This window comes from Vibrio sp. OPT41 (genome assembly GCF_015163595.1).
Lineage (GTDB): Bacteria > Pseudomonadota > Gammaproteobacteria > Enterobacterales > Vibrionaceae > Vibrio > Vibrio alginolyticus.
This window is the reverse complement of the sequence record NZ_JADDYH010000036.1, coordinates 240,145-297,815: the sequence shown is the minus strand read 5'-3', so window position 1 is coordinate 297,815 and position 57,671 is coordinate 240,145. Positions and strand designations below refer to the sequence as shown.

The 57,671-nt window shown below is 43.5% G+C and carries 46 protein-coding genes (1 of these 46 running past the window's edge); 26 read left to right on the top strand and 20 right to left on the bottom strand.

The annotated features are described in order from the left end of the window. Window positions 1–70: the start of a pyruvate dehydrogenase (acetyl-transferring) E1 component subunit alpha gene (gene pdhA / locus IQP38_RS15635; RefSeq protein WP_025998586.1), read on the bottom strand. 1,025 nt of this gene lie to the left of the window's left edge; the window shows 70 of its 1,095 coding nt (coding positions 1–70); it begins with the start codon at window positions 68–70; the stop codon falls past the left edge of the window. Between the two features lie 65 nt (window positions 71–135). On the opposite strand from pdhA, the gene IQP38_RS15630 reads away from it, so the two are divergent. From IQP38_RS15630 to IQP38_RS15620, 3 genes are all read left to right on the top strand, one after another. Next, window positions 136–330, top strand: a complete 195-nt coding sequence (locus tag IQP38_RS15630; protein WP_127891143.1) for a hypothetical protein — start codon at window positions 136–138, stop codon at window positions 328–330. A gap of 396 nt (window positions 331–726) precedes the next feature. Beyond that, window positions 727–1,047 (top strand): DOPA 4,5-dioxygenase family protein, encoded by a 321-nt coding sequence (locus IQP38_RS15625; RefSeq protein ID WP_005375836.1) that lies wholly within the window; start codon window positions 727–729, stop codon window positions 1,045–1,047. A 326-nt stretch (window positions 1,048–1,373) separates the two neighbouring features. Beyond that, window positions 1,374–2,000, top strand: a complete 627-nt coding sequence (locus tag IQP38_RS15620) for a hypothetical protein (RefSeq protein WP_154203902.1) — start codon at window positions 1,374–1,376, stop codon at window positions 1,998–2,000. A gap of 350 nt (window positions 2,001–2,350) precedes the next feature. Here IQP38_RS15620 and IQP38_RS15615 read toward each other — a convergent pair whose 3' ends face one another. From IQP38_RS15615 to IQP38_RS15600, 4 genes are all read right to left on the bottom strand, one after another. After that, a complete protein-coding gene (locus IQP38_RS15615; RefSeq protein ID WP_031781211.1) occupies window positions 2,351–4,132 on the bottom strand; it encodes a sodium:solute symporter family transporter in 1,782 nt (593 codons plus the stop codon). Window positions 4,133–4,818: 686 nt separating this feature from the next. Continuing rightward, window positions 4,819–5,535: a 3'-5' exonuclease gene (locus IQP38_RS15610; protein WP_005388533.1), complete on the bottom strand. Its 717-nt coding sequence runs from the start codon at window positions 5,533–5,535 to the stop codon at window positions 4,819–4,821. Then, entirely contained in the window at window positions 5,535–7,397 is a 1,863-nt protein-coding gene (locus tag IQP38_RS15605) for a putative nucleotidyltransferase substrate binding domain-containing protein (RefSeq protein ID WP_017634232.1), read from the bottom strand. Before IQP38_RS15605 ends, IQP38_RS15610 begins: the two co-directional genes overlap by 1 nt. A 142-nt stretch (window positions 7,398–7,539) precedes the next feature. Beyond that, on the bottom strand, window positions 7,540–8,259 hold the full coding sequence (locus IQP38_RS15600) for a FadR/GntR family transcriptional regulator (RefSeq protein ID WP_005388529.1): 720 nt from the start codon (window positions 8,257–8,259) through the stop codon (window positions 7,540–7,542). Between the two features lie 560 nt (window positions 8,260–8,819). Between IQP38_RS15600 and IQP38_RS15595 the strand changes: the two genes are divergently transcribed. The 3 genes from IQP38_RS15595 (at window position 8,820) to IQP38_RS15585 (ending at window position 12,256) form a co-directional block, all read left to right on the top strand. Then, window positions 8,820–9,536 (top strand): FadR/GntR family transcriptional regulator, encoded by a 717-nt coding sequence (locus IQP38_RS15595; RefSeq protein WP_017634231.1) that lies wholly within the window; start codon window positions 8,820–8,822, stop codon window positions 9,534–9,536. A 189-nt stretch (window positions 9,537–9,725) separates the two neighbouring features. Continuing rightward, complete coding sequence (locus tag IQP38_RS15590) at window positions 9,726–11,015, top strand: MATE family efflux transporter (RefSeq protein WP_025998585.1); 1,290 nt, start codon at window positions 9,726–9,728, stop codon at window positions 11,013–11,015. Between the two features lie 197 nt (window positions 11,016–11,212). Next, window positions 11,213–12,256 carry a polysaccharide lyase family 7 protein gene (locus IQP38_RS15585; protein ID WP_017821219.1) on the top strand — a complete coding sequence of 348 codons (1,044 nt, stop codon included), beginning with the start codon at window positions 11,213–11,215 and terminating at the stop codon, window positions 12,254–12,256. A gap of 228 nt (window positions 12,257–12,484) precedes the next feature. Here the strand turns inward: IQP38_RS15585 and IQP38_RS15580 are convergent, their stop codons facing one another. Continuing rightward, on the bottom strand, window positions 12,485–14,230 hold the full coding sequence (locus tag IQP38_RS15580) for a hypothetical protein (protein ID WP_017821220.1): 1,746 nt from the start codon (window positions 14,228–14,230) through the stop codon (window positions 12,485–12,487). A 569-nt stretch (window positions 14,231–14,799) separates the two neighbouring features. Here IQP38_RS15580 and IQP38_RS15575 point away from each other — a divergent pair. Together IQP38_RS15575 and IQP38_RS15570 are read left to right on the top strand one after the other, a co-directional pair. Next, window positions 14,800–15,573: an oligogalacturonate-specific porin KdgM family protein gene (locus IQP38_RS15575; RefSeq protein ID WP_053307760.1), complete on the top strand. Its 774-nt coding sequence runs from the start codon at window positions 14,800–14,802 to the stop codon at window positions 15,571–15,573. Window positions 15,574–15,649: 76 nt separating this feature from the next. After that, window positions 15,650–17,215, top strand: coding sequence for a polysaccharide lyase family 7 protein (locus IQP38_RS15570; protein ID WP_017821221.1), 1,566 nt, complete (start codon window positions 15,650–15,652; stop codon window positions 17,213–17,215). Window positions 17,216–17,685: 470 nt separating this feature from the next. Here the strand turns inward: IQP38_RS15570 and IQP38_RS15565 are convergent, their stop codons facing one another. From IQP38_RS15565 to IQP38_RS15555, 3 genes are all read right to left on the bottom strand, one after another. Continuing rightward, window positions 17,686–19,437 (bottom strand): polysaccharide lyase family 7 protein, encoded by a 1,752-nt coding sequence (locus IQP38_RS15565; RefSeq protein WP_193837726.1) that lies wholly within the window; start codon window positions 19,435–19,437, stop codon window positions 17,686–17,688. 322 nt (window positions 19,438–19,759) lie between these two features. Further along, window positions 19,760–21,925 (bottom strand): heparinase II/III domain-containing protein, encoded by a 2,166-nt coding sequence (locus IQP38_RS15560; protein ID WP_193837725.1) that lies wholly within the window; start codon window positions 21,923–21,925, stop codon window positions 19,760–19,762. 2 nt (window positions 21,926–21,927) lie between these two features. Further along, window positions 21,928–24,093, bottom strand: a complete 2,166-nt coding sequence (locus IQP38_RS15555) for a heparinase II/III domain-containing protein (RefSeq protein ID WP_193837724.1) — start codon at window positions 24,091–24,093, stop codon at window positions 21,928–21,930. A 421-nt stretch (window positions 24,094–24,514) separates the two neighbouring features. Here IQP38_RS15555 and IQP38_RS15550 point away from each other — a divergent pair, with 421 nt between their 5' ends. The 4 genes from IQP38_RS15550 to IQP38_RS15535 all read left to right on the top strand — a co-directional run bounded on the left by IQP38_RS15550 (window position 24,515) and on the right by IQP38_RS15535 (window position 28,727). Then, window positions 24,515–24,850: a cupin domain-containing protein gene (locus IQP38_RS15550; protein WP_005450851.1), complete on the top strand. Its 336-nt coding sequence runs from the start codon at window positions 24,515–24,517 to the stop codon at window positions 24,848–24,850. Window positions 24,851–24,884: 34 nt separating this feature from the next. Then, window positions 24,885–25,817 (top strand): sugar kinase, encoded by a 933-nt coding sequence (locus IQP38_RS15545; RefSeq protein WP_167415983.1) that lies wholly within the window; start codon window positions 24,885–24,887, stop codon window positions 25,815–25,817. Window positions 25,818–25,895: 78 nt separating this feature from the next. Beyond that, window positions 25,896–26,519: a bifunctional 4-hydroxy-2-oxoglutarate aldolase/2-dehydro-3-deoxy-phosphogluconate aldolase gene (locus IQP38_RS15540; protein WP_171342559.1), complete on the top strand. Its 624-nt coding sequence runs from the start codon at window positions 25,896–25,898 to the stop codon at window positions 26,517–26,519. Window positions 26,520–26,969: 450 nt separating this feature from the next. Beyond that, complete coding sequence (locus tag IQP38_RS15535) at window positions 26,970–28,727, top strand: sodium:solute symporter family transporter (protein WP_017821226.1); 1,758 nt, start codon at window positions 26,970–26,972, stop codon at window positions 28,725–28,727. 485 nt (window positions 28,728–29,212) lie between these two features. Here the strand turns inward: IQP38_RS15535 and IQP38_RS15530 are convergent, their stop codons facing one another. The 4 genes from IQP38_RS15530 to IQP38_RS15515 form a co-directional block, all read right to left on the bottom strand. Beyond that, entirely contained in the window at window positions 29,213–30,094 is an 882-nt protein-coding gene (locus IQP38_RS15530; RefSeq protein WP_054574330.1) for an NAD(P)-dependent oxidoreductase, read from the bottom strand. A gap of 429 nt (window positions 30,095–30,523) precedes the next feature. Beyond that, complete coding sequence (locus tag IQP38_RS15525) at window positions 30,524–31,279, bottom strand: SDR family NAD(P)-dependent oxidoreductase (RefSeq protein ID WP_017634222.1); 756 nt, start codon at window positions 31,277–31,279, stop codon at window positions 30,524–30,526. Between the two features lie 608 nt (window positions 31,280–31,887). Beyond that, window positions 31,888–32,361: a copper chaperone PCu(A)C gene (locus IQP38_RS15520; protein WP_005375841.1), complete on the bottom strand. Its 474-nt coding sequence runs from the start codon at window positions 32,359–32,361 to the stop codon at window positions 31,888–31,890. 93 nt (window positions 32,362–32,454) lie between these two features. Then, on the bottom strand, window positions 32,455–32,916 hold the full coding sequence (locus tag IQP38_RS15515; RefSeq protein WP_053307752.1) for a hypothetical protein: 462 nt from the start codon (window positions 32,914–32,916) through the stop codon (window positions 32,455–32,457). 439 nt (window positions 32,917–33,355) lie between these two features. Here IQP38_RS15515 and IQP38_RS15510 point away from each other — a divergent pair, with 439 nt between their 5' ends. Next, on the top strand, window positions 33,356–34,405 hold the full coding sequence (locus IQP38_RS15510) for a hypothetical protein (RefSeq protein WP_017634220.1): 1,050 nt from the start codon (window positions 33,356–33,358) through the stop codon (window positions 34,403–34,405). 95 nt (window positions 34,406–34,500) lie between these two features. Here the strand turns inward: IQP38_RS15510 and IQP38_RS15505 are convergent, their stop codons facing one another. Together IQP38_RS15505 and IQP38_RS15500 are read right to left on the bottom strand one after the other, a co-directional pair. After that, window positions 34,501–34,797 carry a hypothetical protein gene (locus IQP38_RS15505; RefSeq protein ID WP_053307751.1) on the bottom strand — a complete coding sequence of 99 codons (297 nt, stop codon included), beginning with the start codon at window positions 34,795–34,797 and terminating at the stop codon, window positions 34,501–34,503. A gap of 149 nt (window positions 34,798–34,946) precedes the next feature. Next, window positions 34,947–36,146 (bottom strand): DUF5666 domain-containing protein, encoded by a 1,200-nt coding sequence (locus IQP38_RS15500; RefSeq protein WP_053307750.1) that lies wholly within the window; start codon window positions 36,144–36,146, stop codon window positions 34,947–34,949. Between the two features lie 89 nt (window positions 36,147–36,235). On the opposite strand from IQP38_RS15500, the gene IQP38_RS15495 reads away from it, so the two are divergent. The 3 genes from IQP38_RS15495 to IQP38_RS15485 all read left to right on the top strand — a co-directional run bounded on the left by IQP38_RS15495 (window position 36,236) and on the right by IQP38_RS15485 (window position 39,184). After that, window positions 36,236–36,904: a response regulator transcription factor gene (locus tag IQP38_RS15495; protein ID WP_025767686.1), complete on the top strand. Its 669-nt coding sequence runs from the start codon at window positions 36,236–36,238 to the stop codon at window positions 36,902–36,904. Beyond that, window positions 36,876–38,117 carry a sensor histidine kinase gene (locus IQP38_RS15490; RefSeq protein ID WP_017634216.1) on the top strand — a complete coding sequence of 414 codons (1,242 nt, stop codon included), beginning with the start codon at window positions 36,876–36,878 and terminating at the stop codon, window positions 38,115–38,117. The genes IQP38_RS15495 and IQP38_RS15490 overlap by 29 nt, the downstream gene beginning before the upstream one ends. A 137-nt stretch (window positions 38,118–38,254) precedes the next feature. Further along, complete coding sequence (locus IQP38_RS15485) at window positions 38,255–39,184, top strand: SRPBCC family protein (RefSeq protein WP_053307749.1); 930 nt, start codon at window positions 38,255–38,257, stop codon at window positions 39,182–39,184. Window positions 39,185–39,330: 146 nt separating this feature from the next. Here the strand turns inward: IQP38_RS15485 and IQP38_RS15480 are convergent, their stop codons facing one another. From IQP38_RS15480 to IQP38_RS15460, 5 genes are all read right to left on the bottom strand, one after another. Beyond that, on the bottom strand, window positions 39,331–39,786 hold the full coding sequence (locus IQP38_RS15480; protein WP_005375850.1) for a hypothetical protein: 456 nt from the start codon (window positions 39,784–39,786) through the stop codon (window positions 39,331–39,333). A 12-nt stretch (window positions 39,787–39,798) separates the two neighbouring features. After that, a complete protein-coding gene (locus tag IQP38_RS15475; RefSeq protein WP_017634214.1) occupies window positions 39,799–41,577 on the bottom strand; it encodes a S8 family peptidase in 1,779 nt (592 codons plus the stop codon). A 249-nt stretch (window positions 41,578–41,826) separates the two neighbouring features. Beyond that, on the bottom strand, window positions 41,827–42,168 hold the full coding sequence (locus IQP38_RS15470; protein ID WP_025998581.1) for a hypothetical protein: 342 nt from the start codon (window positions 42,166–42,168) through the stop codon (window positions 41,827–41,829). Between the two features lie 10 nt (window positions 42,169–42,178). Continuing rightward, a complete protein-coding gene (locus tag IQP38_RS15465; protein ID WP_080996214.1) occupies window positions 42,179–44,092 on the bottom strand; it encodes a tetratricopeptide repeat-containing diguanylate cyclase in 1,914 nt (637 codons plus the stop codon). 610 nt (window positions 44,093–44,702) lie between these two features. After that, window positions 44,703–45,959, bottom strand: a complete 1,257-nt coding sequence (locus tag IQP38_RS15460) for an aromatic amino acid transport family protein (RefSeq protein WP_017820237.1) — start codon at window positions 45,957–45,959, stop codon at window positions 44,703–44,705. Between the two features lie 379 nt (window positions 45,960–46,338). On the opposite strand from IQP38_RS15460, the gene IQP38_RS15455 reads away from it, so the two are divergent. The 10 genes from IQP38_RS15455 to IQP38_RS26475 all read left to right on the top strand — a co-directional run. Then, entirely contained in the window at window positions 46,339–46,773 is a 435-nt protein-coding gene (locus tag IQP38_RS15455; protein ID WP_193837723.1) for a GNAT family N-acetyltransferase, read from the top strand. Window positions 46,774–47,065: 292 nt separating this feature from the next. After that, the gene (locus IQP38_RS15450; protein WP_053307748.1) at window positions 47,066–49,729 is read left to right on the top strand and encodes a nitrate reductase; all 2,664 of its coding nucleotides are present in this window, start codon (window positions 47,066–47,068) and stop codon (window positions 49,727–49,729) included. A 20-nt stretch (window positions 49,730–49,749) separates the two neighbouring features. Beyond that, entirely contained in the window at window positions 49,750–50,655 is a 906-nt protein-coding gene (gene cobA / locus IQP38_RS15445; RefSeq protein ID WP_053307747.1) for a uroporphyrinogen-III C-methyltransferase, read from the top strand. After that, window positions 50,652–51,605: a glycosyl transferase family protein gene (locus IQP38_RS15440; protein WP_053303692.1), complete on the top strand. Its 954-nt coding sequence runs from the start codon at window positions 50,652–50,654 to the stop codon at window positions 51,603–51,605. The genes cobA and IQP38_RS15440 overlap by 4 nt, the downstream gene beginning before the upstream one ends. 170 nt (window positions 51,606–51,775) lie before the next feature. Beyond that, window positions 51,776–52,693: a dienelactone hydrolase family protein gene (locus IQP38_RS15435; RefSeq protein ID WP_048625125.1), complete on the top strand. Its 918-nt coding sequence runs from the start codon at window positions 51,776–51,778 to the stop codon at window positions 52,691–52,693. Between the two features lie 73 nt (window positions 52,694–52,766). Next, window positions 52,767–53,348: an ANTAR domain-containing response regulator gene (locus IQP38_RS15430; protein WP_012129218.1), complete on the top strand. Its 582-nt coding sequence runs from the start codon at window positions 52,767–52,769 to the stop codon at window positions 53,346–53,348. Window positions 53,349–53,613: 265 nt separating this feature from the next. Continuing rightward, on the top strand, window positions 53,614–54,978 hold the full coding sequence (locus tag IQP38_RS15425) for a CmpA/NrtA family ABC transporter substrate-binding protein (RefSeq protein ID WP_017190870.1): 1,365 nt from the start codon (window positions 53,614–53,616) through the stop codon (window positions 54,976–54,978). 72 nt (window positions 54,979–55,050) lie between these two features. Next, a complete protein-coding gene (locus tag IQP38_RS15420; RefSeq protein WP_053303689.1) occupies window positions 55,051–56,016 on the top strand; it encodes an ABC transporter permease in 966 nt (321 codons plus the stop codon). An 11-nt stretch (window positions 56,017–56,027) separates the two neighbouring features. Continuing rightward, the gene (locus IQP38_RS15415; RefSeq protein ID WP_005450080.1) at window positions 56,028–56,864 is read left to right on the top strand and encodes an ABC transporter ATP-binding protein; all 837 of its coding nucleotides are present in this window, start codon (window positions 56,028–56,030) and stop codon (window positions 56,862–56,864) included. A gap of 10 nt (window positions 56,865–56,874) precedes the next feature. Continuing rightward, a partial coding sequence (locus IQP38_RS26475) for an NAD(P)/FAD-dependent oxidoreductase (RefSeq protein ID WP_228010079.1) occupies window positions 56,875–57,671 on the top strand: 797 nt, incomplete at its 3' end.

Here is a 57,671-nt window from a genome sequence, read left to right as displayed (position 1 = left end):
TGGGTAGTTGGCCGACTAGGTCCCCACGATGGTCGATAAACCGATGCATGGGTAATGCCTGAACGTTCATCTCAAGCTCCTTTTGACGCTGCGGGTCTTTTGGACTGCAGCTGTTCATACAAAACCAGAGTTTGTATGGGTACTCAAACTCTGATATCAGCGCAAAGGCCATACCTAAGGTTGCGTGTGCTTTCGATAGCGGTAGGCATCTGTTCGTCCCTTAAACTATTTGTCGATAACATCGCTGCGACTATTTCACCGCAAGATACAGAGAAAGGCTTTTCTGTATCTAACCCTCTAACTAAATCGTGGTATAGCCAGATACAATAAGTGTAAACAAATTGTTAAATTATGCTTCATTTTGACTTTCGCTCAGTAGTAAAGTTTTGCTTACACCCTGATTTTGCAGAGTAATATGCTGCTATTTTGTTGGTGGTATTTTTAAACTCGAATTTAATTACTGGTTAATGAAACATATTTGCAACAAAATTTGGCTGTAAAATTTGACAAAGTGAGTCATTATTAATGAATCAACTCAAACAGTTGCTATATGATGAATTGCAAATTTTTGTTGTGCTCGAAGCCTCGACCTTATGAGAATGCATAACTTCTTCCCAACTGAGTGGAATCAAGGTAGGGTGACGGCATTACAAATGTATACCCTCGGCAGTCCTTGAGCTTATCCAAAGTAGGTGGTGCTCAAGCGGAAGTGATTATGGAGAAGTTATGTACCACGCTCATGTTTATTTTCCCCTAAGAGAACAAGATAAAGCGCAAGCCTTGAACGAGATCATCCGTCAAGAGCGTCAAGATGTGCTGCGTGTGTTTCCATTAGTTGGAAGGTTAGTTGGCCCACACAAGATGCCGATGTTTGAAATTCACCTAGAATCATTGAGTGAAGAGTTCTTGGCGTGGCTTGATACGATTCGAGGCGATTTTTCTGTGCTTATTCACCCAGTAAGCGAAGAAGAGTTGCTCGATCACACAGAACGCGCGATTTGGTTGGGCAGAGAGATTGGTGTATTTGAAGAAAAGTTAGAGAAATAGTTGCTCTTCTCGCCCATGCATGACCGCTTTGAATCCTTCTCTTCTCATTGCGGTCGCAGCTTCTGCTTAACGCCTCATCTTCATTGATGGGTGCGGAATCCCTCTCTTACGCTTTGCTGTAGTTATTTTTGTGCTAAACCTAAAAGTAGGCTTTCGAACTTCACGCACAAAGCGTGAAAATGTTGCTGTTTAGCATACCATTAAATGAATTTTGGTGGTAATAAAATAATAAGTCTTTGATAAATCAAATAGGTATAGCAGGGAAGTGCAGTTTACGACCCCAACGCCATTGGCAGTGGCGCCGATAATTTATGAGGGGGAAGGGTATGTTTTCAATACTCTTGGTTATACTTGCACTCTATATATTTTGGCTGTTGTTTCGCAACGGGCCTGCGTTTGCCGGGCGTACCGCTCAAAAAAAACGTGACTGGGTTGGGCCTACCGCCAACAAAGAAGAGTGGCGAGGATTTTGTACGGATGTATTTCAGCCGTTCAGTTCTCAAACGACTTTCTACGCCATTGCTTATTTTGCCAATTACGTAGCAGCAGCGAACGCAATATCTTGGTCAACGATATACGAAGGCGATTATCCGGTCATCATAAGCCGATTTGGTAGCTACTTCATTTTAAGCACGCATGATGCACTGGTCGTAGCTGGGTTTATTGCGCTTGCTTTCTTTATCATTAATTGGCAACTTGCCATGCGCTGCTCTGGTATTCTTAGCCAGTATCTAGTGCGGATTCTTATTATTAATCAAAAGCGCTTTGTCGCGATTAGCTTGGTGTTTTGCAGCTACTTTTCGTACCTACTGACGCTTGGTATATTCTGGCTGTTCCATGATGGGTATTCAATCTGGCATGGATTAATGCTTAGCCCCGTGTTCCTGTTGTTAGCTTTATTGGTAGCGGTTGTTGTGCCATCTGCAAAAAGAGAAAATAGTGTACCTAAGTAATCCCGAGATGGTTTGTTCAGCGGGAATAGTTTGGCTTGTAGACTAGGTGGTGATGTAAAGGACTAGCGAGTCTAAATCACGAAGCGGTAACAAAGTATACGAGCCGAGATCTTTACTTCATCAGATATTTGGATGGCTTTGGGGCGTTTACTTAAGCAAGGTAGGCTGCACTTTTAACTCGATCAGATTATCACGTTCTGGTTTAGCCTTATCGAATGACAAAATAAAGCTGCAATTCGATAACCCTAGACAAGATGATATGTCTTCGTAAAAGGGGGAAGTGTTCGTACTGGGAACTTAGAATTAAAAAACGCGGCCAAAGAATAGCCGCGTTTATTAGAATAAGAGATTTAACTTTCTGTCACAGGTTCAGAGGCTTGTTCAGCGCTTGAATCCACAGCTTTTACAAGTAGTAGACCAACACCTCCGACGATGGCACCACATAGAATAAACACTAAGCGCCCCCATACTGGGTTAGGTAGCAGAGCCATAAACATGACACCTATACCTGCGACCGCGATAAGTTTACCCAGCATTTGACGTTGCTTGTTATCGAGTTTTCTCTGTGCCACTGATTCCGCTACAAGAGGCGTTGATAGGTTTTCAAAGAACTTATCGACATCTGCTTGGCGTTTGTCAGTTAGAGGCTTGTAGAATAGAGTCGACAACATGAAGAAGCCACCAGTTAGCGTCATGTGTCCGATTAGACCTATTGCTACTTTCACATCAGACCATTCTCGGCTAGTCAACTCCTCAAGGCCAAACGCCGATGACACCATATCAGCTGTGATAACAAACCCAACAAGGTAGGAAACGATGCCACCCACGACTAGAGTTCCCCAACCGGCCCAGTCTGGAGTTTTCTTGATAAAGAAGCCTAAAAACGCTGGAATTGTCATTGGGAACCCGATGAGCGCACCAACGTACATCATAGTGTCGAATAGACTCAGACCTTTTAGAGAGTTTATAAACTGCGCGATTAGAATAATTGCAACGCCAAATACCGCCGATGTTGCTTTAGAAACTGCGACTAGCTCTTTCTCTGATGCTTGGCCTTTACGAACGATCGGTTCATAAAAGTTCTTTACGAAAATACCTGAATTGCGGTTAAGACCAGAGTCCATAGAGGACATCGTAGCAGCAAACATTGCAGCGACCAGAAGTCCAACCATACCTGCTGGCATGTATTCTTGAACGAAGTATAGGTACGCGAAGTCGCCTGCTTTGTTACCAGCATCTGGATAAGCTGCCGCTAAATCAACACCTTGGCCTGCAATATACCAAGAAGGCATGAACCAAATGAAAACTCCACCCAACATCAATACACATGCTAGCAAAGCTGCTTTTTTTGCATTTTTAGAGTCTTTTGCAGCTAGGTAACGGTAAGAGTTCAACATATTGTTTGTAATAGAGAACTGCTTAACGAAGATAAAGAACGCCCAAATACTAAAGATGCTTAAGTAGTTCAGGTTGTTACCTGCAACAAAGCTGCCACTTTCTGCGACTGGGAAGTTAGAGATAATTTCAGTAACTCCACCACCTTGAACAATAGCAACGGCTGCACATGTGATCGTTACCGCCATGATGATGACCATTTGCATGAAATCGGAGGCGATAACCGCCCAAGAGCCGCCAGTTACCGACATCGCAAGTACAACTAAACCGGTAATCCAGATGGTTGCTGTCATATCAAAACCAAAAATACCTGAAGCTATAATAGCGAGGGCGTTAAGCCATACACCTGCAGAGACAACACTGTTTGGCATCGAAGACCAAGTAAATACTTGTTCGTTTGTTGTACCAAAACGCATACGAATGGCTTCTATGACAGTTACGACGCGTAACTGACGAAATTTCGGTGCAAAGTAAGCGAAGTTCATGAAGTAACCAAACGCGTTTGCAAGGAAAATAATAGCGACAGCAAAACCGTCATTGTAGGCTTTACCAGCGGCGCCAGTAAATGTCCAAGCAGAGAATTGAGTCATAAACGCCGTTGCTCCAACCATCCACCAAAGCATGTTGCCGCCACCTCGGAAGTAGTCGCTTGTAGTACTAGTAAAAGTTCTGAACATCCAACCTATTGCGATTAAGAATAGAAAATAGATGCCCACAATGAGAGTATTGAGTTCCATCTTTAGACCTTTGAAGTAGTTTATTGTCCTAAGTAATAGTAACGTTCGCTCCTCTTATTTGTAGTACAATAACTCAAAACCGTGACCAGTAAGGCGTAATAAACCCTTTAATTAATCATACAAGTGATCGGTGTCAGATATTGCTTTTCTCTGAAGCTGCTAAAAGTGTCGAGTTTAGGTATGGGTTCTATGAATATACTTATAAAGAATCTTAAGTCCTCTAATAAGAATGGACGCGGATTTATGCATATCTGGCAGAGGGATATAACATCGATTGATGTAGGATTGTTAAAAAAAAGCCCATGCAAGCCTGTACTGCATGGGCCAAACGGTACTAGTACCGCGAGCTGTCGGCTGAAGTTCGCAACAGCGGCTTTACATGATTACTAACCACTGCAGATGACGTTCGAGGGGACATCACCTGAATTCGGTTGTTTATGTAACGCTGCTAGATCTTCGACAATCATTGCGCACATGCAATGCTAAGCTCTCTAAAATGTAGTTATGATATGGAGCAACTAATCAGTTTACACTCGCTCTGATGTTGGCAAGTGACAATGGCTATTCGCTGCATTTTGCTAACGTCGCCTCCATTAATGATATTGTATTATTAATTAAGGTAAATGCTGATGATACCAAATTGTGACAGAGAACATGTTTAGCAAATAGGCCTGTGATCTGGATGATTACAGGCTAAGCCGGTAAAGGGGCCCGACTGTCGCTTTTGTCTGAGGTGCGATACGGGTTTGTTGAACTAATAGTAACTCTGCAGTTGCAATTGCATCTGCAAGTGCATTATGGCCGTTGTAAGCGGGTAACCCGTAACGTTCCCTTGTCGCTGCTAGAGTCACATCTGATTCATCGGAAGCATTGATAGCTCTTTGTAACCTTTTTTCTATTCGCAAGGTGTCTATCCAAATGAGCGGCAACTCTTTTATGTTGAAAACTCGCTGTAAATATTGATTAATAAAGCTAGTTTCGACTATACATCCGTGCGCAACAATAACTTTGTTTTCTGCTGCTTTAAAGAATGTCCGCATTGCTTCATGAATAGAGATTCCATCAGTCAGCATTTGTTGGGTAATATGGTTAACAACTATGGTTTCGGGCTTAATTTTTGAGTCGCTATGTACATAAAGGTGTTGACTTGTTGCTAAGTCAATATGGCCTTGTCGAATCTCTACCCAGCCCATGGAAAGAATGACTTCTTCCTCACTGTCTAAGCCAGTTGTTTCAAGATCTAGAACGATGAACTCAGTGTCAAAAGCTCGTTGATTTACGTCCAGATTTGGCGAGCGAAGCAGCTTTTTAAGATAAAGAGGGATGTGCTTCTTTTTACAGTGCTTTTGTCTCTGACGATTTTTTCGTGTCAATGGATGAAAGTACTCAAGTAAGCGCTTCATTATCGGCTCCCAAAACGGAGTTTGGCGACTTCTTGTAGATCTGCAATGATGCGGAACGCGTCTTTTAAATGTTGACGTTCAAAACTACCGAACGTATTGGGGTCAATGTGGTTATTTGGCTCATCTCCACTTTTTAGTGCTTCTAATTGATGGGCAAATCGAAACGACAAGATGAATTGATATGCGTTGATTATATTTTTGTACGCGTCATGGCTGAGCAGTCCTTTTTCGTTAGCTGCTTTAAAACGCTCATCAGTTGCAGTGAGGTCACATTCAACTGCCAGACCATAAATCCTTGCAAGATCAATGATTAGATTAATCGCGTATTTTTTTACGTCGAGCGTTTTCTTGTTCTCTCCCGATTTTTGTAATACTAGGCTATTGAATATTCCTAGCGGTGGGTTTGTTTTCACCGCATCGTTAACTAACATCGTAAGGAATTCTCTATTAGCGTTGATGTTAGAGTGAAGCTCATCGCGAAGTATCTGTTCAAAGTCTTTGTTTCCATAAACGGTTCGGATTTCTAAAAAGACACTGATATTGAGGAGGCGCTCGTATTCAGGATTTGCCACCCATTTCTTATAGTACTTTTTCCAAACAGAGAGAGGCTGGCACCATTTAGGGGTCGCTGCCATAAATTTCCCTGGACACAATGGATAGTTACATTTATTCAGGCCATTACTTACTATCATTGCTAAATGTTTGAAGTAGATACGGTCGTTATCTGTTGCCGAATCATCTAATACGATGGCGCTATCTTGATCTGACAGCATATGTACTTCTTGGCGAGCATGAGAGCCTGCCACAATCCAAGAGAAGTCACAGGGAGGTGTTCCCAACTTATCAATGGCTATTTGTATTAACCTACGAGTGTACGCATCCATAATCATGGTCATCACTTTACCAATGATTTCTGGTGAAACCCGTCCTTCGACTAATGCTTCAAAAATAGCTTGGCGCTCAGACGTAAAACTAGACAAAGCTTTGACACTGCCAGCATATTTGATCTTTTCAATTAAAAATATTGCTTGGACTCGATGGTTTTGAACCAAGTGCGTTGTTGTCAAAACGCCAACGACGTTATTGTCTCTGACTAGGGGTAAATTTCTTATGTTGTGCTGCATCATAATGGAGGCTGCGTGCAGAACTAAATCGTCAGGATGAATTGTTTTAGGATCAGGCGACATGACTTCGACGACTGGTGTTGAGATGCTTAATCCTTTGGCGATGACTCGCTTTGTCATATCTCGGTCGGTAATCAGTCCAACTATTTTATTATCACGATAAACGACAGCGCAGGGAGAGCACTTATCGATCATCTCGTTGGCGACTGACTGAATGGATTGCTCAGCGGTTACAATTGCAACTCGACCACTAGCAACTTCCTCTACACGCCGAATAAACAACCCTTTTTCTTTGTTAGACCACACGACATCTAATGCTGACTTTAGCCGTACCTGAGCTTGTGATGCAAAATGTTCAGCACATTCAGGATGAGAAGTGCACAACTTTTTTAGCGCAGCATTTGGAATTACATAAACTAATGAATTTTCGATTGCAATTGCTTTGTATTCTTTTCCGCTTTCGACTTCGTTACCAAGAAAAGTGAAGCCAAACAAATCTTCCGGACCAAGTTTAGCTCTCAATATGCCATCAGATTTACGCTGTTCGATAGAGCCAGTTCTAATAATATAAAGTGACTTTTCGTTCTTAGAAGAATACTGATCAACAACATCCCCCTTGCTTAAATAAGTGATCTTAACAGATGAAGCAAGCTCGCGAAGTGCACCTTTAGGTACCTTGTCAAACGGATCAATCTGGCTGATAAACTGTATGATATTTGGCAGTAGCGAGTCGGTCATAACACAACATTCTTAAAATACATTTGTATTACTATATATCAAAATATTGATGGTGTGCCATAAAGAATTGGAGGAAACGAAATTAAAAAAGCACGCGAGATGCGTGCTTTTGCCTAGTTATTAGATCGCCCAAGCCCTAAGCTTAACTGGCTTCGGGTAAGCGATGTTTTGACTCCAACAAGTGGTTAGCCGAAGCTTGACGTGCTTTTTCAGCATTGCCTGCCATTATTGCTTCATAAATCTCACGATGTTCTTCGATGCACGTATTGCCTTCCTCAGATGAGTGAGCAATAAAGTTAATGAACATTGTAGTCAGAACATGCCCAAACGGTAAGAAAAAGTCGTTTCCGGTTGAGTTAAAAATAATGCTATGGAAACGAATATCTACATCCATCCAGCGCGCTTTGTCCAGTTCGTCTGCTTTAGCGACTTCCAACATATCTTGGAATGCTTCTGATAGCTGAATTCGCTGTTCCGCAGTGGCATTTTTCGCTGCGAGTGCACAAGCTTCAGGCTCTATAGCGCGTCGTAACCCCAAAAATTGATGACAGAACTGATCTATCTCTGTTAGACCGTCCATCCATTCAATTAATTGTGGGTCTAAAAAGTTCCAGTACGCTCGGTTGATGACTCGAGTACCAACTTTTGGACGTGACTCGAGTAAACCTTTTGATGTTAAAAGTTTTACGGCTTCACGCAAAGCTGTGCGACTGATACCAAACTGTTCACACAGGGACATTTCTCCTGGAAGAATGGACCCTTGAGGGATCTTGCCTGACAAAATGCTACGAGCAATTTCGCGAGCTACTTGTACATGTAAGCTGCGCTTGGAACCGGAGATAGAATGAAATTCACCAGACATAAAATCACTTATCGTTAAAATTGTATTATTTAAGCTTGGACTATATCATCCAAAGTGTAGCTCACCAAGAAGATGTTTACGTAATAACAGTTGTCTTCACAAATCCATTTTGAATCTCCGACTGCTTTATGAAGCCTTCATGATTATGATACTTAGCGTATAACAGATGAGGCCACCGATTCTTACATCATTCCTTATTTATCTGTTAGCTCAATATGTTAGTTAACTCTAGTCGCGCCTACTTATTGTACTCACTGATTTTCAATACACAGCACACAATTTGAATAGAAGGTCAGGTTTCTTGTTAAATAAAGTGATATTGTATTATTATATACTAAAGATCGGTGTGTATGATGTTACTACTCGACCATTCAATATTGAGTTTGGCCAATATACCTCGCGAGTAAAAATCATATTCATAAGATCGTTAGATTTTAGACGCTAAATAACAGTGCTTTACATTTACACAGAAAGTCTCCGCCTTCAAAGCGTGTTTCATTTGGCCTTTTCTAATTATTAGCTAAACAAGTCGTTTAGGCTGCTGGCAATGAGGAATATAGATGGCAGAGTTTTCACTTCTCGGGAATTCAAATCACAAGATACATGTACAAGTAGCAAGACAGATTTCTCGCAAAATATTGTCAGGAGAATTAAGTCAAAATGAGAAACTCCCGAGTGAAATAGAACTGTGTAAGTTGTTTGGTGTTAGTCGGACAGCACTACGAGAGTCGACGAAGTTGCTGTCTGCTAAAGGCTTAATTATCTCTAAACCAAAAGTTGGAACTACGGTACTACCAAGAAACTATTGGCATTTTCTTGATCCTCAACTCTTAGAGTGGATCCAAGATTTAGAAGATACTAAGCCGTTTCTATCTCAGTTTTTAGGATTGCGTAAAGCCATAGAACCAGAGGCGTGTGCGCTGGCAGCCCAAAATGCCAATGCTGAGCAAAGAAAGCTGTTGTCAATTGTATTTCAAAGAATGACGATGGCAGCACGATGTCACGATTATGATGAGTGGATTGCTAACGATCATTTGTTTCATCAAACGATATTCCTTTGTACCGATAATCAATTCTACGTTCCCTTCAGCAATATACTTTCGACCATATTTAAGGTGTTTATTGACAAGTCAGTTGAAGGAGGGAGGTTCTGCCTTAATGAGCACCGTGCAATTTATGATGCAATTATGGTCGGAAACTCATTTCAAGCTCGTTTAGCCTCTCAAACGCTGTTAAATGATGAGAATCAGAGGCTTTCCGACGCCGTGAATAGTTAAGAGCTTGCGTACATTTTTGTTGACTAAAAAGAGTTTTCTGTCGTTTCTTTTTGTCATGAACTTTGCCTAATGACAGAGCTCTTTAGTTTAAACGTTTAACCTCATTACAAAGGTTTACTAATGTTTTCTCAACCATATATAAAGAAAAACTTATCTCTTGCTTGGCCGCTTGCTCTTAATGCTTTGTTGATGCAATCAATGCTTATGATTGATACGCTGCTTGTTACGCCATTAGGTGAAGTTTCACTTGCTGCTATGGGGATTGCTACAACAATAGTTTCTTTTGTTTTAGGTATCCAAATGGCTCTAGCAAATGGGTCTCAATTGGTACTTAGCCGTGCCGTAGGCTCTGGTCATTATCTATCGTTAAATAAAGGTTTCTGGGCAGCTTTAGTTATCAACGTTCTAGTCGCATCCTTATTCTGGCTGTTGATTACTGTCTTTGATGAAGCGTTAATCAGTAAGTTGACGGATAACGTTGATCTCTATGCGGAGACAAAATGCTACCTTGCAATTGCTAAGTTCATCGTCATATTCAATGCCATTACTCAGGTTATGATTGCGGTGTTCAATGCGCTTGGACGGACCAAAGTTCCATTTAAAGGCTATTTGATTGAATTGCCAGTCAACGTGGCGATGTCTTATGTTCTGATTCACGGCCTGACTAATTTTGAAGGTATTGGCGTTCAAGGCGCCGCGGCGGGTAGTTTGGTTGCTATTAGTATTCGGCTGTTATATTTAACCATGTGCATTAAGCTTGATGATTCTATCATCTTGTCTATTAAGAAGCTTGATGCGTCATTGAAAAGCAATATACATAAGCATTTTAAAGAGATTTTCCCCGTCGCGGCGAACGTCACAATGTTACAAACTGGCGCAACGATATACATGTTGCTGTACTCGCAACTGACCTTAAATGCTTATGTCGCTATGACTATCGTGATGCCTTGGATCAAAGCGGGTACTCAGTTCATTACTGCTTGGGCGCATTCATCGGCAATCACGATTAGCCAAGCAATTGGATCAAGAAAAATGGATGAGCTGCGTAACAATGTCGATATTAGTATTGATATGGCCGTGATGATCTCGTTCGTTTCAGCATTTTTCTTTTTTGCACTTAGTTTCGTGCTTCCTGATTTGTATCCCGACTTAGACCCGAGTACTTACAAAGCGTTATCCGCGATTGCTCCACTTTACATACTGCTACCGATAGTACGTGGCTATAACACCGTTCATGGTCATATTTTGAGAGCGTTAGGTAAAACAACGGAGGTGTTTAAGATTAACTTTACCGGTCAGTGGGTAATCTCAATACCGTTATGTGCTTTGATGATTTTATACTTGGATCTTTCAGTATTTTGGGTGTTTGCAATCATGCCGTTTGAAGAAATTGTTAAGGCATGGCCATTTAGGCATTTAGCACGTAAGTCTCTGAAAGATTTCGATATTAATAAGGCAGACAAGCTAATGTACGATTGATCCTATGACTTTGGGATTAGGTCGAAAAGATTCGTAGATGCTATGGACTAAAGAGGAGTATGTCTAGCTTATCATTTTGGGGTTTATCGAGTTTATAAATTGTGATCAATAGAGCACATCATAACTTCTTTCCTCGAATCATTCCTTTGCAAACCTTATTATATGTATGACAATATTACATATAATAAGGTTTAAACATGAAACTCAATCTACTCGTAGCCGCAATGGCTGTTACCTTACCAACTCTTGCTATCGCTTCTGATTTAAATAATGGCGTTGATTATCCAGTCCCTGCCGATAAATTTGATATGCGAAACTGGAAGATCACTATTCCTTCAGATATCAATGAAGACGGAAAAGTGGACGAAATCGAGGGTGTGGCGATGCTGAGTTATTCACACAAAGACTTCTTCTTCTTGAACGAAGAAGGCAACTTGGTATTTGAAGTGCAGAATAAAGCGGTAACGACAAAAAACTCGAAGAATGCACGCTCTGAACTACGTGAAATGCCTCGTGGCGCTGACTTTTCTATTCAAACCGATGATTTAGCAAACCATTGGGCTTTATCGAGCCACCCTCAGGCTGCTAAACACAGTCGCGTAGGTGGAACGTTGGAAGCGACCTTGAAAGTGAACCATGTTTCTGAACACGCCAAATTTCCAGAAAAAGGGCCTGCTCATTCTGTTGTTGTCGGTCAAATCCACGCGAAAAAAATTGATGCAAGAATAAAAGAGGGTAAAGGTTATGGACATGGAAATGAACCCATTAAAATCTTCTATAAAAAATTCCCAGAACACAAAATGGGCTCTGTATTTTGGAACTACGAGCGTAACCTAGCGAAGGAAGATCCAAATCGTATTGATATTGCATATCCAGTATGGGGAAATACTTGGGATAACCTTGAAGAACCAGGCCAAGCAGGTATCGCTCTTGGTGAAGAGTTCAGCTACAAGATAGAAGTTCAAGGAACTATGATGAACTTGACGTTTGAAACAGAACGCCACGAGACAGTGAATTATTCCATAGATCTCAGTAAGGGGATTGATAGTAAGGACTTTGAGCATGGCTACGCAGAAGACATGTTCTATTTTAAAGCAGGAGCTTATGGTCAATGTAGCGTCAGTGAGTCTCACCCTGTGTGGGGTACAGGATGTGCGGGCACCGGTGATTTTTCAGTCGACAAGAAAAACGGTGACTATAACAGCGTGACATTTTCTAAGCTCAAGCTAAATCAAAATTGAAACTAATAGAAAACTAAGAGCTACTCGATTTCTACTTAAGCCTCATCGATTTGATGAGGCTTTTGTTTTCAGTGGAATTCTTTAAAAGGTAAGAAACAAGATAGAGCAAGCAATCACTGGGACTGGCTTGAATTTAGAGTATTGTGTTGAATTTTGTTCTTCTGAAGAGGTAAAAAAATAAAGCCAGGCTCGAAAGCCTGGCCTAGTATCAAGTGCTACAAAATAACACTAGAGTTGCTTTGAATCGATGTTATCGAAATATGCTTTTGTTGAAGCACCACTTGTGTCCCCTACATAAATAGTCAGTTGTGATGGTGTATTCGTTGCGTCTAAGCCTGTTTCGGACTGGCTTGGCGCATCAACCGTTTTTCCATTAATAGAAACGTTAATCTCATCACCATCCCAAGCTAGGGACATTGAGTTCCAAGCGTCAGTCGTAATAGTGCCTATTTCTACGTCATCTGATCCTGCTTCGGCTTCAACTTTACCACTGCCCGAAATTCTCAATTCGTAGTAACGATCTGAGTTGTTTTTACCTGAGCCAACATTAATGTATGTAGTTTTTTCGTTGTCTGACGGAATGTAAACATCGAATGACACGCTACCGTTTGATGTTGCTCCGTTTGAAAACTCGCGCGTAACGTATGGTTTGTTGGTCGTATCTGTGTCGGATATTAGCAGAGAGTTAGCGCCGCTCTTTGATACATCATCACTTACTACAGCCACGGACGTCAAGGTGGAGGAGTCATCAGCAACCGTATTGTATTCTTTCCAACTAGAGTTTGCTGAACTGATATTTGTTCCTACTGGGTATGAGTCAAAGTTTTCACTCACGTCTTCTGACGGTTTATCAGGATTAGAACTTCCGTCTGAAATGACAACCGCTTCGCTTGATGCACTGTTGTAAATTGTCGCGAGGTCTAAGCCTGGAATGTAGTTGTCAAAATCCTCTTCTAGAACCAACACTTCAGAGCCCGAATCACTAGAGTAAATCTTCAAGTTGTCTGCATTTAATTCAAAGTTTGTAGTGTTGCCATTATCACCTAGTCTCAGTGATACATAAGTTACAGCGGTGCCATCAGCGACAGGTAACATTTCACCTATTTGTTTACCGTTAACCGAAAAAGAGAAGAAGTTTTCTACCCAACTGACTTCTATCGCGAGGTTTTCACCTAACTCAAACGTGTCGCCTGTTTCCGTCAAGTTTCCACTTGCATCGCGGTATTTGATTTTGCCGTTTTCAAATGCCACTTCGCCATGCAAGTTGGAATTCGAGGTTTTTGCTGCATAAAATGAGATGTAAGCATTGTCACCAGAACCGTCGGCTTCCTGTTCTGTTTCTTCATGATGCTGGTAAGTTAGATCTACAGTTAGTCGGCCTGTTGAAATTTCTGAAACACTCGTTGAATCAGACAGCTTGATTCGTAACTCACCGGTGTCTTCTTCTGTTCCACCTTTATTGGTATCCAAAATTTGTACGACGTTGTTATCGCCAGCGTCATTATTTGCCGCTGCAACTGCATCTTTCACCGCATCGTTTTCTGATTCATCGTTACCGGTGAAGTTTCCGTCATTTGTTCCTGAGATGGTTAACATGCCGTTTGAAACTTCATAAGTCCCTGTTAACTCGGTGGGGTTACTTAGATCGCTCTCGTCATAAAGGTTGAATGTAAGCGTCTCTGTATCTTTATCTTCGGTATAAGTTGAAGTGTAGATTGTGTAAGTACCGAAGTTATCATCATCGTTATAATACTTTTGCGTACCGTCTTCAAAGACATAGACGTTTGGCAGGTCGTGCTCATCATCGGATTTCGCCACAGTGGCTGGTGTTGAAATATCCCACATACCTTGGCTCAACTCAGACTCAGTTTCTGTTGGTGGGGGGGCCGATGGTGCATCCCTTAAATCAGTGTTACATCCGGTTAACAAACCTGTGGAAATAGCAATTGCTGCTGCAATTTTTGTTACTTGCATGGTAGGTACTCACTTCTATGTGTTTTTATTTATGTAATATTGTTAGACAAATAATTTCTGTCATCTAGATGGTTTTATCAATAGAATGATCCGACTCACACTAGATACAATGATCGCTCACTGAAGTGATGAATAAGTCACACAAAATAGTTGAATATCAACATCAATAAGAGCTGAACCTTTATGAGGTTGAGGGCTTTCTTTATAGAGAAACAGCAAAAACTAAAGGTGATTTAGGAAAGAAATTTGATTTTACATCAAGATTTTTTATTTTAAGTCATTGAATTTATTGTTGTTTATATTTTTTAATCTTCTTCTTTATCATATGAAACGAGTTAAAACATTTCTCTGTAAGTGATGTCTACAAAGGTCGTTTTAGAATCAGACATAGCTAACACTTTTGAATATATAATAATACAAATTGTCAGTTGAGGGGCACTTACATGATTAATATCACAGAACTCTCATGATGAATTAACTAGTATTTGTCATACATTAATTCAATAGTGTTGAATCAAATCCAGGGATTTAAGTGGTATCCCAAAAAATATATACAGAGAGATATAATCATGAAAGCAGTTACAACAATGTCCCTATTCGTTGCTTCCACATTAATGACGGGAGCGGTTTCCGCAGCAACTTTAGACTATCGCGCAGAATATAAGCATGAGAGTGAAACTTATGCCCAACGTATCAAAATTAGTGGTAGTTCTAAAATTAACGATCAGACCAAACTGAACTTTGGTGTTGAACAAAAATTCCATAGCTACGACAACTCGCATTTTTGGGATCAACTCGTTGCTGGTGATTCTGAGTTTGATTGGGGAGTTCGCTACCAAATAAATAAACAATGGTTTATCCAACCAGGGATGCCTATTACTTTTGGCGATGATGACGAAAAAACCACTTATAAACCACAAGTTCGTGTTGGTTACAAATCCTCTTTTGGCTTAAGTACCGCTTTACGTTACCGACACGAATTTCAAGTTTATTCAGATGGTGCAGGTAACAAAACACTAACGGATGGTACTTCGGTAAGCGTTGCTGGGAAAACAGTTGAACAAGGTAAGTGGACACTGACAGGCTCTTACGATATGCGTCAGTTTGATAACGAGTACCTTGATAACGTCAAGCTGAGCTATGAGATCAACTACAACAAAAACTATGACGAAGTGCGTTTATCTGATTGGAAAGATTCTGAGTGGGATGCTGGCTTAATTGTTGGTTACCAAATGGGAGATTTCCGTCCTTACTTTGAATTGTGGAATGTCAAAGGTAAGGATGGTTCAACCACGGATGACCGCCAATTGAGAACACGCCTTGGCCTTAAATACAGCTTTTAACCCGAGTGTTATTGCCTAATTGTTGTTACAGCAAAAGAGCTGTTAATTCATTTTTATATTGTAGGTGTTAGATTACATGAAGCATATTTTCTTCAAAAGCTTGTTAGCTTCTTCTATTTTACTTGCTGTGGGCTGTAATAGTACGGCGACCATGGTAGATCCATTTCCAAACAACCAAGAAACTGGTGCTGATATTCTGACTCCCGTTACGATAACGGCGAGTAGTCATGATGGTAATGTTCCAGAGCAGTTGTTTGACCAAGATATTATGACACGTTGGTCAGCAAATGGTGATGGTGAGTGGGCGATGTTGGATTACGGCTCGGTTTATGAGTTCGACGCAATTCAAGCCTCGTTCAGCAAAGGTAACGAACGCGTCAGCAAATTTGATGTTCAGTTTAGTACTGATGGTGAAAACTGGGTGACGGTTATTGAGGGTGCGCAAAGCTCTGGTCGCGCACTTGGCTTAGAGCGCTTCCAGTTTGAGCCTGCAGTAAAAGCACGCTATGTTCGTTACGTTGGCCACGGTAATAGCAAAAACCAATGGAACTCAGTTACTGAGTTAGCGGCAGTTAATTGCGGAATTAATGCCTGTCCGGCAAGTCACATCATTACTGATGACGTCGTTAACGCTGAAGCGGCTATGATTGCGCAAATGAAAGCGGAGCAAAAGGCACAAAAGGATTTACTCAAAAAGAATCGTAAAGGCGACTTTGGAGCACCAATCGTCCGTCCTTGTGAAACGACTGTGACGTGTGATCTTTCTAAAGCGATGCCTTACCCTACGTTACCGAAAGAGCCACTCGCTACAAATGCTCCGGGTGAAAACTTTGACTTAACACGTTGGAAACTGACGACACCTTTCGACCATGACAAAGATGGTCGTGCTGATGATATTGATGAGTGGGACTTGGCTAACGGCTTCCAACACTCTGATATATTCTACACAGCAGATGATGGCGGAATGGTATTCAAGAGCTATGTGAAAGGCGCTCGAACTTCTGAAAACACTAAATACGCGCGAACTGAGTTACGTACCATGCTTCGTGCTGGTGATAAGTCTTACAGCACAAAAGGTGTAAATCCTAATAACTGGGTATTCAGTTCTGCACCAGTTGAAGATCAAAAAGAAGCGGGTGGTGTAGACGGTACGCTTGAAGCTACTCTGAAGATTGACCACGCAACCACAACTGGTCAGTCGCATGAAGTTGGCCGCTTTATTATCGGCCAGATTCATGACAAAGATGATGAGCCAATTCGTCTTTATTATCGTAAGCTACCAGACCAACCAACAGGTACAGTTTACTTTGCTCACGAAAAAACCAAAACTGGAACAGAGGATTACTACAGCTTAGTGGGTGATATGACTGGTGAAATCGGTGACGATGGCATCGCGCTAGGTGAAAAATTCAGCTACATCATTGATGTGAAAGGCAACACAATGACAGTTACGGTAAAACGTGATGGTAAAGATGATGTTGTTCAAGTCGTAGATATGAGTGACAGTGGCTATGACGAAGGTGGCAGATATATGTACTTTAAAGCCGGTGTCTATAACCAGAATATGTACGGTAATCCAGATGATTACGCACAAGCTACTTTCTATAAATTAAAACAATCTTTTGGTAAGTACCAAGGCTAGTTCTATCACTTTTAGTTGATTGAAGTCCTTTGCCCTCGGCTTTGTAGCTGAGGGCTTTTTTTCTATAGAAGAATAAAACAGCTCAAATATTATTTTAATTGACATAGATAAATTAATTTAAAAATTTATCACCATAGATAAGTAATAATTATTGATTGCTTTTATCTTCTGACAATGTTTATTTTTAAGTGCGAATGTATATTAGAGTAGTTTAATTGGTTAAATTTAAAATAGCTCAGCGTTAGGGTAGATAAATATCTCATGAAACTATAGAAGCTGTTTTTAAGCTGCCTAAGTGGAGGTTGACTTATATATTTATCGTAGAAGGAAACACTATGCGTGAAGCGAGTTGAATTGTGGTGTTCTAAAAGAAGAGGCCACGAGAAAATAAATTTCCCGTGGCGGCGGTATGAGCTTTGTTCGTTGCTTTAGAGCAAAGTAGCAAGCCTATTGCTAAGAGATTGAAATGACTATTGATGAAGAGTGCTCAAAGCACTAAAGCTCACATCAAAGATTTCTCCTCGATATGCATTATCAGGTTTAAACTGAGGGTAAATTCCGGCTTTGAAGTAAAACGCAATATCAGGCGACGCCCATCTTTCAGTCAGAGTATAGGACTTGTTGTTAGCGGTGTCTGAGTATGCTTCTCCCCACTTCAGTGTGTGCGAGACCATATTACTGCCATCTGCATCGTAGGTGGCTAAAAACAGTCCTTCCTTATCGGCACGGATCGTATATTGCCAGTCTTCGTTTACCGCGTAGGTACCAAGCTTAACGCTGAATGCGTTGCAATCAGTACAGTCTTTGTTGTTATCAAGTTTGTAGTTATCGTTCAGAATAACTCGGACTGGCTTATTGTCACCTTCCCAAAGTAGCTTCACGAGTGCTTGGCTGATTTTCCAACCATGTATCTGGCCTACCACGACTTTTGGTAATTGACCGTCGATTTTAGGGTATTCGTTGATTCTTAGTGTTGCGTTTAGCGTATGAGAAGTTGCACCGGTACGACTATCTTCAATATACCAACTTGTCTCTTCATCGCTGGTGCTGCAATCCGGGGAGTTAGTACTGATGTAGAGCTCTCGCAATTCTGAACGGATGTAACTGGAGTTGGCCGTTGACGTGCCGTAACCCATATCGGCGCGGAAATGCATGCTACCGTCAATAACATTGAAGTATGATAAATCAATCTCGCGTTGGTAAACGCTCTCTTCGTTAGACAGAGGATCTTTACTTGAATTACAACGCTCAGGCTCTAATTCAGTCGCGCTGTCACCGCCAAAACCATACCAATCATTTTTGCTTGTAGGAATGGTTAATTTCCAATCGTCAATATTCCAAGCTATTGAATCAGTATGGTCAGTTTCGGTTAGTCCTAACTGCTTAAATTGTACCTTTGCTTCACCGTTTTCAAACTGGTTGTAAACTCCGGCTTTAAAGTAGCTCAGGAGGTGCTGCCAGTAGGATACATCTACATTTACCTTTTGCTCATCGTTCACTTTAATGGTTAATGTGTTTTCTCCGATTTTTACTTCGAATCGCGTGAATGCGTTGAGATCGGCTTTTCCTAAATCATAACGATCGTATGATGTTGCATAACAATCTGATGCGCTAGAAGGTAGACTGCAATCTATGGCATTGTTCTTTACTACCGCCCAGTAATGACCAGTGATACTGTTTCGTTCTTGTTCCCAAACGATTCGTAACAAAGGGTGTGGGATAGCACCTGTACCAGAAGTATCTGTGCCTTTGTTATGAATTTGCAGGAAAGTGACTTCATCATGGTTTGCAGGGGAGCTAGCCATTGCAAGGTTAATCTCTGGTAATCGAACATCTGCATACAAAGTTCTAGAGACGCCTTGTTCTGAAATGTTGAAGTTTTCTCGCTCACGAACTTCTGAGCGCATTTTGTAGTTCGACATTTTAAAGACAAGGTAATTGGAATCCTTTTCTGCGTAAAAGTGGTCACTCTTATAATCCGAGAATGCTCCATTTTTGACGTCACTGGTTTTATTTCCCTCCTTCCCATTGGGATCTGATACTTGTAAATCTGAATTACTCAATATGTTTTGAAATTTTGCTATTGAGTATGGTGCTACATGCTCTTGGTGTGGAATATTTGGTTTATCATCTTGGCTTGTAGGGGAGGTATTTCCTCCACACCCTATTAATCCAAGCCCAGAGAAGCTTATTAGAAGCAATTTAGTTGATTTTATAAACACAGTAGTACGTCTCTTACACTATCTAATATTTGTAATACAATATCATTTTAGTGTTGTTGGGGAGTAGTTTAGTCATAAGTTAAATAGTAAAAGTGTTAATTAAATCTCAGAAGAGTTCTATATCTATAAGTGGTGTCTTTGATAAGGCGTAAGGTTAAGTTATGTCTGTTTTTCCTAAGAGTTATTAACGGTTTTACTATGATTAAACGCTAATTGATAAGCTCATGTAGAGTCATGTAAACAATCAAAAAAAGCCGAACATGACGTCCGGCTTTGAATTAGTTCCCGATTTTTACATTAATTTTTAGTGACTAGCTAAAGATTAAATTTGTGCGAATGCGCCTTCCCAAGTGTAAGCCACACCGTCGAACTCAACGCGATGTGCCGCGTTCTGTTTGTCTTCATCTAGATTGCAGATAGCGAAGTGGTAAGTGTTGCCTGTGGTGGTTTGCAGACGAATCACGGTACTCACTTCGTTGTTGCCAACGACGGTTACTGACTCTACTAGACCACGAGCGCCAACCGATGCTTCGATAGACTCGTTGAAGTAACCGTGTGTCTCTAGCACAGAAGCAAATACGTGGTTCTGACCAGATTGACGTAGGATCAGTGCTGGCTCGCTCTTCAAGTTGAAGTCTGGATCATTTGCGCCAGTGCGAGTGAAGAACACTTTGCCGCCGTTTGTTGCGCTTGTGATTAGCGAGTAGTAGCTGTTGTCGTGCAACCAACTTACCAGTGAGCTGCCTTCAACTTGGCCTGAACCCACATTCCATAGGTGTTGGTAGCCGTTGTCTTCGCCCATTGGACGCAGCGTGCTTTCTACATCGTATTCAAAATCCGTGCGGATGATTTGACCAGAGTAGTGCACTGGCAGGTCGTATTGGTGCTCTTGATCTGCTTCGATGCGGTAAACATCAATCACAAGTGGTTTTTCGAATTCTGGCAATTCAGCAAGAATGATGCTGCGCTGCATGTCTACACCATTGTAGTAACCAGAAATACGACCGCTCATGCCTTGCAGTTTTTCGTCATCAGCTTTGAAGAAGTGCTTAGAACCGAACTTGGTTTCTGCTAGCGCTGTGTCGAAGTTGTTTTGCGTCTTTTGGTCAACCGTTACTGTGTTGTGCGCGACTGTCTGCTTACAGTAAGACTTGTTCTCTGGGATGTAACGACCGCCAAATTTAGGCTCAACGTTTACCCAGCGACCAAAGCCGTAATCGTGCAGCACTTCATGACCGCGGTTAAACACGCTCAGGTGCAGACCATCGTAGTGACCGTGGTCTAGCGCTGAGTGGTACTGGTGATCGCTGCCGTGTTGACCAAACCAGATAAGCGCCATCGTATCGTCGTCTTGCTCGTCACGGTGACGAAGAATGCTTACGCCGCCTTTTTCGCCTTCTGGGCCGTCTGTTACGAATAGGCTACCCCAGTTGAATGGTTTGATGTTGTCTGCTGCTGCAACCGAGTCAGACAATGTTTTACCTGAGATATGAACCCAAACGTCTTGCTGGTGGTCTGCCATGCCAAGTAGCGTTTCAGACTGCTCGTAACGGTGGAAACATACTGACGTTGCCATGATTACGCCTTCATCGTTGATCGAAATCGTCTTCGATGAATCGTTCAGTGCTGGCAAAGTACCATCTGGGAATGCCGTCTTAAATACTGCGTAAGACGTGGTCTTGATTACCGAGTCGTTAAATTCGTAAATACCAAGCTCAGGCTGACGACGTTCAATCGCTTCTGCGAATAGGTAGATTGGACGTAGCGAGAAACGGTGGTAGTAAGGACCTTCCATGTAGTAGCCATCTGGCGAGAACAGTTGGTCTAGCTGAGCTAGGAAGCCGCCGCTCACTTTGTCCAGTTTCAAGCCGTAAAGCGCTTTGTCTACCGCATCTTGATCGTTAATTGCGTAACCACAGATACCTACAGCTGCTACTGCCCATAGACCGTGGTTGTGTACGATGTCAAAGTCGTGACCGTAAGTGACCACGAACAGCTCAATCATTTGTTTGAACAGGTCGTTTTCAATCAGTGTTTTTTGCTCTTCTTCCAATGTGTGGTAAATGCAGCTGTACGCACAAGAGGCGTATAGCATCCACATGTTCTCGTTAAGAGTTTGGTGGAAGATCTTACCCGGAGGGTTAGAGTCGCGGCTGGTGTTGCTCTCTAGCGTCGGGTAAACCTTCGCGTAAGCCGTTAGCATGTCCACGATGTAATCACGGTATTTCTGTTCGCCAGTGATAAGGAATAGGCGACCCGCTAGATCAATGTGGATGTAGTTTTGCTTGTGACGGTTATGCTCGTAGCCGCCGCCTTCGCCGTGACCTGGAACTTCAATACCCACCTCGGCCATGTAAGCGTCAGTTTGTTTGATGTCACGTGCGAGTGCATTTCCTAATAGGCTATCCGTGCCAAGTGCTTTGCTTAGTTCTGCCGCTTCTTCAAAGTTCATTAATAGCGGTTGGTAAGACTGGGTTTGGTAGCTCATTATTATTTCTCCTGCCCGAATACGTTTACTTCTAGAGAGTAGAAGCCATTCCAGCTGTAGGTTTTACCGTTCAATTCTACTTGGTGTGGGGTTTGGTCGTCAGCGCCTAGCACATTGCTGATCATCACAGTAACCAGTGATTTTTCAGTCGTGATTTCTACGATGCTGCCAACGGCGTTGTAACCCACGACGCGGATATCTTTCACCTGACCACGTGCATTCACCGACTGCTCAAACTCTTCGTTGAAGTAGCCGTGTGTTTCTAGCACAGAAGCAAATAGCGTCGATTCGCCCTTGCTGCGTAGAATGAATGCTGGTTCGCTACGTAGGTTAAAGCTCGGGTCATTGGCGCCAGTGCGAGTGAAGATAACTTCATTGTCACCGTTTTGTTTCGCGCTGCTGCTTGTGCCTAACCAAGTGTAGTAGGTGTTGTTTTGTAGCCAGCTAACCAACGCCGTATCTTGCACTTTGCCGCTTGCTACTTTCCAAAGGTGTTGATAACCGAAATCATCGCCAAGCGTGCTCAGTTCACCAAAGCTTTGGTAATCAAAGTTAGTACGTACGATTTGACCATCGTATTGATGAGAGTAGTCGTACTGATGTTCGCCTTCACCTTCGATGCGGTAAAGGTCTAGCAGTAGCGGTGCTTCAAGCTCATCGAGGTTAAGCATGAACACACTGCGCTGCATGTCTGTATTCGGGTAATGGTCGTTCGCAAACGCACTCATACCGTTGATTTCAGTGCCTTCTACTTTGAAGAAGTGAGGCAAACCGTGCACTGAATCAGCGCGGTCTACATCGAAACCATTCTGACATTGCTCATCAATCGTTACCGCGTTATGCGCGATAGTTTGACGTGCGTAGGATTTGTTTTCGTCTAGGTAACGACCGCCGAATTTAGGCTCAACGTTTACCCAGCGACAGAAGCCGTATTCACGCAGCACTTCTTGACCACGGTTGAAGAAGGTAATGCCAAGCGTATCGAAGTTACCATGTCCCATGCCGTGTTGACCGTAGTTCATCACAAGCTGTGACACATCACCGGTTTTATCCTGCATACGGATAAAGCCTTGTGCACCGTTGTTACCAGTTGGACCTTCGTTAAGTTCCACGCTCGGCCAGAAAGGCATGCCGATTTCACGGTCTGCGATGGCTTTATCATAGGCTTGAGAAAGCTCAAGACCACAAGGGTGCATCCAAACTGCGTTTTGAATCTTCGCCATGCCTAGGATGTTGTCATCCATACCGTAGTGTTTGCTGTAAACGCTCACCGCAACTTGAACACCCATATCTGTAATGCTCATGGTACGAGATGCGTCGTTTAGGGCAGGGAACTCACCATTCGGGTAAGCCGTTGCCAGCATCGCTTGTACTGTGTTGCCAATCACTTTGTCTTTGTAGTTGTAGATGTCTACTTCAGGCATATGACGGTGTACTACTTCTGCAAATACACAAGTTGGACGAATCGCATAACGATGGTAGTAAGGGCCTTCCATGTAGTAACCAGAAGGGGCGAACAGTTGTGAGATTTGCGCTAGGAAGCCACCGGTATCATCACGGTCTTGACCGTATACCGACATCTCTAGATATTCAGGTTTACCAATAGCTAGACCACAAATACCAACAGCCGCAACTGCCCAGATACCGTGGTTGTGAATACGGTCGAAATCGTGCGCGTATTTTACTGTGAACATGTCTAGCATTGGTTCGAAAATGCGCTCAACAACGGCTGTGCGCTCTTCTTCCGTCATCACTGATGCCACGCAAGAGTAAGCAAGGCTAGTAAACATTAACCAACAGTGTTCATTAAGGATCTGGTGGAAAAGACGACCTGTTGGGTTAGTGTTTTTCTGTACGTGGAAATCAAAGGTGAGGTACTTCTCTGCGTAAATAGCGAGAAGATCTTTAACGAACTGCGCGTACTTTTCTTCTTGAGTGATCAAGAACAAACGACCCGCTAAGTTCATGTAGGTATAGTTTTGTTTGTGGCGGTTGTGCTCGTAGCCACCTGCTTCGCCGTGACCTGGTACGTCTAGAGGCAGACGCATGAAGGCTTCAAGTTCCTTGCGATTCGCTTCAATGGATTTGCCCATTAAGCTCGGCTTTCCGACTTCCTTTCTTAGTAGTTCGACTTCTGCTTCAGTCAACAAAATCGGTTGTGTAGTCATTTCTTTACCACCCTCAGATGAAGTGTGTTGTTTTCTTAAACTTCCCATAAAGTAATACAATATTAAGTTTGGGTGTAGTTTTTGTGGCAAAAAGGTAGAGTGAAATCACGCGAATTTAGCTAACTTATTGATTTGTATTGTTGTGGCAATCCTTGTTGTGGCTGATGTTTCGGCGTTATCAATCGTTAAGTGGAATGCTTTAACGAGCACCGTTTGATGAATATCACATATTTTTAGATATATTGTATGACAATTAAAATAGATCGGATATGCTCGTTACCAATTCGACAGCAGACCCTTTCGCTTCGCGTTTCACTTTTATCAATACGACGCTTTTTTAAGAGAACCTTTTAATAAAAGCATGGTTAAGAATGAAGTGCCGTAGGGTTCGCTTTAATAGAGACTTTTTAGGAGTATGACGATGAATTCTTTCTTTGTATTAGATGAGAACCCGTGGGAAGAGCTAGGCGGCGGTATCAAACGTAAAATTGTTGCTTACACAGATGACCTAATGGCGGTTCACCTATGTTTCGACAAAGGTGCGATTGGCGCTCCGCATACTCACGAAATCCATGATCAAATCGGCTACGTAGTACGTGGTAGCTTTGAAGCAGAAATCGAAGGCGAGAAGAAAGTACTTAAAGAAGGCGACGCATACTTTGCTCGTAAGCACATGATGCACGGTGCGGTTGCACTAGAGCAAGACAGCATTCTTCTAGACATCTTCAACCCAGCTCGTGAAGACTTCTTAAAATAATCTATAGCGCAACCTCAGTTGCTAAGGTGACAACATGAAATCATTAAACATCGCGGTCATTGGCGAATGTATGGTTGAGCTACAGAAAAAGGAAGGTCAGCTAAAGCAGTCATTCGGTGGTGATACGTTGAATACCGCACTGTATTTATCTCGTTTGACCAAAGCTCACGATATCAAAACCAGCTATGTAACGGCTCTGGGTAACGATCCTTTTAGCCAAGAAATGCTATCAGCATGGCAAGAAGAGGGCATCGATACTAGTCTGGTTCTTTCCGTTAAAGAAAAGCAACCAGGTATTTACTACATCGAAACCGATGAAACTGGCGAACGTTACTTCCACTACTGGCGTAACGAAGCGGCCGCTAAGTTCCTATTCGAGCAAAATGAGTCTCCGCAATTAGTCGACAAACTTTACTCGTACGATGCGGTTTACTTGAGCGGTATTACATTAGCGATCCTTACTGAAGAAGGTAAGACGCAACTGTTTGGCTTCCTTGAGCGCTTCAAGGCACAAGGTGGTAAGGTTATTTTCGATAACAACTACCGTCCTAAATTGTGGGAGAGCCGCGAGAATGCCATGTCTTGGTACCTTAAGATCCTTAAGCACACAGATATCGCACTGCTCACATTTGAAGATGAGCAAATGCTTTACGGTGACGAGCATCTAGAACAGTGCATCGAGAGAACCTCTGCACTGGGCGTGGATGAAATCATCATCAAACGTGGTAGCAAAGATTGCTTGGTTGTGGCGAATGGCGAAGCGCAATACGTGGCGCCAAACAAAGTCGACAACGTGATTGATACAACAGCGGCTGGTGATTCTTTCAGTGCGGGCTTCTTGGCGAAGCGTTTGACTGGCGGCAATGCAGCGGAATCGGCTTACTCTGGCCACTGTATGGCTGGCGCGGTAATTCAACATAAAGGTGCCATCATTCCACGTGAAGTGATGCCAGATCTTCCTTTGTAATTCTTTTGCGGAGCGTTGAGTAATCGGCGCTCCGCAGTGATTTATTGAACTCAAGTTAACGACGACGAGTACACTCTTATGACGACATTAAACGAACAATTAGCAAACCTAAAAGTAATTCCTGTTATTGCCATCAACAAAGCAGAAGATGCGATCCCTCTAGGCCGCACGTTGGTTGAAAACGGTATGCCTTGCGCAGAAATCACGTTCCGCACAGAGTGTGCAGCGGACGCAATCGCAGCGATGCGCGCTGAGTTCCCTGAAATGCTGATTGGCGCGGGTACAGTTTTGACTAACGAGCAAGTTGACCAAGCGATCGAAGCTGGTGTGGACTTTATCGTAAGCCCTGGCTTTAACCCTCGCACGGTTCAATACTGCCTAGACAAAGGCGTGGCTATCGTACCTGGCGTAAACAACCCAAGCCTAGTTGAGCAAGCGATGGAAATGGGTTTGCGTACACTTAAGTTCTTCCCTGCTGAGCCATCTGGCGGCGTTGGTATGCTTAAAGCACTAACGGCGGTTTACCCAGTGAAATTCATGCCAACAGGTGGCGTGAGCCTAGGTAACGTAGACGAGTACCTGTCTATCCCTTCAGTACTGGCATGTGGCGGTACTTGGATGGTTCCAACAAAACTTATCGATGAAGGTAAGTGGGATGAACTAGGGACACTGGTTCGCGACGCAGTAGCTCACGTAGCATAAGTGTCGTAACACCCCGATAAAACTAGCGAAAGAATGAAAAGCGAGCCTCAGTGCTCGCTTTTTTGTGTTTGAAAGTTTGAAAGAGGCGAGAGTTAAGAATCGCATTCATATAAATCCTACTTTCTATCAAATTTTTTCGAAACATCTCATTACGTTTCCTTCAAAGAAATGCCGCGCATTTTTGATCTTCAGACAAAGCGCGAAGAAGAAAAATATTCCATACTCTAATAAATTTCAACTAGACAATTTGTATTACAATATATTGAGGTGTTCTGAGTGGCAATTATCTCCTAGAAAGCCATTGGTCTAAGAAAGTAAGGGGTTTGACGTATTCTTTTCGTTGAATAACTTATGCTTTAGATCACAATTAAAGCTTATTGTAGTACAAATGGAGTTGTGAGAAGAGTAGTCTAGACGTTAGAAAATGATCAAACTTGAAAGGCTGAAAAAATGACTATTGATACTCTTGTTGTTCTTGCCTACTTCTTCTTCTTAGTTGCAATTGGTTGGATGTTCCGTAAGTTCACTACCTCAACCAGTGACTACTTCCGAGGGGGCGGTAAGATGTTATGGTGGATGGTAGGTGCTACCGCCTTCATGACGCAATTTTCAGCATGGACGTTTACAGGTGCCGCAGGACGCGCGTTCAATGACGGTTTCGTTGTTGTAATCCTATTCTTAGCCAACGCATTTGGCTACTTCATGAACTATCTCTACTTTGCTCCAAAGTTCCGTCAGTTACGTGTAGTGACGGCGATTGAAGCAATTCGTCAACGTTTTGGTAAGACTTCAGAGCAGTTCTTCACTTGGGCTGGTATGCCAGACAGCTTGATCTCAGCCGGTATTTGGTTGAATGGTCTTGCGATTTTCGTGGCAGCGGTCTTCAACATTCCTATGGAAGCGACCATCATCGTTACGGGTTTAGTGCTAATGCTAATGGCGGTAACGGGTGGCTCTTGGGCAGTTGTTGCATCTGACTTTATGCAGATGCTGGTTATCATGGCAGTGACGATCACTTGTGCGGTGGCGGCATACTTCCATGGTGGCGGTATTGGCAACATCGTGTCGAACTTCCACGGCGACTTCATGCTGGGTAACAACCTGAACTACTTCAGTATCTTTATCCTTTGGGTTGTGTTCATCTTTGTTAAACAGTTCGGTGTCATGAACAACAGCATCAACGCTTACCGCTACTTATGTGCAAAAGACAGTGAAAACGCACGTAAAGCTGCAGGTCTTGCATGTGTGCTGATGATTGTTGGTCCTATCATCTGGTTCCTACCACCTTGGTACGTTGCGGCATTTATGCCTGATTTCGCAGAGCAATACGGCTCAGTAGGTGGTGATGCAGCTTACCTAGCATTCGTACAAAACGTAATGCCAGCAGGTATGGTGGGTCTTCTGATGTCAGCAATGTTTGCGGCGACCATGTCTTCAATGGACTCTGGTCTTAACCGTAACGCGGGCATCTTTGTGATGAACTTCTACAGCCCGATTGTGCGTCCACAAGCGTCGCAAAAAGAACTGGTTATCGTGAGTAAAGCAACGACTATCGTGATGGGCTTCATCATCATTGGTATCGGTCTATTCATTAACTCACTACGTCACTTGAGCCTGTTCGATATCGTACTGAACGTCGGTGCATTAATTGGCTTCCCAATGCTGATTCCTGTACTACTTGGTATGTGGATTCGTAAGACGCCGGATTGGGCTGGTTGGGCAACACTGGTTGTTGGTGGCTTTGTTTCTTACATCTTCGGTATCTCACTACAAGCAGAAGATGTAGAGCGCCTATTCGGTCTAGAGCAAGCGTTTACAGGACGTGAGTGGGCAGACCTAAAAGTTGGCTTGAGCTTAGCGGCACACGTTATCTTCACCGGTGGTTTCTTCTTGCTGACAACGCGCTTCTACAAAGGTCTATCACTTGAACGTGAGAAAGAAGTGGACCAATTGTTCGAGAACTGGAACACGCCACTTGTGGCTGACAGCGAAGAGCAGCAGAACTTAGATACAAAACAGCGTGGCATGCTTGGTAAACTTATCAGCGTAGCGGGCTTCGGTATTCTAGCGATGGCTCTGATTCCAAACGAACCATCAGGTCGACTACTGTTTATCTTGTGTGGTGCGATTGTTCTCTCGGTGGGTGTTCTATTGGTGAACGCAGCACGAGGGCCTAAAAGCCCAAAGTTAGCTAACGCGAAAAGCTAACCAAAGTTAAAGACTCTCAATGAAAAATCCCGCGGTGTTAAAGCCGTGGGGTTTTTTGATCAAGCTGACTGAGAAAGCGTGGCGCATCGTTTGTTGTTATTCGTTGTATTGGGGAACTCCCAATAAGGTGCGACTATATTCACATTAGAGTCGTCAGCCTAAAGCGAAAAAGCAATCTAACTTTCTTTGCACGCCGTGTTTACACTTTACACCCCAAACCTGATGCTTTGTCTATTTAAATAAATATGTGTGCCTTCTTAGCAAAGAAAAAGCATTAAATCAGACGTAGCTTTAATGAGGCGTACGCCAGAAATAGGAGAGAGGTTTTGAAGTGTGAGTGGAAAATATATAAGAGAATTGGAAGAGGCTGCCCTGCAAAACTTTAAAGGAGTGGCTAGGGTATCAAGGAGTGATGAGCGTCTGGGGAAAAACAAAAAAAGCCCAGCTACATTGGTAGCTGGGCTTTTAGTTACAACTGAGTGTGACTAAGCTTCTAGCTCTGCAAAGTAGTCGAAGATGACTGGAACGTCATTTTGACCAAGGCCTTTATCAACTGCTGCTTGTAGACTCCTAGAAGTGCCCTCTGCAATCAGGGAAGTTGTACCAAGCTCTTCGCATAGAGCAAGGAAGTAACCGAGGTCTTTGTTTGCGTTTGCGACAGAGAAGCCTAGTTTTTCTTCGCCATCTACGGCGTAAAACTTACAGAATTGCATAAATGGTGAGTTTGATGGTCCTGCAGACATGATGTCGAATAATTGTTGACCATCAACACCAGCACGTTTAGCAACAGCAAATGCCTGAGACATTGTTGCTACGGTTGTCATACCCATAAAGTTATTCACAAGCTTAGTTACGTGACCAGAGCCTAGTGTACCAAGGTGGAATACGTTTTCACCTTGATCGTCCAGCACTGGCTTAACCTTATTGAATGTTTCGACGTCGCCTGCGGCCATGATGTTCAGTAAACCATCTTTTGCGTGGGCAGGTGTACGACCTAGAGGCGCATCAATCATACCAGCCCCTTTCTTAGCAAGGTCAGCGCCAATCTTCTTCGTTGAAGCTGGAATAGATGTACCGAAGTCGATGAGTGTTTTACCTTCTGACATGCCAGCTAGAACACCAATGTCTCCGTAAACAACTTTTTCGACAACTTCAGATGTTGTTAGGCACAGCATCACGATATCACTTTTCTCTGCTAGCTCTTTACCTGAAGAAGCTTCAGAAGCGTTTCCACGAGCTAGTACTGCGTCAACAGCATCTTTATTGAGGTCCATTACAGCAACTTCGTAACCACGTTTCTGTAGGTTTTCAACCATGTTTCCGCCCATCAAGCCTAGGCCGATGAAACCAATGATAGGTTTAGTCATTTTAACTCCAAAAATACTATTGTATGATTATATTGCTTGTTAGTAATCATAATGACTATTGTGGCTTTTGCAATTGAAAATTATGAGCATAGCGGGCTTGGGATGAATTTTTTCTAAAAGTGAGATGTAAGTAAGGTTTGTGGGGGTTTTATTCATCAGTGTATATAAGAAAAGCGGATTCATCACGCTTCCATTTTATCGTGAACAAAGCCTTTAGGAGGCTTAAATAACGTAAAAATAAGATTTATTGTAATACAAGTGATTTTGTTTCAGCTAGAGGAATACTGTCTATACCAAAAATGGGTGAAACGTTCCAGATGGGGTGAAAGGCGAGGTGGTATAAGGATAAGCCGCAGTACAAACATACTGCGGCCGTTATCAAATCAGTACTAAAGCGTACTTACTGATAGGTAAAAAGACTTATTGGTACTAAATGCCTAAAGCTTGACCACCACCAATTTGCAGTGTTTCTGCGGTAATGAATGATGCATCTTTACTTACCAGAAAAGAGATAGCAGAGGCGACTTCCTCTGGCTGGCCTAGGCGTCCAAGCATAATACTGTCTGCCCAAGAAGCAAATACTTCAGGCTTGGTTGCTTTGATTTGAGCATGGAATGGTGTATCGATAGTGCCAGGAGATACTGCATTGACTCGAATTCCTGCCGGAGCTAACTCTTTAGCTAAAGCGCGAGTTAATGTATGAACGGCGGCTTTTGATGTACCGTAAATACCTGCACCTGGACCACCTGCATTCCAAGCAGCGTTTGAAGTGAAGTTGATAATTGATGCGTTATCAGACTTTTTTAGAAATGGAATCGCTGCGCGTGATACGAAGAATGCACTATCGAGGTTTAAAGCCATGACTTTACGGAAAAAAGCAGTTTCCATACCTTCAATAGGACTACGACCACCAAGACCACCTGCGTTATTAACGACAACATCGATTTTGCCGTATTTTTCACCAATAGCATTGATGTTTTCATCGACGGCATGTTCATCTGTAACGTCAAAACCGTAGTATTCAGCCTCAATCCCTGCGTTATGTAGTTTGGAGACACACTCCGAACCTTTTTCATCTTCAATGCCGTTTAGAATGACCGTGTATCCATCCTGACCAAGACGCTTTGCCACTTGGAAGCCGATACCGCCAGTAGCACCAGAAATAAATGCAATTTTAGTAGACATAATGGTGTTCTCTCATGTTTGTAGAGTTGGAAAGGATTTTTCATTTAACATAGGGTATTATTGTAATACAAATGGTTTTAATAAACAGAGAAACACCAACAATGAGAAGTCGATCACGTACTTTTTTGAGATGCTGACTCATCCAGTGGCATATATCGACTTTTACGGTCGTGCATGATTTGTATCTAGTCAGGAGAATCGGGATATATAAACAATTGAGCATATAGCTGCCGGCTTAGCTCGTTGGGCTGAGGTTTGTTTCAAGTAGAAAGAAAGCCGATTAACAGTGGGTCTTTGTTGCCAAACTTATGATTTCATTTAGGCTTGCCAAGTGATGGTTGGAGAACTTTGTCGAGAGGTTGAGTTTTAAGCGGGTAGGGAACCTTTTTAGGATCTTAAGTCTTTCAAGGTCATTCTGAATAGTGAGGGACGAGCGTGATTTAGAATCTCTTGCCCGAGCACGCTGTTATGATATGTGACCCCGTTTCGCCGAGCGTTATTCATCACCATTATTCTGAAGAGTCGAGTTAGGATCTACCGGAATAATGATTTTGACTAAGCTGAGATAAAAATGCCCGCTAAATCAGCGGGCACTTTTGTTTACGTCATTAATGGTGCATGTGTTTTTCCATGTGACCTTGTTTTTCAACCGCCATTTCTACTTCCACTTTACCCGCGTTTTTGAATGTTAACGTCATAGGGAAGCGGTCGCCTTCTTTAAGAGTTTGTGTTGGGTTAAAAATCATTAAATGGAAGCTGCCTGGCTTAAACAACACTGAGTCATTGGCTGGAACGCGCACTTCGTCAATCTTAATCATTTTCATCACACCATCTTCTTTCTTATGCGTGTGAATTTCGACATGCCCTGCGATTGGGCTTTCTGCTGCGATCAATGCATCTTCACTGTCACCGTGGTTGGTTAATTGAAAAAAACCACCGATAACAGGTGCGTTTGGTGGCGCTTCGCGGCTCCATGGATGGTCGATATGAATTTTTCCTGCTTCATAATCGTGCGCTAAACTCAGTGGGCTAGCGATGACAGCAATAAGCGCGATAGCGGCGGTTTTTAATGATTTAAGCATGTGTTTTTCCTTTTGAATTAATAGCTTCTCTGAATGGACAACAAACAGAGTCATCGTTATTTTTGAATAAAGTTGTCAATGATTAGATGCCTGTTAGGCAGGAAAAACACTCGGCGGAGAGTGCTTAGGCGCGATGTGTTTGTAAACGAGCTTATCGCATTTAGAAAAGTGATAAGTCGTCAGTGCATACTTTACTCGGCGCAGCCAATGGATGGTTGTCAGGTAAAGCCCAATCGCAACCAGAAGAAAGAATTGAACAGCTTGAAGAAGCGGGCATTCAAACTGAAAGCCGTCGTGTAAGTTAAGATCTTGGATAAGCTTAGAAGAAGATTGAGCGTTAGTCTCAATCAACGTATTGATATCCACCCATTTGAAACCATCTGCGGTACACAGTAAAACCTTTTCACTTTGGACTTTGTTGAGCCAAGTTGTGCTGTGAACTTGTGTAGGGTTAAGAGCGGCTGTGGACGCTAAATACAACTGAAACAACACCGCGATAATAACCGCAATAGCGTGCAAGCGATGGTGTTTGTGCTGTATTAGAGTGTTTTCCATACAATTGAGTGCTTATCTTCTTCGGCGCGGGATACTAACAAATTAACCAAACAATGTAATTATCAGTTTACTAAAAGGTGATGCAAGTGTGCGTTATTTGTTTTATTGTCTATTTTTAACGCTTTAATGTCTTGATTCGGCTGACATTCACAACCTCCAATTCAACTTGTCAGTCTTGCCTAGTCGCTTTTGAAGATACCGAATTAATCTCTCTTATATGTCACTGAAGCTTCGGTTAGTGGGTGTCGTGGTGGTGTTTTTACGTGCTAGATTTGGCTGATATCGATTCAAAATGCCTACCGAATCTTCACTTGTTTTCCATTAACGGAATTATGACAGTAATTTAATAAAGGATACGGTATTCTGCGCTCCTTTGTACATGCCAGAAACGTCCGTCCTACTTAGTAGGAGGGGCGATTAATCTTAAGAAATTTCTCAAATGAAATACGAACAACAGATTGGATATCGATACCCTAAAGGTCGATTTGCCATGGTGAGTGTATACGCATTCACTGGTGCTGCGATTTTAGCATCGACTATTTTTTCTCTATTGCTATTTTTGTCTATCGACGAAAATCCGATGATGCAAACCTTATTTGGTGGTTTAGCGATCATTTTTGAAGCGGGTAAATTTTACGCTTGGTATGAATACGGTGAGCGCCGAGCCCATCGCAACTACACAGGAGCAGCAACCGCTCTCGTGTTTTATTTAGTCTTAGCTGCGATTTCCATTGGCGGTAGTATTGGTGGCATTAATAGTGCAACCAATAGTGCACAAAGTCATATTTCGGTAGAGCAGGCGAAAGTGGAAGCGTTTAATCGTCAGATTGCGGCAATCGATAAGCAGATTGAGCTCAACAATATGGCAGCGCAGAAATACATCGAGATGGAGCGTATCGCGACTGGTGTAACTCGCATTCAGGATCAAAACAAAACCTTACGTGAAGAGCAGCAACGCTTGGCTATGGAGCGTGATAGTTTACCGCCGGTTACGCAAGGCTCAGTGATTGGTTTGATTGATAGCCTAGCCAACGCATTTGGTACCACCTCTCAGCAAGCTCAGCTTGGCTTGGTTGTATTTCTTTCGATTCTTTTGGACTTCTTTGCTGCATTTTTTGTTGGCTTGATTGGTGAAGAGCAACGGTTCCGATATTTCTATCGCAGAAATGAGGGCATGATATTGAAAACAGTTCGCGATATAGACCCAGCGCCTGCGGGTTATCTTCCTCATATAAAAGAGGAAGAAGAGCAAGAAATACCAGCTGCGCCGGAGCCAGAAGAACCAAAGGAACCGAAAACCTTGTTAGAGCAAGTTAGCGATGCACTTAAAACGCATCAAATTACGTGCACCAAAAAAGCCGTTGCTAAACAGTTTAGGCTGTCTGCGGAAGAGGTAGACAAGGTATTTGAAGAATTGGCAGAGCTCGGTTTAGTGGGAAAAAAAGCCAACCACCATTATCATTGGATAGGTGAAGCAGAAACCGCATAATTGGTTATCTATTAGAGTTCGGAAAGAGCGTCAATCGGCGCTCTTTTTTTGGGAGGGGGGAGTTTCGCTATTAAAGTTAACTACAAGAAAGCGTATCAATCTTTATTGAGCTTTTTGGTTACGTCTTTCATCGTTTTCTTCTCTTTTTCCGGTGTCATTGCATCAACAGCTTTACCCGCCATCCCTTCATCTGGCAATTTGTCTTTTCCTGCATCAACTGCGGTATCTTTCAGTGCCTCTTTAGGCGTACAGCGACCCCCAACACCAACCACGGCTTTTGTCGCAGCGGCTTTAGCTGCCTTTTCTGCATCGCAGTCAGGATCCATAACGCTAGCTAAGCTCGTGGCTGAACCAAAAAACAAGATTAACAAAATGAGGTTGCGTTTTTTCATAGTCGTCACCAATGTTGTGAAACATAGGTAAAGTGTAACGGAGAGAAAAGGCTTTGACTGAGAATTTGTTGGTTTGAGCTTGGGAAGCAAAGTAAGGTGAAAAGAAAAAGTGCCACCGAAGTGACACTTTTTCTTAAGCGTAGAAGGGATTAGTTGTCGTAAACGTCTAACTCCACTTCACGGGCAATATTTTGCTCGTTAATGATCACACCTTCGACTTCGACACGAGCACCATTTAGGTTAAGTTCTTCAATGCCTTGGAAGCGTGTTTGCGCATCAATCACAACGGTGGTGTTACTTAGTACTTGATCAGCATCATTCTCACAATGCTCGATTTTAAATGCTCTTGAATCAGCATCGTAGTTTGATACATAGCCTTCACATTCAAACTCTTTACCTCGCCATTGGTTGTCATTGTCAAACTCCGACCGCTCAAATTCGATGACGGTAGCGGTGCGTTTGCCATTTTTCATCACAGAGGTCACTTCTACTTCTTGACCTTGTTCTAGATTAGCTTTGCTACCATCCTCAAAGCGTGTTGCGTTATCAATGAAGAAGGCTCCTCGGTAGTTTAGAGAGAACTCACTATAATCCTTGGCAACCCAAGTCACGATACCTTCCACATCGCTGTCATTTTTTAGATCGTCGTAGTCTTCAACTTCTACCTCATTTGCCATGAAGATGCCGTTTTGCATTTCACCTTCTACTTCTACCCATTGGCCGATGCTAAGTTGGCTAATGTTGTCGTAAGATACGGTTATATTTGTACCAAGCTCAAACGTGCCAGCATTTTCATCGGTACTAGTAATGCGACCTTCCAGTTCGTAGTAGCTTCCAAGGGCTGGGTAATCGTTATCTACGTCGATTTCGACCACAGACAACACTCGATAACCTGCATCCGCAGTCGGCAAGGATGACACCATCACCCAGTCGTTGATCTCTATATCATCACTTAAACCGTCAAACTGCAGCTCTACGCCGTTTACCGTGAATTTTTTCTTCACATGATCAATTGCTGTCACACGTCCAGTAATGGTTGGTTCAAGTATGACTCGGACGCCATTGTCCGAAGCTTGCCGAATATCTGAACCCACGCGAACCACCATTTTTGGTTTTACATCGGCCAATTGCACTTGTGTGTCGTCATAAACCACCTCAGACACACGATACGTATGTCCATTGACGGTTAACGTGCTTTCTTCAACGTTGACCGCTTCAACAGAGCCAATCGCTACACTTGGTTTCACTGTTGGTTGAGTTGGTGTGCTATCGCTATTGCTGCCACCACCTGAACCACCACAACCAGACAATGCCAAACCTACTACAGAAATAAGAGCGAGTTTTTTCATTGTATTAACCTCAATTTACGAGCGAGTTTAGGAAATTGTCTGTATCTTATTGGGCATATCGTGAAGAGATCGTGAAGGAATGTGATTTTATGAAAATTTTAATTGTAGATGACAACCATAACGTCTCGGAGACGATTGCAGACTATCTTGAGCTAGAAGGCATGATTATCGATTGTGCGTTTCATGGAGAGGCTGCGATTAAGTTAATCGAGGAAAATCATTACGATGTAATCATCATGGATATCATGATGCCGAAGCTCGATGGCATCAGTACGGTACAGAAGCTTCGACAAGATAAGTTATGTGGAACGCCAATTCTCTTCCTAACGGCAAAAGATACGCTAGATGACAAAATCGCGGCTTTTAAAGCGGGGGGAGATGATTATTTAATGAAGCCATTTGCGATGGAAGAGCTCAGTTTGCGTGTTCATGCTTTGGCTAATCGTGGTCCAAGACAAGATATCGGAACGCTCAAATTTGCAGATATTTGTTTAGATGCGCGTACAGGAAAAGTAACGAGAAAAGACAAAGAAATTAAGCTGAGTCGAATTCAAACTAAAATTTTAAAATTGCTCCTCCAACGTGCTCCAGCAGCGGTCTCGCGCACAGAAGTGATCGATAGTGTGTGGGGAGACGAACCACCCGGAAGTGATGCACTTCGTAGCCATATTTACGGTTTAAGAACCGCGCTAGACAAAGGTTTTGAAGAATCACGATTAGAGACTATTCATGGACAAGGTTACCGACTTAAAGCATAACGAATATCCAAGCATTTATCGCAAGATCCGTTGGGGTTTTGGGGTCATGACTTTTGTGATGTTTACTCTTTTTTGGTCGCTGATTTATGTGGCAGAAAACAAACTGGAAGTGCTGAGTTTACATCACTGGCTAGATACTGAAGCTGCGCTTTATAGTGAGAATTTCGAGAAACAGGGCTGGGATGCGCCATTGCCAAACGTATTGGAATTCAACTCATATTGGAGTGAAGCACCGACACCCGATTGGTTGCTCTCTTTTACTTCACCTGGTTTTTACGAATACCTGCTTGGTGAAGAAGACAAACACTTTGTTGTATTGAACCATCCCTCAGGGAAGGGGCTTATGTACATTGTGTTTCAAGATGACTCAGATGATTACTTGGACGAATACGAAAGCTCGCTGCATCAGTTTACGCTGCTGCTCGGTGGTTTGTTTTCATTTGTCATGGTTGGGTATGGCATTTACATGGTGCGAATATTGTCTCGGCCATTAGCGCAAATTGAAGACAAAATTAGCCAAATGTCACCGGATCAACCCGCTTTCCAAGTTGAAACTAAGTTCAGCGAAACACGCCAGATAGAGCAGACTTTGCTGGATAATAAGAACGATATCGCGGGCTATTTCAAACGAGAACAAGAATTTAGCCGTTTTGCATCGCATGAGTTGAGAACGCCAATCATGGTGATTAAAGGCTCAACAGACATTCTGACGCGTCTTCCTGATCAACCTCGAGTTGCGCAAAAAGCCATCACGAGGATGCAGTCAGCTTGTGACGAGATGCGTGTACTGACAGAAGCGTTTCTCTTACTTGGTAAAGAGAAAATAGAGCCTCAACATTACGGAGAGCATCAGCTTCTTACTTGTTTACAAAAACAACTGGAAGAGCTGGCTCCTTTATTTGCCAAGCAAGATTCGAACTACGCTTTGCACGAACAACATAGTGGTGTAGTGAAGGCACCAGAGAGTTTTGTGACCATTGTTATCAACAATCTGATTAAAAACGCCTTTAGCTATAGTGTGGGAGATATTGAAATTGAGTTGAAAGGTCATGCGCTTAAGATCCTAAACCGTCACGATGGCAACGAGACGTACAACGCTGGTTATGGTTGTGGGCTTGTTATCGTACAACGAATATGTGAACGGATGGGGTGGGCGTTAGTACTGGACGATGATGGTGTTCGATTTAGTGCAAAAGTGGAGTTCTGCTCTTAGCTTTGCGCGTATTGATTCAAGTGAGAATTAACGCTCTGGATTTTTCTTGTCGTACGCATCTAACCCGTAGTCAAACAAGAAAAAACTGGAATTTGAATTAGACTGAAGTTAGTGAAGCGGAAACTCGAGGAACCGTTATGCTCTCTTATCAGGTCAGCCGAAGTATTGAAATTAATAAGAATCAAAGTGAAATTATTGGCTATCTCAAGAACTTCAATAACTGGCCCAGCTGGTCACCATGGATCATTCTTGAACCAAGCTGCGAGCTGACATTCAGTGATAATCAGGGCCACGTTGGAGCTGGTTATCAATGGAATGGTCAGCGTATTGGGACTGGCGCGATTGTACTGGAAAGTACTCAAGAGCATCGATTAGATATGGAGCTACATTTCTTTCGCCCAATCAAGAGCCATGGAAAGGTGACTCTAATCGTGACGCCGTCACAAAATGGCTGTTTAGTCGAATGGCAAATGCAATCTCGCGTCCCTTGGTATCTGTTCTTTCTGAAAAGTATGTTTAAGTCGATGATAGAGATGGATTATCAACGTGGGTTACGCATGCTCAAAAGTAAGCTTGAAACCGGAAGAGTGCATTCAGACTTAGTCGAAATAGGTAACCGAACGTTGCCTCAAATTCATTACATTGGGATCAAGGGTGTGGCTAGCTTGCAGGAATTAGGTTCGGTAATTGAGAAGCATGTTCAGCAACTAGAACAGTTAATTAGTGACGAAACCCTATCCGTGAATGGTGAATTGTTTTGTTATTACCAGTCGATGGATATGCAGAAAGGTACATTCGAGTTTATCACTTGCTTTCCTCTTCATAACTCAGTACCAGCGCCTCAAGGGGCGGTTACCGGTACCATTCCTGAGAGTGAAACATTTGTCGTTGAACACCGAGGTGAATATCAGTTTTTGGGAAATGCATGGGCTTTAGCGATGAACTTGGTTCGTCAGAGTGATATGAAAGTCAAAACCAGTCCTTTAGGAATCGAACGCTATCTGAATAGCCCGAAGGAAACCACGGAAGAAGAGCTAAGAACGGAAATTATTTTGTTTAAGAAATGACAGGCGCAGGCGAGTAGGGTGTTTAGGTATCATACTGGTTATGCGAAATGTTATTAAAGAATAATAGCCTATCTGTTCCTACCCATAAAAATGCCTCAGCAATCGCTGAGGCATGGTTTTACAGGCCAACTTCTCTTGTTAGAGAATTATTGTGCACGGTATTTACCGCTGTTTAGTTCAATTTTAGACGCTTTTACCCGGCTGTCTGCGTTTAGGTAGTCGCTAATACTTAGCAGATCTTGATCTTGAGATGCTTTTAACACCGCTGATTCCCCCTCTGCGAAGATAACTTCTAATTTTAACTCTTTGGCGACTGCTTTCGCTTCGTTAGGATTGTTTACGGTGATATAAACCAGTCCAGTGGCTTTGGATACGTTACTAAACGCATTCTTAAACACCTCATCACCCGCTTGAAGTTTTACGTCTTCAGATAGGGTTCTAATAGTGCCAGTTTGCACTTTTCGATAATCTTGGCCATTAATCTCAACCGCTTCTGATGGCACAAACAGTTCTGGTGCAGGCTGTTGAGAGAGCTGTTGCTCAGCGTATACACTCGACGTCATGATAACGAGAGCCAGCATAGAAAATGATTTGTATTTCATGTTATTGACTCCTTAGTGTCCAAATATGCGCATCGACCAGTTCTTAATAACACCGGGCTGAGCGTTGTTTGCCATCGGAACGTCATAGATGGTGGAAGAGTTGAAATATGCAATGTAAGAATAGACTTCATCGCCGTTCGTATCTATTGCTCGCAACGTCCATTCGCCTTTTGCATCTTCGCCATAAAATTGGTTAGACAACATTAATTGATCTTTGTAGCCAGTAATCGATGAATCAAGAGATTGACCAACAAGACCATTGCGCGGTGTTTGCAAAACGGAACGAGTCCCTGATGGCGAAATGAGCTCGATAGCTAAGTCGGGCAGACGAGCGTGGTCCAGTGTCAATGTCACTTGAACGGATTCTACTGTCAGCTCATCGGCAATGGCGATACTTGAAGAACCACCAACTAGACTTGCATCGGGTACACTTACTTCTGTAGCGTTATTAACCCATGGCGTAATGACTTGAGTTGGCAAAACACGATTCGTCATGCGAGCACGTTGCATCGCTTCATCTAAATCTACAGCGCCGAAGCCATAAAAAGTATGGAAATCTACGCCTGCTGCGTTTTTCTGCCAAGGGGCAATTGCCTCGTAGCTAACCTGTTCACCATTATGGTTAGTAAATTCAAGCTGTACGCCTGGATGCGCTTTATCCGTTACTTTTGCTGTCTCCGCTAGTAAAGCACGTACATCACGAGCAGAAAGTGCGTGGTTGGTTGACATGATTGCCGCGATGGCACCCGATGTGTTCGGCGCAGCCGATGAGGTTCCATTCATCGTACTGGTATAGTTGCAGTTCGGATCGAGCTCCGTTCCGCCGTGTAACCCATTAATGCCAAGGCCATCACTGGTATTTTGCCCTTCTTCACAACCCATTAAATCAGTGGTGACCATAGCAGGGAAATCTTGCCCATATTCACCTGCTGGTGCTGCAACCCACACGTTCGACCCCACCGATGAGTAACTCGCTCGCGTACCATCCGCTCGTAGTGCACTAGTGACTAAATTGAAGTAATTGGCGTTATCATAAGACTGAGCAGAGTTGTGCATCGGTAAGCCTTGATTGTCTCCACCAGCAAAGAAGTTACTTGGCAATACGAAGAATCGCCCTGTATTGAAATAGCGGTAACCATTACCTGCTGACTTTACAAATACAGCACCTCGACCCCAGGCGTTACTCTCGCTGACGTTTTTCATCACGTCCATTTCAAGTTTTAGTTGAGGGTCGCTTTCATCAAAAGTAATCGGGTTTATAGGGCTGAAACCGTAACTTTGGTTAAATACGCGAACATCGCGTGTTGCTGGGTCCATGCCATGGGAGATTAACCAGCCTTCTAATGTCTGGTTGGCTAACCAGTTAAAACCGATGAGGGAAGAGTGAGAAGCGACACCGCGTCCGCCTTCACCGTTGTTGCCGACGGCGCTAATCAAACCGGCTACAGCAGTGCCATGACCATTAGTATCAACCGGATAACTTGGTGGGAATGAAGAGTCTTCGACGAAGTTTCTGCTACCTGTAACTATATTACCTGCAAGGTCGGGGTGATCGATCTGAACTCCAGAATCAATGACGGCAACTTTCACACCAACACCTGCAATCCCCATTGCCTGAGTGAGCCTAGTGTTTAAGTCGTTCCCAGCAACAGCAGGATTAGCCGCAAACGCAGTTTGCCCCGTGTTGTCTAAGTGCCATTGTTCAGAATAGAGTGGATCAAACGCCGAGACGGCAGGTGCAATGCCTACTGCCAACATAGCAGCAAATAGGCGATTAATGCGTATTTCCATTTTTGACCTCATGTCTTTGTTTGGAATTTTTTAGTTCCTGTTTCATATTCCGCTAACAGGAACAAACAAAGCTAACGACAAAGAATAAGGACGAAAACCATTTACAACTTGTTTACATTAAAAGTTCGATGGACAACATAAGTCTTTGTTAATTTACTGAAACCATGAGGTTTTTATATGTCGCATCGAACATGCATGAAAAATGAAAAGCAGAAAATACGAGTGTACCGTCTGCTTCAAGATGGTGGGTTATTTAGTTGAAGCGGGTTGAATAGTTGCGATTGGTTTCTTGGGTTCGGCTTTTTTCTTAGGCAGCACGTTATCAATCCACTTTTTAATGTACAACTTATCGAATTCTTTATCACACCACTTTTTGTTTAATCCACGTCGATTGAACTCAGCACCAATCGCCACTTTGGTTTGGTTAGTTGCACGGTTGTAGTAGAGAGTTTCACATAGTTGAGTGTTACTCATTTGCTGGGCATACACGTTGACACTGCTGCTGCGCATTCCCAGTTGAGATGCTTGCTGATTACTACACGCCATAAGAAATAGAGGCGCAAAAGTAATAATGATTAGATTTTTTTTCATGTGTGCTTTTTTATGATGTAGGATGAATGACGAACTGGTTTCTACCAGCTTGCTTCGCATCATACAAAGCTTGGTCTGCCAAGAAAAACCATTGATCCCATTCTTGTTTAATTATTTGTGCCGACAGTTTGTCCACTGCTCCAAGGGAAATTGTCGCGTTTAATGGTTTAGAGTCAACCACCAATGGCGTGTTTTCAACAGTATATCTCAATCGCTCCAAAAACTTAGCGCAATCTTCAGCTCGCTGTACTTCGAATAATAGGACAAACTCTTCTCCACCCCAACGAATGAGTAGGTCACCAGAGCGAGTGGATTCATTAAATAGCGTGGCAATATGAGTCAGCATTTTATCGCCAATATCGTGTCCATATTGATCATTAAAGGTTTTAAAATGATCAACATCTAAAACTGCTAAGGCAAATGTTCTATCTGGGCTTCTACGAGCCATTTTGTCCAGCCAAATGTGAAGATAGCGACGGTTATGCAGTTGAGTTAACGGATCGGTAGTATTTTCTTGAGTGAGTGCTTTATTAATACGTCTAACGCGCAGTACGTAACGAAAACCAACGACACCAATTGCCGTAATAGCGATAAAGTAGAACATTTCTCGATAGCGCTGCGAACGCAGTTCAGACGCTTGTAGCGCATTTTTTGTTTCTAGCAATTTGAGTTCTTTCTGGGCTAACTTAGCTTCGAGATCAAACTTAATGTTAATCATCTCTTCACCATGAATATGATGAGAAAACTCAGCCTCCAGCTCTCTTAATTGGGTTAAATAATGAAAAGCGGCTTCATAGTCATTAAGAATTTGATGAGCGTTTACCAGTACCGAAAGCATATCAATACGCTGCCGCAGCTCTAATTCACTGGTTGACTTGGTTTGTTCTAGAACGTTAAGCGCTGTTGTAATAGCTTTATCGTATTGTTTGTTTGCGAGGTAAGCCTCTGCAAATGCCTCGTAACAAGACGTTTTTAGCATTTCTAGATTTTTTGGAATGGGCAGGTCTACGCAACGTTGTGCGACCATTAATGCATCATCAATTTTTCCTACCGAGCTCAACATTTGTGAAAAGCTGGATAAAGAGTGGTGCTTGACTGTGTCAGACCCCGTTTGCATTGAAAGTCGAATGGCTTCATTGAAATAATATTCCGCTTTTCTGTTATCTCCGAGGCTCGAGTGAACGATGCTAAGGTTTGCGTAGATAACCCCCATAAAAAAGCTATTATCGTATTGATATTCGCTCTCTAGGTAAGTGTCGAGAGCTTGCGTTAGGTAACTGTTGGCCCGAGCCCAATCTGATGCGTCGATGTAGACCGTCCCAATGTTGTTCAGTGTCATCGCGACTTGTATTTCAAATACTGTTTTTTCTAATAACTCATAGGCATTGCGATAATATTTTAGGCCACTGCGCAGTTGATTTCGAGATACTTCTAGATTGCCTAACCAGCGGTAAGCACGGCCTTCTAATGCTAGATAACCAAGATCACGGGCTGTAGAAACAACGTCATGGAGTAACAATTCTGCGTTCCAGTTATCGTCTTGCTCAATCATTGTTACAGCCTTATTGAGCTGTGCTTCAGCGACGACCCATTCCAAATGGTGCTTTTTACCGAATTCGATTAAATCGGGCATATCTTTCGGTAATGGAACGCCTTCGTAACGCTTAAGGTACTTTCGTGCAAAGTAATACAGAGCAAGAGACTCCGCTGATGCATTCTGTGGCGCATTTAACTCATCTTTTTGAATTGATCGCGGCTTACCCATCGAGCGAAAGTAGAGTTTTAACATGGGCTTGCTTTCTGCTGAAATGTGTTCTTCCAGATAAGCTTGCTTTTCGGTACTCGCCAGTACGTTGGTGGGATGCAAGAAAAGTCCAAGTGCAGTACAAAGTGCGCAAGCCAGTTTTTTAATTGAGAAGTGCATGAGCGTATTAATAAAATGTGATCTCTTAACCGAATACCAGTTAAGTCTACCATTTCTTGTTGGTTAAGTGCGGATGGATTCCCAGTGGCAAAGTGTTTTGGGAGTGAGATACGAGAAGGATCTCTATAATATTATGATTTATAAAACAAAATCTATTGAAAACTTATGCAATGATTAGGCGATGGTATAGATAAGGTAACGATGACAGGTAGGCGAGCATATTCGGTGGACTCAATCTAATGATTTAAGCCGCGGATTCATCGCTCAAAATCAGGGCGAAGTGTAAAAAATTACGTTTCTGTCATAAATATTTAATGTTTGTATGGGTTGTTAAAAAACTGGATATTAGACATAGTGTTATTAAGCCAATAAAAAATGGCTTTTATAATAAATAGGAGATTAACTATGCATAATGAAATGATTCAACCTTCGCACTTCGGCATTATCGGCCGTACCTGCATCGCTTCAGTACTTATGATTGCGGGTGTTTTCGCTCTTATTTAAGAGTCAAGGGTAACGATGATTACCTTTTAAAGAGTAAGAAAATTCAGGGAATCACCTTAACCTTGTGTAAGGTATTCCCCTGAAAATCCAAGCTAGTCTTTAGTTATTAGCTGAAGAAGCTAAAAATCAATGCACTTACCGCCACAATGCCTGCTGCTAGAACAAAGTAAGTAGAGACATTTCCTCGATATTGTTTCATCGCCTCGATTTTATACACCGCTAACATTGGCATAATAAATAAGATCATTGCAATAACAGGCCCTGACAATGCTTCCATCATACCAAGAATACTTGGGTTCATGATCGCGGCCGCCCAGATTGAGAAGAACAGTGCTGCCACGCTGATACGATCAACACGCTTCTCAGATAGGTTAAAATGCTTGTTAATTAAACCATTTAAGCTTTCACGCGCACCTAAAAAATGCCCAAGGAAAGATGAAGTGATAGCAACAAACGCTACTAAAGGACCAAGTGTTGCAATAAATGGATTATCGGTTGCGTTCGCTAAGTAAGACAATACGGATACGTTTTGTTCTTTTGCTTGAGCCAATTGTTCAGGTGACAGTGTTAGTACACAGGAAAATACAAAAATAAGAACAAAGGCAATCAGCATAATGCTAGTGCGACGAAGAATAACTTCGGATTTGGCATCTGCCTGCTTACCGTAATGGCGACGTTGTACATTTGCAAAGCTTGAAATTGCAGCTGCGTGACTAAACGAGAAAATCACTACAGGAACTGCTAACCACATAGTGCTAGCAAAAGCTGACGCTTCTGGCACATCCATGACAGGCATGGTCCAGTTCGGTATTAAGTAAAATGATAGAAAGGCAAGAATGGCAACAAGTGGGAACACCATGATGGCAAAGGCCCGTAGCATTACTTTTTCACCCGCCATCATAATAGCAATTAGTGCAAACACTAGTACGCCAGAAAGCAAAGGTCTAGGTAAAGAAGCCATATCAGCCTGATTTACCATGAAGCTATCTACTGTGTTTGTTATTCCAACCCCATATATCAACAGGATCGGGAAGATCGAAAGAAAATACAGCAGTGAAATAGAACGACCTGCTTTTGCGCCGAAGTGCTCTTCCACTACATCAGTGAAGTCTGCGTTTTTGATCTTAGAAGATAGTACAAAACGAGCTAAGCCACGGTGCGCAAGATAGGTCATTGGAAAAGCAAGTACTGCCATCGCGACTAAAGGCCAAAAACCACCAATCCCAAGGTTAATTGGCAGAAACAGGATGCCTGCGCCAACGGCTGTTCCAAATAGGCTAAGAACCCAATGTGTATCATGTTTTGACCAAGCTGTGGTTGTGTTTATTTCACTAGGATTTAAGGCATTTCGAGATTCTTTCACTTTAAAACTCGCTTTTATAAAAATAATAATGCTGAAAATGGTAAAGGTTTTAGTGTTTATTATCACACGCGAAGCTTGGTGAATAATGCTGTGAATTTGGGGTGGTTGTAAATTATCCAACTATGAATTTTTCAATAAACCAGAATAAAGTTCTTAAATGTAATGCATTTAATGGTTATATGTATTGAAATTTTCATCTTGTGTGGTTTTTGATTTTGCGGTTAAAACTTAATCACGGATGTATGTTCTAAGTGAGTTAGGCCTAATTTTCAGGAAGAATATTACATTTCTTAAGCACTTAATTGAGATGTTTGTGTCCCGTCATTTAGATGAGATTTAGGTATACTGCTGCCATTCATGTTAAAGAAGGAGTCATTGAATGGACATCTTGTCTGCGCAAAAAGAGGACTTATTTGCCATATATAAGCTCGAAAATACTTTATTTGGAGCACACGCCTATCCTCAATTTTTCTTTCGGCAAGCTTTTGATTGTTGGGGAGAGAGTTTACTGGTAGCAAAAGAGGGAGAGCAGGTCGCAGGGTATATATTGCTAACGACTAGCACAAATGCACATCAATATTGGATCATGTCATTGGCCGTCGATATTCAACATAGAGGTAAAGGTATTGCGCGTTCCCTCCTAGAAAACGTTATTGCGTCGTTGACGTTAGGCTCAAGCGTGAAATTGACTGTCGATCCTAAGAACCAACCTGCATTGTCTTTATACCTCTCCCTTGGCTTTAAAACGTTAGAAGAAGAAGCGCATTATTTTGGTGACGAAGAATCCAGGTTAGTTATGGAATTAGTAAAGTAATACTGCACGATAATGACCGAAATTTGCACACAATCAGTGCGTAGCATTACGTTGCTATAATTGGTTTTAAGCTAACTCTTTGTATGGTAAGGGTTTTTAATCTTGGCACCTCACTTGCTTTACATAAACGTTCATCGATAACTCGATGCGCCGCTCTTAATAGCAGGCGAGAGCGGTATAGGGTATTACTTTTTGAAAATGTACTAACAGCGTTAAAGGCATTGCTGCCTCTCTCGATTCGGGAGAGGCTTTTTTTTGCTAGTAAGTTGGGCTGAATCGCACTGGAGGTGTTATGTCGCAAGGATGCAAAAAAACCACTTGTCCCTATTGTGGTGTTGGATGTGGTGTCGAGGTCAATGCGAAAGGAATCGTTGGGGATGCGTGTCATCCTGCAAATGCGGGATCACTGTGCGTGAAGGGTGTCGCGCTGGCAGAGAGCTTGAATATGCCTTCGCGCTTGTTGTATCCAAAGCTTGTCACCAAGCAACGACCTCAAGGGCAAGAGGTGCAATGGCAACAAGCCACGGATCTGATTGCTGAAAAGATTCATCAAGCGAAAGCGGAGTTTGGACCGGATTCCATCGCGATGTACGTGTCAGGGCAGTTGTTAACGGAAGACTATTACGTCGCCAACAAACTCATGAAAGGCTATGTTGGCAGCGCAAACATCGATACGAACTCGCGTTTGTGTATGTCTTCGGCGGTTGCGGCTCATCTACGAGCATTTGGTGAAGATGTCGTTCCCGTCAATTACGACGATATTGATAAGACTGAGCTATTGATCATTTGCGGTGCTAATACCGCTTGGACGCATCCTGTTTTATTCCGACGTATTCAACAAGCGAGAGAAAACAATCCTAACCTCAAGCTAGTGGTCATTGACCCGCGTGAAACGGTCACCGCGCAGCAAGCGGATTTGCATCTACCAATTAAAAACGATGGAGATGTATCACTTTTTAATGGGCTGCTTAAGTTTCTTACTGAGCAGCAATGCATTGATTCTGAATACATAAATTCCTATACCGACGGGTTTGATACACTTAAAGAAGAAGTCTCTGACTTGCGTTACGATGTCACTAATCTAACGTCTTCCATCGGGATTTCAGAAGAAAAACTCACGACATTCTTCCATTGGTTTGCGCAAAGCCCAACCGCAATCACTCTGTTTTGCCAAGGAGTTAACCAAGCCGAAAATGGTGTCGATAAAGGCAATGCCATTATTAATGCACACTTGGCGTCGGGCAAAATTGCCAAGCCAGGTTGTGGTCCGTTTTCTATTACAGGTCAGCCGAATGCGATGGGGGGCCGAGAAGTGGGTGGTTTGGCAAACCAATTAGCGGTTCATCGCGCTTTTGACGCAGAGTCTATCAAGCAAGTGCAGGCGTTCTGGGATTCACCAGAAATTGCCACTCAGCCCGGTTTAAAAGCCGTTGAACTGTTTGAGGCGGTAGAACGTGGTGAGATTAAAGTTCTCTGGATCATGGCAACCAATCCCGTTGTCTCTTTACCAGATAACCAATTGGTAAAACGTGCACTAGAGATTTGTCCGTTTGTGATTGTTTCCGATATCACAGCGGATTCGGATGTAGCGCATTACGCGGACCTATTGCTACCCGCCGCTGGCTGGGGGGAGAAGCAAGGCATGGTGACCAATTCTGAGCGTCGACTTTCAAGGCAGCGCCAGTTTCAAACGCCTCCGGGTGAAGCAAAATCAGATTGGTGGGCGATAAGCCAAGTCGGGCAAGCTCTGTGTGCATTGGAAAAGATACAAAATGGCTTTGCGTTTACTTCTGAGCGGGCGGTATTCAGGGAATATGCCGCGATGACAGGCATGAATGCAGATTCGCCATTGAAGCTAGATCTTTCTCAATACGCCAACTTAACCGAGCAAGAATACGAAGAGTGGATGCCGACACAATGGGGAGGAGAGCGTCCTTTTGCTGATGGCATCTATTCGCACCCAGATGGTAAAGCACGTTTTGTCGTGACCAGTGAATCTCCTACGCGTTTAGAAAGAACAAAAGGCTGGTGGCTCAATACGGGCAGGCAACGTGATCAATGGCATACCATGACGCGCACAGGTCATATCGCACACCTTGCCGCCTCTGAGTTAGAACCAACCGTGTACATGAACACACTCTCTGCTACTCAAAATCGCTTAAAAGCAGGACAACTCACCAAGCTGTTTCAGCCTACTTCAAACACCAGTATTTATGCCAAAGTTGCAATTGATGAAGGTTTGGGTTTTCAAGAGCTATTTATGTCAATGCACTGGGCGGGTCGATATGGCGGTGAAAGCAGTGTTAACGCGATAGTAAACAGCGCAAAAGACCCTATTTCCGGGCAGCCTGCGTTTAAGTCGTCTTATGTTGAAGTGCAAGATGCGGCGGTAAAAACCTACGGTATGTTCATCGGTACACAGTTTGATTCCGGTAAATTTCTCTACAGCGCATTTCAAGCAGAAAGCAATTTGGGCATTTGGCGCTTTGCACACGATAAGCGACCAAAGAAGCAGAGTTTTTGTCGAACGGAAAAGAGCCGCAGAATTACGATAGATATTGCCCAAGGTTGGTTAGCAGTGGATTACGACCTTGTTGGAGACGTTCGTATCATTCGTTCTGTTTTAGTGGTGTCTAGTGAACCGATTCAAACCGACTACACCAACTTTACCGGCTTGATTGGCAAACCGATGGAGCTATCGCAACTGCTTACCATCACTCAATCGCAAAATAGCGCCAAACTGGTTTGTAGTTGTTTCCGCGTCACCGATAAACAAATACATGACGCGATGGAGAAACAAGACTGCACTTCACTGACTCAACTTCAAAACAAACTCAAATGCGGCACTAACTGTGGCTCGTGCGTTTCTCAAATCAAACAAATGGTCGACAGCCATCAGCATCAAAAGGGCAAACAGCAAGCGAGCCAGCAAAGTCTGGCGATTCAAATAAAGTAAGTCACAAAGAGGATAAGCACATGGAGGCGCCTTATCAAAAGTCTTGGTTTAAGAAAGGACAAGCGAGTCAGAATCAAGAACGCTCGTCTCGCTTTTCTAAGCATGACCAAGCAAGCAAACTGAACCAACTTTTAGAAGACCATTCAATAGACCTCGACGCGAACCACAAAGGTTTTGTCTCGATTGTCGGAGCAGGGCCGCACGATCCTGACTTGTTAACCGTGAAGGCAGTGAAAGCGATTATGTCGGCAGAGATTCTGCTGTACGACCGTTTGGTTAACAAAGATATTTTGGAGTTGGCTCCGCCACAAGCCGATTGGATTTACGTGGGCAAACGATGCGGACAACCTAGTATTGGTCAGGAAGAAATTTGTGACTTGATGGTATCGCTCGCTCAACAAGGAAAGCGAGTTGTGCGCTTAAAAGGGGGAGATCCTTTCGTATTTGGCCGTGGAGGCGAAGAAGCATTAGCACTCGTCAAACACTCAATCGCGTACGAAGTCATTCCCGGCATTACCGCTGCGATTGGATGTTCAGCAAACAGCTTGATTCCGCTGACTCATCGTGGCGTAGCTCGCAGCGTTACCTTTGTGACGGGGCAAGTGGTAACAGGTGCATTTGAGGCGTGGAGCCAACTGATGCAAAGCGGACAAACGTTAGTCTTCTATATGGGGTTAGAAAAGTCATCGCAAATACAAACGGGTTTAATAGGCTCTGGTTTGAGAGAAGATTTCCCAGTCGCGATCATTACTCATGGTTGCAGCCCTCAACAACAAGTTCATGTTACCCAACTCAATCAGCTCAATGATTTATCAATTACACTTAAAGGCGTGAGCCCAGCATTGATTGTGATGGGAGAAGTTGTCAAACTGCGCGAACAACTAATAGAAACCGTACAGTCAGTGACGGAATACGAGGGAATATGAGCAGCATTTTGGAATGTATTAGAACAGTCGGTCGTGGCGAACGTGGTAGAAAACCACTGAACTTTGACCAAGCGTTTCGAGTTATGGATGAATACCTAAACGGTGAGTGCGACGACGATCAGATGGCAATGCTATTGATGCTGATCCGTGTACAGAACGAAACTCAACAAGAAGTCGCTGGCTTTGTGAAAGCATTCCAATCCCGCATGCCAGCTATTGGTGCAGACATTGACTGGCCATGTTATGCAGGCAAACGTGAAGCGGCAGGGCAGCCTTGGCACCTGTTGGCAGCCAAGATCCTCGCCGATAATGGTCATAAAGTGCTGATGCACGGCTATCACGACCGTCAATCTGGTCGTTTACACGCTGAAGACTACCTCGACAAATTTGCTATTACGAAAGCGGAATCAGCAGAAGACGCAAAGCGTGTATTAGAAACACAAAACATTGTGTATCTGCCGCTGAGTGCGTTTGCTCCTCAAGCAGAAACCATGATTGGTTGGAAGAATCGTTATGGGCTTAGAACGCCGATTAATACCGTGGTTCGAGCATTGAACCCGGGGCAAGCAACGATTGGTATTCGTGGTAGCTTCCATCCTGGGTTCCAACAACTTCATGCTGAAGTCGAATACGAGATTGGTCAAACCGCTCACGCTGTTGTGTCATTCAAAGGGCAATCGGGCGAATCAGAATACAACCCGAAAGTAAGCCAAACGGTATGGTTAAGCCAAACAAGCGGCGTGACATCGCACTACTGGACGGAGCAAATGCTGTCTGAGGTGCCAATGCCTACGAACTGTCCGTTTGGGACGTCAGAAGATGACATGAACCAAATGGCGAATACGGTTTTGGCAACGATGACAGTTGTACTCTTTGCTCAAGTGCACGATAGGGAACAGGCCTTTGAACATGCGTTTACTTATTGGGAAAACTATTGTTGTGGCAGTTAATCCTGTGACGAGCTAACCGCGAAACGTTGTTGGATCGGAATCCTTTATCTATTGTTTGTGTAAGCTTGTCAGTGATGTATTTATCACTTGAAGTGTCTCACAGCTGATTGGGGCAAACATCAGTGAGGCCTGATGAGTTTACTTTTCGATAAGAAATGAGGACAAGGATAATGGTTCTAAAGCACTCAAATTCTAACAACAAGGCGTCACATCCCATTCCACAAGAAGCTTTCGATTGGTATGACGAATACGCACATGGCAAAATCTCTCGTCGAGAGTTTCTCAACCGTCTTGGTGGCCTCGCTGTTTTAGGTTTTAGTATGACGGCCCTGGTTGATGCTCTGACTCCAAATTATGCACTCGCAGAGCAAGTTTCCTTTAATGATCCTGAGATCAAAGCAACCTATGAAACCTTTGCTTCGCCCAATGGACATGGAGAAGGTCGCGGCTATTTGGTTGTGCCACAAAAGAAGACCTTAAAATCGCCGACAGTGTTGGTGATTCATGAAAATCGAGGTCTAAACCCATACATCAAAGATGTCGCCAGACGACTCGCGAAAGACGGCTTTATTGCTTTCGCTCCTGACGCGCTTTATCCACTCGGTGGCTATCCGGGGAACGATGATGAAGGTCGCGCGATGCAGAAAGAGATGGACAGAGCCAAGATCGAACAAGATTTTATTGCTGCTGCTAATTTCATTAAACACTACGAGGGTGGGAACGGTAAATTAGGCGCTGTTGGGTTCTGTTTCGGTGGATACATCGTTAATATGCTTGCAGCGGTAATGCCAGAAGAGCTGGATGCAGGTGTGCCTTTCTACGGAACACCGGCGGCGCAAGAGATTCAAAAGCAGGTCAAAGGGCCGTTGATGATTCACTTCGCAGGGCTCGATAAGCGCGTCAACGACACATGGCCTGCCTATGAGCAGCAATTGATCGCGAACGATGCGCAATATCAGGCGTTAATGTATGAAAACGTCAACCATGGCTTCCATAACGACTCAACGGCTCGCTACGCACCAGAAGAAGCGGCGCTCGCGTGGGAACGCACACTAGGTTTCTTCAAAGAACATCTCGCCTCTAGTTAAAACGCTTCAACTTTAATTGGCACATTCCTTGTTATGTCTCTCTTAGTGAGTGAGATATAAACAAGGAATGTGCATGACTCAATCAACGTCAAAAACACCCATCATAGTATGCTGTGATAGCCTCCAAGAGCAGGCTCGATTGTCCGGCTTATTGAGCAAAGATTACGACAACATCATCGGCTGCCAATTGGCACAACTAGAAACGTTAATGCAACGAGAACCGTCGGCAAGCGTTGTGGTCGGATGGCAGCAACCAACCGCGGAACTGCGTTTGATCGTCGATTTCTGCCGCAGAAAATCGGCACCACTTCTTATCGTCTTAAAGCAGTTATCATCTAATGATATCAATCGGTTATCAGAAAAAATGGACTATGTGCTCATGCCGCACGATAGTGAGTTTGCGCTTCAGCCTTGGATTGAACATGCGACACTAGTGAGAGCGAAATTCGAAAGTATGCAATCGGAAATTGAATCGCTGACCCATAAGATTGAAGAGCGCAAGCTGGTGGAAAAAGCCAAAGGTCTGCTGATGAAGATGCACAGCGTTGATGAAGATCAGGCTTATAAAGCGCTAAGAAATTCAGCCATGCAATCGAGCCAAACGCTCGCACAAGTTGCCAAGAATTTGATAACTACTTTGGAAGTGTTGGATTAGTTGCTCTACCACTTTAGGGTTAGGGCGCATTTTCTAACGTGGTGCGTGTTGCACTATCAGCAAGCAATAACGGGGGATAACGAACTGCGGAATATGCTAATTTATTGTATTTACTGTGAAAAATAAGTTGGCACAGTAATTGGATTAGTAGAATTGGGTTTATTGTTGAATCGCTTATCTCAATTATCAACGGCGGTAATTGTAGACTTAGCAACGGCGCTACTGCTCTTCGGAGTAGTGGCGCTTTTTTTATAGGAGCAAACCAATGAAATGGAGTTCGATGCTGAAAGTGTCTGCAATTTCGTTATCGGTATTCACCACGGTCAGCGTAAAGGCAGAGTTGGGTGAGCCAGAAATTGAAGACCTGAAGTTTGGTTTTATTAAGTTAACCGATATGGCACCGCTGGCGGTTGCTTATGAGAAAGGCTTTTTTGAAGACGAAGGCTTGTACGTCACTTTAGAAGCACAAGCAAACTGGAAGGTGCTATTAGACCGAGTCATCGACGGTGAGCTTGCTGGCGCGCACATGCTTGCTGGTCAGCCATTGGGCGCAACGATTGGTGTTGGCACAAAAGCAGAAGTGATTACTGCGTTCAGTATGGATTTGAACGGCAACGCAATCACGGTTTCCAATGATACTTGGGAGCAGATGAAGCAATACATTCCAAAACAACCAGATGGCAAACCTGTTCACCCAATCAAAGCGGATGCACTGAAGCCTGTGGTCGACAGCTATCTGGATAAAGGCAAACCGTTCAACATGGGGATGGTGTTCCCTGTATCGACGCACAACTATGAGTTGCGATACTGGTTAGCGGCAGGGGGGATTCATCCAGGCTTTTACGCACCAGACTCAGGCGATAACAGTGGCCAGCTGGATGCTGATGTTCTTTTGAGTGTTACACCGCCACCACAAATGCCAGCCACAATGGAAGCGGGCACGATCAAAGGGTACTGCGTAGGCGAACCATGGAACCAACAAGCTGTATTCAAAGGCATTGGTACGCCAGTCGTGACCGACTACGAGATCTGGAAGAACAACCCAGAGAAAGTGTTTGGTGTTTCCAAAGCTTGGGCTGAGAAGTATCCAAACACGCACATTCGCGTAGTGAAAGCCTTGATTCGAGCTGCACATTGGTTGGATGAAAACGACAATGCCAACCGCCAAGAAGCAGTGAAGATGCTATCAAAAAGCGAATACGTCGGAGCCGATGCCGAAGTTATTGCCAACTCAATGACCGGCACATTTGAATACGAGAAAGGCGACAAACGAGACGTGCCAGACTTCAATGTGTTCTTCCGTCATAACGCCACTTATCCGTATTACAGCGATGCGATTTGGTATCTGACTCAAATGCGCCGTTGGGGACAAATCTCAAGCGAGAAATCCGATGATTGGTACATGGATGTGGCAAAAGAGGTTTACCGTCCAGATATCTACCAACAAGCGGCTCAAGCGCTAATTGAAGATGGTGTGTTGAGCAAAAAAGACTTCCCAGATTTCAATGCTGAAGATGGTTTTCGTGCGCCACAAACACACTTTATCGACAACATCGTTTATGACGGTCGCGAGCCAAATAAATATCTAGAGAAGTTCTCTATCGGGCTTAAAGGAAAAGACAAGGTTTAACCATAACGATAAACGCCACAGGCGAGGGGATTCGCTTGTGGCAACAAGGATGTAAATTTCTTAGGAGTGAGTATGTCTAGTAATGTCATTTCCCTTTTTCCTGCTAAGCAGGTAGTGAACCGAAGTCGGCTGGTGCTTTTGCCCGTCATTGGCTTGCTGATCTTTTTGGCAATGTGGCACTTAGCAGCGAGAGAAGTGCAAACTTCATTAGGTACGCTACCGGGACCTGTGCAAACTTTTCAGCAGTTCAGCAACCTTGTCGATGACCATTGGCAAGAGCGAGAAAAGGAACAAGCGTTTATCGAGCGTCAGGAAAAGCGCAATGCTGCAAAATTAGCCAAAAATCCAGACGCGGAAGTGAAGATTCGTCCTTACACAGGTAAACCGACGTTTTTCGACCAAATCGTGACTAGCTTAGTGACTGTGACAGCGGGCTTTCTGCTGGCGACGATTATCGCGATTCCACTTGGCATCGTGCTTGGTCTTAATCAAGGGCTGTATCAAGCGTTCAACCCAATCATTCAATTGCTCAAGCCTGTATCACCTTTGGCTTGGCTGCCTATCGTTACCATGGTTGTAAGTGCCACTTATGTGAGTGATGACCCGATGTTTGCTAAGTCGTTCATTAACTCTCTAATCACAGTAGCGCTGTGTAGCTTGTGGCCGACGCTGATTAACACCGCTGTGGGTGTGACGAGCGTTGATAAAGACTTAATCAACGTGAGTAAAGTGCTGCAACTTTCGTGGTGGCAGCACATTCGTACCATCGTTTTACCTTCTGCCATTCCAATGATCTTCACAGGTTTGCGTCTCTCTTTAGGTATCGCTTGGATGGTATTGATTGCGGCAGAGATGCTCGCGCAGAACCCTGGGTTAGGCAAGTTCGTTTGGGATGAATTCCAAAACGGCAGCTCGGCATCATTGGGTCGCATTATGGTCGCGGTCATCACAATCGGCTTTATTGGTTTGATGCTCGATAGAGGCATGCTGCAACTTCAAAAGTGGCTGTCTTGGAATAAACAACAAGCGTTGAGATAAGGGAAAAGATCATGGAAAAAGCATTATTAGATCTAACGCGTTTAGGGATGCGATTCCCAACGCCAGATGGCGAGTTCATCGCGCTTAAGAACGTCGATTTACAAATCAATAAAGGCGAGTTTGTATCTCTGATTGGCCACTCTGGCTGCGGTAAATCAACGGTATTGAACTTAGTTGCGGGTCTACACATGCCAACAGACGGCGGCGTGATCGTCGATGGACGAGAGGTGGCAGGACCGGGACCCGACCGCGCAGTGGTGTTCCAAAACCATTCATTATTGCCTTGGTTAACCGTGTATCAAAACGTTGAGCTCGCAGTAAAACAAATTGCTGGCAAAAAGGGCAAAGCGTGGATTCAGGAGCAAGTGAATCACTATTTGGAGTTGATTCAAATGCAGCATGCCGCGCACAAAAAGCCGGATGAAATCTCTGGGGGCATGAAGCAGCGAGTCGGCATTGCGAGAGCACTGGCACTTCAACCAAAGGTTTTGTTGATGGATGAACCATTTGGCGCATTGGATGCGTTAACACGTGCGCATTTGCAGGATGCACTGATGAAGATCCAAGCCGAGCTAAACAACACCGTGATCATGATTACTCACGATGTGGATGAAGCGGTGCTGCTATCCGACAAAATCGTGATGATGACCAACGGACCGGCAGCAACCATTGGTGAAGTGTTAGAAGTGAACCTACCTCGCCCTCGTGAGCGTGTCGCACTGGCGGATGATGCGCAGTATCAGAAGTGTCGACAAGCCGTATTGAAGTTCCTTTATGAGAAGCAATCCAAAGTCGAGATTCCTGCTTCGAAAGAAGACAAACCCAAAACCGCAGCGCAAACGGCATAAGGAGGCAGCGATGAACAGTCCTTTAACGATTCCAGTAAAGAACGCATTGAGCCACATCGTTGTGGTAGGCAACGGTATGGTCGGGCAACACCTTGTCGAGCAATTGGTACAGAAAAACGCGCATTTGGAGCACCGAATTACCGTGATTGGTGCAGAGCGCTTTATCGCGTATGACCGTGTACAGTTGTCCTCTTTGTTTGCGGGCAAATCTCATGATGATTTGATGCTGAGTAACCAAGAATGGTACGACATGCATGGCATCCAACTCGTACTTGGCTGCCAAGTAACAGGCATCGACAGAGAACAAAAGCGCCTTCTGCTTGATGGTGAAGATGTGCTGGGTTACGACCAACTTGTGCTCGCGACTGGTTCTTACCCGTTTGTGCCTCCAATTGAGGGTAAAGACCGAGACAACGTGTTTGTCTACCGCACGCTTGATGACCTTTCACAAATCAAGAAGGCATGTGAAGGCGCAAGAACAGGCGCAGTGATTGGTGGTGGCTTGTTGGGTTTAGAAGCGGCAAACGCACTCAAACTATTGGGGCTAGAAACTCACGTTATTGAATTTGCACCCCGCCTGATGCCCGTGCAGTTAGACGATGGTGCTGGCTTAGTGCTAAAAGAGAAGATTGAAGCGCTGGGGCTAACTGTTCATACCTCGACGGGTACGGAGCGAATCTGCGATGGTGAAACGGCTAAGCATCGTATGGTGTTTAAAGACAAAGATCCTCTCGAAGTGGATGTGATTGTCTTCTCCGCAGGTATTCGCCCTCAAGATGAGTTGGCAAAAATGGCTGAGCTAGAAGT

Excerpts from the sequence above, each read along its gene's own strand:
- cobA (WP_053307747.1), top strand. The coding sequence starts at position 49,750 with ATGGAGGCGCCTTATCAAAAGTCTTGGTTTAAGAAAGGACAAGCGAGT.
- IQP38_RS15570 (WP_017821221.1), top strand. The coding sequence starts at position 15,650 with ATGAAGCATATTTTCTTCAAAAGCTTGTTAGCTTCTTCTATTTTACTT.
- IQP38_RS15530 (WP_054574330.1), bottom strand. The coding sequence starts at position 30,094 with ATGACTAAACCTATCATTGGTTTCATCGGCCTAGGCTTGATGGGCGGA.
- IQP38_RS15510 (WP_017634220.1), top strand. The coding sequence starts at position 33,356 with ATGAAATACGAACAACAGATTGGATATCGATACCCTAAAGGTCGATTT.
- IQP38_RS15595 (WP_017634231.1), top strand. The coding sequence starts at position 8,820 with ATGGCAGAGTTTTCACTTCTCGGGAATTCAAATCACAAGATACATGTA.
- IQP38_RS15470 (WP_025998581.1), bottom strand. The coding sequence starts at position 42,168 with ATGAAAAAAAATCTAATCATTATTACTTTTGCGCCTCTATTTCTTATG.
- IQP38_RS15485 (WP_053307749.1), top strand. The coding sequence starts at position 38,255 with ATGCTCTCTTATCAGGTCAGCCGAAGTATTGAAATTAATAAGAATCAA.
- IQP38_RS15415 (WP_005450080.1), top strand. The coding sequence starts at position 56,028 with ATGGAAAAAGCATTATTAGATCTAACGCGTTTAGGGATGCGATTCCCA.
- IQP38_RS15495 (WP_025767686.1), top strand. The coding sequence starts at position 36,236 with ATGAAAATTTTAATTGTAGATGACAACCATAACGTCTCGGAGACGATT.
- IQP38_RS15610 (WP_005388533.1), bottom strand. The coding sequence starts at position 5,535 with ATGAAGCGCTTACTTGAGTACTTTCATCCATTGACACGAAAAAATCGT.
- IQP38_RS15600 (WP_005388529.1), bottom strand. The coding sequence starts at position 8,259 with ATGTCTGGTGAATTTCATTCTATCTCCGGTTCCAAGCGCAGCTTACAT.
- IQP38_RS15455 (WP_193837723.1), top strand. The coding sequence starts at position 46,339 with ATGGACATCTTGTCTGCGCAAAAAGAGGACTTATTTGCCATATATAAG.
- IQP38_RS15420 (WP_053303689.1), top strand. The coding sequence starts at position 55,051 with ATGTCTAGTAATGTCATTTCCCTTTTTCCTGCTAAGCAGGTAGTGAAC.
- IQP38_RS15430 (WP_012129218.1), top strand. The coding sequence starts at position 52,767 with ATGACTCAATCAACGTCAAAAACACCCATCATAGTATGCTGTGATAGC.
- IQP38_RS15585 (WP_017821219.1), top strand. The coding sequence starts at position 11,213 with ATGAAACTCAATCTACTCGTAGCCGCAATGGCTGTTACCTTACCAACT.
- IQP38_RS15620 (WP_154203902.1), top strand. The coding sequence starts at position 1,374 with ATGTTTTCAATACTCTTGGTTATACTTGCACTCTATATATTTTGGCTG.
- IQP38_RS15625 (WP_005375836.1), top strand. The coding sequence starts at position 727 with ATGTACCACGCTCATGTTTATTTTCCCCTAAGAGAACAAGATAAAGCG.
- IQP38_RS15575 (WP_053307760.1), top strand. The coding sequence starts at position 14,800 with ATGAAAGCAGTTACAACAATGTCCCTATTCGTTGCTTCCACATTAATG.
- IQP38_RS15465 (WP_080996214.1), bottom strand. The coding sequence starts at position 44,092 with ATGCACTTCTCAATTAAAAAACTGGCTTGCGCACTTTGTACTGCACTT.
- IQP38_RS15525 (WP_017634222.1), bottom strand. The coding sequence starts at position 31,279 with ATGTCTACTAAAATTGCATTTATTTCTGGTGCTACTGGCGGTATCGGC.
- IQP38_RS15580 (WP_017821220.1), bottom strand. The coding sequence starts at position 14,230 with ATGCAAGTAACAAAAATTGCAGCAGCAATTGCTATTTCCACAGGTTTG.
- IQP38_RS15550 (WP_005450851.1), top strand. The coding sequence starts at position 24,515 with ATGAATTCTTTCTTTGTATTAGATGAGAACCCGTGGGAAGAGCTAGGC.
- IQP38_RS15480 (WP_005375850.1), bottom strand. The coding sequence starts at position 39,786 with ATGAAATACAAATCATTTTCTATGCTGGCTCTCGTTATCATGACGTCG.
- IQP38_RS15425 (WP_017190870.1), top strand. The coding sequence starts at position 53,614 with ATGAAATGGAGTTCGATGCTGAAAGTGTCTGCAATTTCGTTATCGGTA.
- IQP38_RS15560 (WP_193837725.1), bottom strand. The coding sequence starts at position 21,925 with ATGAGCTACCAAACCCAGTCTTACCAACCGCTATTAATGAACTTTGAA.
- IQP38_RS15435 (WP_048625125.1), top strand. The coding sequence starts at position 51,776 with ATGGTTCTAAAGCACTCAAATTCTAACAACAAGGCGTCACATCCCATT.
- IQP38_RS15475 (WP_017634214.1), bottom strand. The coding sequence starts at position 41,577 with ATGGAAATACGCATTAATCGCCTATTTGCTGCTATGTTGGCAGTAGGC.
- IQP38_RS15450 (WP_053307748.1), top strand. The coding sequence starts at position 47,066 with ATGTCGCAAGGATGCAAAAAAACCACTTGTCCCTATTGTGGTGTTGGA.
- IQP38_RS15540 (WP_171342559.1), top strand. The coding sequence starts at position 25,896 with ATGACGACATTAAACGAACAATTAGCAAACCTAAAAGTAATTCCTGTT.
- IQP38_RS15520 (WP_005375841.1), bottom strand. The coding sequence starts at position 32,361 with ATGCTTAAATCATTAAAAACCGCCGCTATCGCGCTTATTGCTGTCATC.
- IQP38_RS15440 (WP_053303692.1), top strand. The coding sequence starts at position 50,652 with ATGAGCAGCATTTTGGAATGTATTAGAACAGTCGGTCGTGGCGAACGT.
- IQP38_RS15630 (WP_127891143.1), top strand. The coding sequence starts at position 136 with ATGGGTACTCAAACTCTGATATCAGCGCAAAGGCCATACCTAAGGTTG.
- IQP38_RS15535 (WP_017821226.1), top strand. The coding sequence starts at position 26,970 with ATGACTATTGATACTCTTGTTGTTCTTGCCTACTTCTTCTTCTTAGTT.
- IQP38_RS15515 (WP_053307752.1), bottom strand. The coding sequence starts at position 32,916 with ATGGAAAACACTCTAATACAGCACAAACACCATCGCTTGCACGCTATT.
- IQP38_RS15545 (WP_167415983.1), top strand. The coding sequence starts at position 24,885 with ATGAAATCATTAAACATCGCGGTCATTGGCGAATGTATGGTTGAGCTA.
- IQP38_RS15590 (WP_025998585.1), top strand. The coding sequence starts at position 9,726 with ATGCAATCAATGCTTATGATTGATACGCTGCTTGTTACGCCATTAGGT.
- IQP38_RS15555 (WP_193837724.1), bottom strand. The coding sequence starts at position 24,093 with ATGACTACACAACCGATTTTGTTGACTGAAGCAGAAGTCGAACTACTA.
- IQP38_RS15490 (WP_017634216.1), top strand. The coding sequence starts at position 36,876 with ATGGACAAGGTTACCGACTTAAAGCATAACGAATATCCAAGCATTTAT.
- IQP38_RS15500 (WP_053307750.1), bottom strand. The coding sequence starts at position 36,146 with ATGAAAAAACTCGCTCTTATTTCTGTAGTAGGTTTGGCATTGTCTGGT.
- IQP38_RS15615 (WP_031781211.1), bottom strand. The coding sequence starts at position 4,132 with ATGGAACTCAATACTCTCATTGTGGGCATCTATTTTCTATTCTTAATC.
- IQP38_RS15605 (WP_017634232.1), bottom strand. The coding sequence starts at position 7,397 with ATGACCGACTCGCTACTGCCAAATATCATACAGTTTATCAGCCAGATT.
- IQP38_RS15505 (WP_053307751.1), bottom strand. The coding sequence starts at position 34,797 with ATGAAAAAACGCAACCTCATTTTGTTAATCTTGTTTTTTGGTTCAGCC.